The following is a 57506-nucleotide window of genomic DNA, read 5'->3' as shown; positions in this document are numbered from 1 at the left end:
CGCTCTCGGATCCCTGCTGTGTTCTCTCGCGCCCAGCATCGGCGTCCTGATCGCGGCTCGCTTCCTTCAGGCGGTGGGCGGATCGATGCTCAATCCGGTGGCGATGTCGATCATCACCAACACCTTCTCGGGGAGGGTCGAACGCGCTCGGGCGGTCGGCGTGTGGGGCGCGGTTGTCGGGATCTCGATGGCGCTAGGTCCCATGGTCGGCGGTGTGCTCATCGATCTCCTGAGCTGGGAGTTCGTCTTCTTGATCAACCTGCCCATCTGCCTCATCGCCTTCGTCGCCACGGCTCTGGTGGTTCCCGAGTCCAAATCGAAGCGGGTGCGCTCGCTCGATCCGATCGGGCAGGCCCTGGCGATCGTGTTCATGGTCGGTCTGATCGTCGGTCTGATCGAGGGCCCGGGACTGGGTTGGACGGATCCGACGACGATCGGCATATTCGTCGTCGCCGCAGTGGCGTTTGTCGCCTTTTGCAAATACGAACTCCACCGGTCTGACCCGTTCATCGAATTGCGCTTCTTCCGGAGTGTGCCGTTCTCGACGGCCACGGTCACCGGAGTCTGTGCATTCGCGGCCTACGGCGCGTTCCTGTTCATGATGTCGATCTACCTGCAGAGCATCCGCGGATTCACTCCGGTCGAGACCGGATTGTTGTTCCTGCCCATCGCGGTCGGCACCCTGATCGTCTCGCCACTGTCCGGGCGTCTGGTCGGGCGCTACGGGACCAGACCGTCGCTCGTGGCGTCCGGATTGCTGCTCGCCGTGGCCTCGGCGTTGCTGGCCCAACTCGGTACGGATACACCCAACTGGCAGCTGCTGGTGATCTTCGGGATGTTCGGTGTCGGATTCGGTGCCGTCAACGCGCCCATCACCACCGCCGCGGTCAGCGGGATGCCCCGAGACCGCGCCGGAGCGGCATCCGCGGTCGCCTCGACCAGCCGTCAGGTCGGCGTCAGCATCGGTGTCGCATTGTCGGGGACGATCGCCGGTTCGGTGATCGAGGCCACCCCTGGGTCGACTGCGTCGCTCTCCGCGATGGCACCGCTCTGGTGGGTGGCGTTCGGGCTGGCGTTGGTCATCGCGGCGCTCGGGATCTATTCGACCACCGCGAAATCGGCTGCGACCACCGACAAGGTCGCCGCCCTCTTTGCGGAATCGGATGAGACACCGATCGTTCAGCCCACGGTGGCGGGACGATCCCGGACGTCCGGCGGTGGCGGAGATGCCTGAATCGCGGGACGCCGTCTGGCAGGGGATGAGCTCACTCGTCCACAACAACCGCGACTCCTGGCGGCGGGCGGTCATCGGCCGAACCGGATTGCCGTTCAGCAGGATTCGGATACTCACCCGGCTGGGGACCGGTCCTATGACGGTCAAACAACTTGCTGCGGCGGCCACCGTCGACGCGCCCGCCGCCACCGTCGCGGTGACCGAACTCGAACTGAGAGGTCTTGTCAACCGACAGACGAATCCGGCGAACCGGCGGACCAAGATCGTCTCCCTGACGGAGTCCGGGCGGGAGATGCTCGACCTGGTTGCGGCCATCGCGGATCCCGCGCCCGCCGCCTTCGACGTGTTGACCGACGATGAATTGTCAACGCTGGCACAGCTTGTTGCGAAGATGGCGGAGCGGTCACCTCGCCGCAACTGATGCCCGGCCCCTCACCCCCCCCAAGTTCGCCCCGCACCCCCCCCCAAAATTCGCTCCGCCTGCCTGCGTGTGCTCCACGTGCAACAGGAGCGAACGCAAGCAGGTGGAGCGAATTTGGGGGGTGGGGTCCGGGGGGGGTGGGGTCAGAGGGGAGGGCGCAGGGTGGCGAACTCGTCGGTGATCCGCAGTTGTTTGTCGGCGAATCGGTAGAGCGCGGGTGGACGTCCGCCGGACGGGCCGGTCCGTCCGACGGTTCCGGTTGCCGTGATGACGCCGCGCCGCGAAAGGATGCGCAGCAGGTTGGTCGAGTCCACCGGATAGCCCAGGGCGGCGCAGTAGATGTCGCTGAGGGCGGACATCGAGAATTCCGCCGGCGCCAGCGCGAACGCGATGTTGGTGTACGAGAGTTTCGCGGCCAGTCGTCGTCGCGCGCGTTCGACGATCTGCCGATGATCGAAACTGATCTCCGGCAGCATCGAGACGGGGTGCCAGCGGGTGTCCGGGGGCAGGTTCGGTTGCGAATCCGATGGCACCATGCCGAGGTATGACGACGCGATCACCCGGGGGCCGGGAACCCGGTCCGGTTCGGAGAACACGGACAGTTGTTCGAGGTGGGCGACTTGGCGTAGATCGACCTTTTCCGCGAGCTGACGCAGCGCCGACGACCGGAGGTCCTCGTCTGCCTGCAGGCTGCCACCGGGAAGCGACCACGAACCCGCCTGTGGATCAAAAGCCCTCTGCCACAACAAAACCGACAGAACGGGCGGCTCTCCTGGTAGGTGATCGCGAACCTGGAACACGGCACAGAGGACTTCGTGGAAGACACTCGGCGACGGCATGGCTGCGAGTGTAATAGGTGGCGCGGCCGGTGCCCGACCAGGCGCGAACCCGCTGTCCGGGCGCTGAGTGTGAGAGTGCGCACAGGGCGGGGTGATAGGATTGGTCGAGGTTTTCGATCTACAGTCGAAAACCCCGGCCCATAGCCCAGGCCGGCCACCGAAGACCGGCGCCATGAACAGGAGGTGGTTGTCATGACGACCACGTCACTCAACCTCGGAGCAACCGAGCCCCTCTACACCGGTGTCGAGCCGACCCCGGAGTGGTTCGCCGAGATCAAGAGTCTCGCCAAAAAGCGGAACGCCACCCTGCTCGCGCACAACTATCAGCTGCCGGCCATCCAGGACGTCGCAGATCACGTGGGGGATTCGCTCGCGTTGTCGCGCATCGCGGCCGAGGCCGAAACCGACGAGATCATCTTCTGTGGCGTTCACTTCATGGCCGAGACCGCCAAGATCCTGAGCCCGGACAAGCGTGTGCTGATCCCGGACGAGCGGGCCGGTTGCTCGCTGGCCGACTCGATCACCGCCGACGATCTGCGCGACTGGAAGGCCGACAACCCCGATGCCGTGGTCGTCTCGTACGTCAACACCACCGCCGAGGTGAAGGGCCTGACCGACATCTGCTGCACCTCGTCCAACGCGGTGGACGTCGTGGCCTCGATCGATCCCGACAAGGACGTCCTGTTCCTCCCGGACCAGTTCCTCGGCGCCCACGTCAAGCGGGTCACCGGTCGCACCAACATGCAGATCTGGGCCGGCGAATGCCACGTCCACGCCGGCATCAACGGTGAGGAGCTCACCGCCAAGTCGCGGTCGCATCCCGATGCCGAGCTGTTCGTGCACCCCGAATGTGGTTGCGCCACTTCGGCGCTCTATCTGGCCGGCGAGGGCTTCGTGCCCGCCGACAAGGTCAAGATCCTCTCCACCGGAGGCATGCTCGACGCCGCCCGAGAGACTGGAGCCAAGCAGGTCCTGGTCGCCACCGAGGTCGGAATGCTTCACCAGTTGCGCAAGGCCGCACCGGATGTCGACTTCCAGGCCGTCAACGACCGTGCGTCCTGCCCATATATGAAGATGATCACCCCGGCCGCGCTGCTGCGCTGCCTGCGGGAGGGCAAAGACGAAGTCCACGTGGCTGCGGACGTCGCCGAAAAGGCACGTCGCAGCGTCCAGCGGATGATCGAGATCGGCAACCCGGGGTCGGGGGAGTGACAGCCGACCCGGCCGGAACTGCCGAGGTCAAGGCGCTGATCACTCTCGCACTCGACGAGGATCTGCGCTACGGCCCCGATGTCACCACGGCGGCAACGGTTCCCGAGGGTGCTGTGGCCACCGCGGTGCTCTCGAGTCGTCAGTACGGTGTGCTCGCCGGGCTCGACGTGGCGCTCGGTGTGTTCGACGAGGTGATCGGTGCCGGTGACTACCAGGTGCTCGACCGGCTGACCGACGGTGCGGAACTGGAACCCGGATCGGCGATCGCAACACTGCGTGGTCCGGTTGCCGGGCTGCTCGTCGCCGAACGAACCGCGCTGAATCTGCTGTGTCACCTCTCCGGCATCGCCAGTGCCACCGCAGTGTGGGTCTCCGAGGTCGAGGGCACCCACGCCAAGGTGCGGGACTCGCGAAAGACCTTGCCGGGCATGCGGTCTCTGCAAAAGTACGCCGTGCGATGCGGTGGCGGCCAGAACCACCGGATGGGGCTCGGCGACGAGGCGCTCATCAAGGACAACCACGTCGCGGCCGCCGGATCGGTGACAGCGGCCCTGAACGCCGTGCGTGCCGCCGCGCCCGACATCGCCTGTGAGGTCGAGGTCGACAGCCTCGAACAGTTGGACGAGGCGCTGGCGCTGAATGCCGAACTGGTTCTGCTGGACAACTTTCCGCTCTGGCAGACGCAGATGGCCGTGCAGCGTCGCAACTCGACGTCGCCATCGACCAAGCTCGAGAGTTCCGGTGGGCTGACGGTCGATGTGGCCGGCGATTACGCCCGCACCGGCGTCGATTACCTCGCGGTCGGTGGCCTCACCCACTCGGTGACCGCCCTCGACATCGGGTTCGACTGGATCGGCGACTGACCGGTCCGGCCGGTCGGTAATCCTCTTCGGTCAGCGATCTTGCCGATCGGGCACCAGTGCCCCGAGCAGGAAGTTGACCACCGAGATGATGATCGACCCACCGACGGCGGTCCAGAAGCCGCTGACACTGAGGCCGAAGTCGGTGGTCTCGGTCACCCAGGCCGTCAGCAACAACATCAGCGCGTTGATGACCAGGGTGAACAACCCGAGGGTGAGGATCAGCAACGGCAGCGACAACAGCTGTACAAACGGCTTGATCGCGGTGTTGACGATGGTGAACACCAGTGCGATGAACAGCACGACCAGGATCTGGGCGCCGGTGTCCCGACCGTCTGTTGCGATCGAGATTCCGTCCATGATGGCCGCGGCAATCCAGATGGCGACGGCGTTGATGAGCAGGCGAGCAGCGAAGACCATGCTCAAATCCTAGTGCCCCGAGTCGAAATTCCTTGTGCAGTCTCCGGCGTTCGAATCCACCGGTTACTCGCAAGAGACTTTCGACTCGCGACACTGGGGCCGCTGGTAAAACTGCTGGCCGAAGCGCATATCCTTGGGGGGAAGTCCGCAGCCGCAATCTATGGCAACTGTGGATCGCCAACAATTCGTCAGGAGTTCTCAGCTCATGCTTGCCCGCACCGACCTTCGCGGTGTCAACGCCACCACTGCTGCGCTGCGCCGCACCCTTCCGCGCGGCGCCACCGACGTCGACACGGTCTTGGGCCAGGTCAAACCCGTGATCGACGCGATCCGGGAGCATGGTGCCGCGGCGGCACTCGACTACGGCAAGAAGTTCGACGGTGTGGCGCCGGAGACCGTGCGGGTCCCCGGCGAGCAGATCGAGAAGGCGCTGACCGAGATCGATCCGGATGTCCGGGCCGCGCTGGTCGAGGCGATCGACCGGGCCCGCAAGGTCCATGCCGATCAGCGTCGCACTGATGTGACCACTGAGGTCTCGCCCGGCGGAACCGTCACCGAGCGGTGGATCCCGATCGCTCGGGTCGGCCTGTACGTGCCGGGTGGCAATGCGGTCTACCCGTCGAGCGTCGTCATGAACGTGGTGCCGGCCCAGGCGGCCGGTGTCGATTCGCTGGTCGTCTCGTCGCCGCCGCAGGCCCAGTTCGACGGCCTGCCGCACCCGACGATCCTCGCGGCCTGCGCCCTGCTGGGTGTCACCGAGGTCTGGGCGGTGGGCGGCGCACAGGCGGTGGCCCTGCTGACGTACGGCGGCACGGATACCGACGGCAGCGACCTCGAACCGGTCGACCTGATCACCGGTCCGGGCAACATTTACGTGACTGCCGCAAAACGGCTGTGTCGCAGTGTGGTCGGCATCGACTCCGAAGCCGGCCCCACCGAGATCGCGATCTTGGCCGATAGTTCCGCCAGCCCGGTCAACGTGGCCGCCGACATGATCAGCCAGGCCGAACACGACGTGATGGCTGCGTCGGTCCTCGTCACCGACAGCGTTGAACTGGCCGACGCCGTGGACGTTGCACTCGAGCTCCAGATCCGGCGGACCAAGCACGTGGAACGGGTTCGGGAAGCGCTCGCCGGCCCGCAGTCGGGAATCATCCTGGTGGACAACATCGATCAGGGTCTGCAGGTGGTGAACGCCTATGCGGCCGAACACCTCGAGATCCAGACCCGCGACGCTGCCGCAGTGGCCGCGCGGGTGCGCAGCGCCGGTGCGATCTTCGTCGGCGATTACTCTCCGGTAAGCCTGGGCGACTACTGCGCCGGCTCCAATCACGTTCTGCCCACCTCGGGTTCGGCTCGCTATGCCTCCGGTCTGTCGGTGCAGACGTTCCTGCGCGGAGTGCACGTCATCGACTACGACGAGGCAGCTCTCAAGGAGGTCTCCGGCCACGTGCTGAACCTGTCGAAGGCCGAGGACCTGCCTGCGCACGGCGAAGCGGTCCGGCTGCGGTTCGCCGGCTCGGAGGATCTGCGGTGACGCCACAGACCCCGACGTCCCAGACCCGTACCTCTCACACTCCCACTGCTCCTCCACTTCGTATCGGCCTCGACGACCTGCCGCTGCGTGAATCACTCAAGGGGCAGTCGCCCTACGGTGCCCCGCAGCTCGATGTCCCGTTCCGGCTGAACACCAACGAGAACCCGCATCCGCCGTCGCAGGCGTTGATCGACGACGTCGCCGCGTCGGTGCGGGAGGCGGCAGCAGAACTGCACCGCTACCCCGACCGCGATGCGGTTGCCCTGCGGACCGACCTCGCCGCCTACCTCAGTGCGGCGACAGGCGTGGCGCTGACCGCTGAAAACCTCTGGGCGGCAAACGGATCCAATGAGATCCTGCAGCAGCTGCTGCAGGCCTTCGGTGGCCCGGGCCGTAGCGCGCTCGGATTTGTCCCGTCGTACTCGATGCACCCGATCATCTCCACGGGCACCGACACCACCTGGATCGACGGGAAACGCAACGCCGACTTCTCGTTCGACACCGACGGCGCACTCTCGGCCATCGCGGAACTGGCGCCCGACGTGGTGTTCCTGACGTCACCGAACAATCCGACCGGTGGTTCCATCCCGCTGGACGACATGCGGGCCGTGGCCGCTGCCGCACCGGGGATCGTCATCATCGACGAGGCCTACGGGGAGTTCTCCGCGGAACCGAGCGCGGTGGCGCTGATCGAGGAGTTCCCCGCCAAGATCGTCGTCAGCCGGACGATGAGCAAGGCATTCGCCTTCGCCGGTGGACGGCTTGGTTATCTGGCCGCCGACCCGGCCGTGATCGATGCACTGTTGCTGGTGCGGTTGCCGTACCACCTGTCCGTGGTGACGCAGGCGGCTGCGCGGGCGGCATTGCGGCACGCCGACGACACCCTCGCCGGTGTCGCCGCGATCGTCGATGAACGACGGCGGGTGACCGCGGAACTGACCCGCCTGGGCTATTCGGTGGTCGATTCGGACGCCAATTTCATCCTCTTCGGCCCGTTTGCCGACGCGACCGCGACCTGGCAGAACTACCTCGACGGAGGCGTGTTGATCCGTGACATGCACATCGAGGGGCACCTGCGTGCCACCATCGGATTGCCGGCCGAGAACGACGCGCTGCTGGCCCGCAGCGCCGAATTGGCTCAGACAGACCTGATCGGAGAGCAGAAATGACCGAACAACCGCGTGTGGCCCGCATCGAGCGGACCACCCGGGAGTCCTCGATCACCGTGGAGATCAACCTCGACGGCACCGGGCGCACCGACATCTCCACCGGCGTGGCCTTCTACGACCACATGCTGACCGCATTCGGTGCCCACGGCAGCTTCGACCTCACGGTCGCGGCAACGGGTGACGTCGAGATCGAGGCCCACCACACCGTCGAGGACACCGCGATCGTGCTCGGCCAGGCCATTGCCAAGGCGCTCGGCGACAAGAAGGGCATCCGTCGCTTCGGTGACGCCTGGATCCCGATGGACGAGACCCTGGCCCAGGCCATCGTCGACGTCTCGGGGCGCCCGTATTGCGTGTTCACCGGCGAGCCCGAGCACCTGTTGACCACCACCATCGGTGGCAACCCGGGTGTGCCGTACCACACGGTCATCAACAAGCACGTCTTCGAGACCCTGGCCATGAACGCGCAGATCGCGTTGCATGTCCGCACGATCTACGGCCGGGATCCGCACCACATCACCGAGGCGCAGTTCAAGGCCGTGGCACGCGCATTGCGGGCCGCCACCGAGTCCGACCCCCGGGTGTCGGGTGTGCCCTCGACAAAGGGCGCCCTGTGACCGGAGATGTGGGAGTGACCACCGGCAACAGCGTGACCGGCAGCTTCGGCGACCGTACGGTCGCGATCCTCGACTACGGATCGGGCAACCTGCGGTCGGCGCAGCGGGCGCTGGAACGGACCGGCGCCCAGGTGACCGTGACATCTGATCCGACGGTCGCACTCGATGCCGACGGTCTGGTGGTTCCCGGTGTCGGTGCGTTCGCGACGTGCATGGAGGGTCTGCGAGCGGTCAAGGGCGACCGCATCATCGACGACCGGCTTGCCGGGGGACGCCCGGTCCTGGGCATCTGCGTCGGGATGCAGATCCTGTTCGACCGCGGGGTCGAGTTCGGTGTCGAGGCCGAAGGCTGTGGTCAGTGGCCGGGGACGGTCAGCCAATTGCAAGCCGAAGTCCTGCCGCACATGGGCTGGAACACCGTTGAGGCGCAGCCGGATTCGATGCTGTTCGCCGGTATGCCCGACGGCGAGCGCTACTACTTCGTGCATTCGTATGCGGCGCAGACGTGGGAGTTGCCGCCGGACGTGCTGTTCAAGGCGCCGAAGCTGACCTGGGCCACCCACGGCGGCCGGTTCCTCGCGGCGGTGGAGAACGGTCCGCTGTGTGCAACCCAGTTCCATCCGGAAAAGTCCGGAGACGCCGGAGCCAGACTGCTGAGCAACTGGGTCGGATCGCTCACGTGACCATCACCAACCCGGTCCGTCCGTGATGAGCACGCCGCAGTTCTCGTTTGCCCGGCTGGCCCTGTTCACCGTGGGCGCCGGGGTTGCGGTGCTCGCCATCTCGACCGTGATCGTCATCGGACTGGCGCAGGTGTCACCGCTGGCCGCGTTGATCGTCGCGGTTCTGGCGCTGATCCTGACGATTGTCGTGATGGGTATTGTTGCCAACCGGATGGTCGACCGCGTGGCGCAGGCGATGCGCGAAGAGTCAGACCGAACCGATATCGAAGGAGATTGATCCTCAGCATGAATGCACGACTTGAACTGCTCCCGGCGGTCGACGTCGCAGACGGCCAGGCAGTACGGCTGGTGCAGGGTGCCGCCGGTAGCGAGACCTCCTACGGTTCGCCCCGTGAGGCAGCCCTGACCTGGCAGCGTGACGGCGCGGAGTGGGTGCATCTGGTCGATCTCGATGCCGCGTTCGGTCGCGGCAGCAACCGTGAACTGCTGGCCGAGGTGATCGGTGAGCTCGACGTGAAGGTCGAACTGTCGGGCGGCATCCGCGGCGACGATTCCCTGAAGGCGGCGCTGGCCACCGGTTGTGCCCGAGTCAATCTCGGTACTGCCGCGCTGGAAGACCCCGAGTGGTGCTCGCGCGCCATCGCCGAACACGGTGACCGGATCGCGGTGGGCCTCGACGTCCAGCTGGTCGACGGGTCATACCGCCTGCGCGGCCGCGGCTGGGTGTCCGACGGCGGCGACCTCTGGGATGTCCTCGAGCGACTCGAACGCGACGGCTGCAGCCGGTACGTCGTGACCGACGTGACCAAGGACGGCACCCTCACCGGGCCGAACCTGGAACTCCTGCGTGAGGTCACCACCAAGACGAATGCGCCGGTGGTCGCCTCGGGCGGGGTGTCGGCGATCGAGGATCTCGTTGCGATCGCCGGGTTGGTCAGCACGGGTGTGGAGGGTGCGATCGTCGGAAAGGCGCTCTACGCCGGACGTTTCACCCTTGTCGAAGCGCTTGCGGCGGTCGCGTCGGCATCATGAGTTCGGTGCTCGGAGGGACCCTTCCACTCGATCTGGATCCGCAGCAGTTGCTGGCCGACGCCGCGGCGATCCTCGATCAGGCCACTGAACGGTTCATGTCGGGTGTCGGTGCACCCAGTGCGGTTACGAAGGGTCACAACGACTTTGCGACCGAGTTCGACTTCGAGCTCGAACGGACCATCTCCGCGGAGCTGGCGCAGCGTACCCAGATCGCCGTGCACGGTGAGGAGTTCGGTGGTCCGGACCTCACCGAGGGCACGGTGTGGGTGGTCGATCCGATCGACGGCACCTACAACTACTCGGCCGGTCTGCCGATCGCCGGGATGTTGCTGGCGCTCGTGCACGACGGCCGGCCTGTCCTCGGGCTGACCTGGTTACCGTTGTCGGGCCTGAACTATCAGGGATTCGTTGGCGGCGGACTGGTCTGCAACGGCAAGCCGATGCCGCAGCTCGCGCCGCGCAAGCTCAGCGAGGCGATGCTGGCTTTCGGCGCGTTCAACATCGCGAGCCGGGGGCGTTACCCCGGTGCGTACCGGGTGGAGATGCTCGGTGAGCTGAGCCGGCGTACCTCGCGTCTGCGGCTTTTCGGCAGCACCGGCTTCGACCTCGCACTCACCGCCGGTGGACAGCTCGACGGTTCCGTCACCTTTGGCCACCACGCCTGGGACAACGCCGGTGGTGCCGCGCTGGTCCTGGCCGCCGGTGGTCAGATCAGCGACATCGAAGGCCGGCCCTGGTCGGTCACATCGCCGTCGATCGTGGCGGCGAGTCCGGGAGTCCACGACGAGCTGATCGAATTGATCGGCCGCCTGGGCGATCCGGGCGCGTTCGAACCTCCGAAGGAGAAATACACATGACGGTCGCGGTTCGGGTCATACCCTGCCTGGACGTCGACGCCGGCCGAGTGGTCAAGGGCGTCAACTTCCAGAATCTGCGCGATGCCGGTGATCCCGTCGAACTCGCCGCGGCCTACGACAAGGCCGGCGCGGACGAGCTCACCTTCCTCGATGTGACTGCGTCGAGTGGCAACCGCGGCACGATGGTCGACGTCGTCAAGCGCACCGCCGATCAGGTGTTCATCCCGCTGACCGTAGGTGGCGGTATCCGGACCGTGGCCGACGTCGATCGTCTGCTCCGCGCCGGCGCCGACAAGGTCAGCGTCAACACCGCGGCCATCGCCAATCCGGACGTGCTCGGCGAGATGAGCCGTCACTTCGGATCGCAGTGCATCGTGCTGTCGGTTGACGCGCGCACCGTGCCGGAGGGCCGGCCGCAGACGCCATCGGGCTGGGAGGTCACCACCCACGGTGGCCGTGAGGGCACCGGCATCGACGCCGTGGAGTGGGCCCGTCGCGGCCAGGACCTCGGGGTGGGGGAGATCCTGCTCAACTCGATGGATGCCGATGGCACCAAGAACGGCTTCGATCTCGCGATGATCACCGCGGTGCGCGCCGCGGTGCGGGTGCCGGTGATCGCCAGTGGCGGCGCGGGCGCGGTGGAACATTTCTCACCCGCGGTGCGTTGCGGAGCAGACGCGGTGCTGGCGGCCTCGGTCTTCCACTTCGGCGAGCTGACCATCGGGCAGGTCAAAGATGCGATGCGGGCCGAGGACATCCCCGTCCGCTGAACCGGGCACGCGCTGAATCGGGCGCTGCACCAACATTTTTCATACTCGGGAGTGATGACGATGACGCTGGACGCCGGGATCGCGCAGCAGCTCAAACGCAATGCCGACGGGTTGGTCTGCGCCGTGGTGCAGGAGGCCGGCACCGGGCAGGTACTGATGGTTGCCTGGATGGACGACGACGCTCTGGCCCGCACCCTCGAAACCGGTCAGGCCACATACTTCTCGCGGTCCCGCGGCAAGCAGTGGATCAAAGGTGAGACCAGCGGACACACCCAGAAAGTCACCGAGGTGCGTCTGGATTGCGACGGAGACACCGTTCTGATGACCGTGGAACAGACCGGCGCGGCCTGCCACACCGGCGACCACACCTGCTTCGACGCGAACGTCCTGGCCGATTTCCGGGGTTCAGATCCGAGTTGACGGCTCGGCGCGGAGAATTGATCGGGACCCGGTTCCTGAGAGCTCCACTACGACGTTGATCGGCGGTACCCGATGCGACCCCTGCGATACTCCATCAACGTCACGTTGGACGGATGCTGCGATCATCGTGCCATGGAGGGGAGCGAAGAAATGCACCGGCGCGCGGCGGAAACCCTCGCGCGGGCCGATGGTCTCCTTTTCGGGCGAGTGATCTACCAGATGATGGAATCGGCCTGGCGTCCCTCTGCGCAGACCGATGAGATTGTTGACCAGACAGATCCGTTTGCGGTGACGATCGACGCGGCGAAGAAGTACGTCGTGTCGAGCACCCTGGACCGGGTCGACTGGAACGCCGAACTCCTGCGCGGGGATCTGGGCACCGCCGTGACGCAGTTGAAGCAGGAGCCGGGTAAAGGCCTGCTCACGGGCGGCATGATGCTGCCGTTGGCGTTGGCCGAGTTGGGATTGATCGACGAGTACGAGTTCGTTGTGCATCCCCGGCTGGCGGGACGCGGCCCGACCGTATTCGCGGGGTTGTCGAAGCATGTCGACCTGAAGCTCGTGGATCGGCAGGAGTATGCATCCGGGGCGGTCGCGCTTCGATATGAGCCCCGTTCTTGATCATTGTTGGGTTCGGTTTTGGTCGTTCACTGACGCAATTGATCAAGAGGCTTATTTGTCGTTACCGAATACCGGGAAATGTCTGCCCTATCAGGCAGCCGTAAGTGGGTTCGATCGTCAGGTGATCCGCAGTACGTTCGGTGTGTCAAATCCCTTGTAGGAGGCCGAAAATGGCAACACCAGGACCGAACGATCAGCCCGAATCGATTGACAACATCATTGCGCAGTCGCGCCCGCAACAAGGTGATGTGCCGCCCGAACTCAACGACCCTCAGAATTATCTCGTCTTCGATCGTCCGGCTTCTGCGCCCGAACTCGCCGAATCCGCCACGGTCATCGCCGAGGGTGCCGATGGCCTGCTCGCGATCAGCGACCCCGACACCGTCCTCGGGGTGGTCGTCGGAGAGGTACAACCGACCACACACGAACAGATCGCACGACAGGTCGCCTCCGCTAGGCAGAGCGATGACTCGCCGGGGGATGAGCCGTACATCCCGGACTGGACCGCGGTATCGGCCGCGCCCTCGCTGGCTCCCACACAGGACCCGCCATACCTGTTGCGCCGCAACGGAAGCAGAGTCAAGCCCGAGTGGGTCATCTCGCCGGATGCGCGCTCTGCGTACTATCCGAACACGTACCCGTTCTCCATCGTCGGACGGATATTCGTCTGGCAGAACGCGGCCGACCCGAACTGGTCTTGGTGGGGCACGGCGTCATTGGTCGGTGCCCGGTCGATCCTGACGGCCAGCCACGTCGTGCCGTGGGGGTCCGGGAACTGGAAAGCGCTGTTCGTGCCGGCGTACTACGACGGTGCGTCGATCCATGGTTCGTGGGCGTCGTCGTGGATCACAAACGCCCAGGGCTACAGCAGTCACGCCCAGGGCGACGACATGGCGGTGATGCGGCTGGCGACTCCGCTCGGAAGCAGCCTGGGCACTTTCGGTTTCAAGACCTACAACTCCGCGTGGGAGGACCAGAGCGTGTGGACTCTGCCGGGCTATCCGTGGGACAAGGATTCCGGCAATCGCCCGTGGCTGCACCTGAACTTCCCGATCATCGACGACGACAACGACGGCGCCGGGGTTGAATTGGAATATCAGGCCGACACCGAGGGCGGTCAAAGTGGTGCGCCGGTCTTCGCATGGTTCAGCGGATCCCCCTACATCGTCGGAACCCATTCCGGTGGCGAGAACAATGTGGGGGAGCCGCGTCAGAACGTCGCCGCCGGCGGCAATGCGCTGACGAACCTTCTGCACTGGGCGCGCAACAACTGGCCATAGTCGCGGCGAGGATCTGGGGTCAGAGACTTGTCGGTGGGTGCCGATTGAACTGTTGTATGAGCACGGGGGTGGCAGATCTCATCAACCGTATCGAGGGCATGGTTCTTGATGCGGAAGAGGTCGTTGCTGTCCGTGAGGTGTTGTCGCGCAGGCTCGTTGAGGTGTCGCTGGCGAACCTGTCCGACGCCGAAACCGTAGATCTTGCGCAGGCGGTGGAGACCCGGACCCGTCGTGATGAAGCGGTGAAGGTGCGGATTTCGGCGGCTCAGGCCAGTGCCCGGTCGAAAAGAGCCGAACGCGTAGGCCAATGGCACACCCCCACCGGGTGAGGTCACCGCTTCGGTCTATCCGCATACCTGGCTGGCGCTGCGCGACGGTGCGATCGGGGTGGCGCATTACAACGTCATCGACGCCACGTTGAGGAATCTGCCCGGCACGATCCGCGGCAACCTCGAAGTGTGGGCTCAGGGTGAGCAGTTGATGGCCGAGGCCGCCCGCACGATGGACCCCGATGAACTCAAACGGGTCGGCCTGTATCTGCGCGATCACCTCGACCCTGACGGCGAGTTCGATGACAGTGATCGGCAACACAAACGCGAACTGTCGGTGTCCAAGCAAGGTGCGGACAAGATGGCCGCGATCACCGGCACGCTCGATCCGGTGACCAAAGCGCTCTGGGATGTCGTTGCCGCCAAATGGGCTGCCGCGGGGATGAACAATCCCAACGATCCGGACTCACCGTCGGGGCCGGCGGATAAAGCCGACAAGGACACTGTGCGCGCGGCAGCCGCACGCGATCATCGCACGCCGGGACAACGCAACCATGACGTTGGAGCAACTCGAACAAGAAACGGGGTGTGGCCACCACCGCCTCGGGTGGGGTGGTGTCGGTCCAGGATGTGTTGAAGCTCGCGGGTGTGAGTCGTAAGTTTTTGGCGTTGCTTGACGACAAGCACCGACCGCTGTTTCTGGGTCGGGAACGACGTCTGGCCACCGCCGATCAGCGGATGGCGTTGATCGCTGCCGAGCGGGGTTGCTCGCGGCCCTACTGTGATGCTCCGGCGACAGAGGTGGCGGTGCATCACATGCGGGAGTGGCCCAAGGGCGGCCGGACCGACATCACTGTCCTGACGTTGGTGTGCGATCCCGACCACGCCCAGATCCATGATGCTGAGACCGGGTGGATCGCCGAGATCATCAACGCCGACACCGGCCCACCGGGTTGGCAGGGCCGGATCGGGTGGCGTCAATGCGGAACTCTGGATCGGCCGCGACCCAACAACACTCATTTCCCGGAGAAGTACTTCACCAACCCGGAAATGTGGAACCCCGACAGCAGGGCCGATGCCGAGTGGTTCCAGGCACGTGCCCGAGAAGTGTTCGAGAACAAGCCTGCCGAACCAGTGGTGTTCAAGGTCGACTTCGGGTGGAAACGCGCCTCGTATCGTGCCGCGTGAGCATCAACGTCAGTTGAGGTTTCCGGTCACGATCACCGCTCGGCAAGCGCCAACGATGCCCGCAACTGACTGAATCGCAGCACTGCGGGTTCGCCGGTCACCTGCTGGTAACGGTCGATCAGGTCTCCGACGAACTGATCGACGTCGGACGCGGGAAGTCGGTGTGTCCAGTCCGTGGCACCCACCGAAAACCACTGTGCAAAAGCGTCGGTGGAGTCGAACTGCCATCGCAGATCCTGTACTGCGAGATCGGAGACGGTGAAGCCGGCCTTCTCGGCGAACTCACGAAACCGATCGGGTTCGACGTGGAAGTACGGAGGTTCGAAGTCGGCGAAGTACCGGCTCCACGTCGAGGTCGCCGCGATCTCCATTGCCACGTCTTCGATGCTCGGACGGTCTGTAGCGCAAACGATTTGAATGACGGCCCGGCCGCCATCGTCCAGACTGCGGGCGATACCTTGGAGTGCAGTGGGCTGGTCGTGGATCCAGTGCAGCGCGTTGAACGACACCGCGATGTCGAAATCGCGCTCGAAAGGCAGTGCCAACGCGTCATCGACGTGGAATTGCACGCGGAGCAGATCGGCCGGTACCCGGGATGGACCGGCCGGTACCAGGGTGAGTGCCTTCTCGATCATGCGTCGGGAGGCATCCACGCCCACGACAGAACCTGACGGTAAGCGCTGCGCGAGTTGCATGGTGATGAACCCGTCGCCGCAGCCGACGTCGAGAAGACGCTCATGTCCCGCGAGTTCGAGATCACCGATCGAGACCTCCGCCACCATCCGCTGAAGCGCACTGACATCGGCGTATCGGTCGCCATCCCAATCGATCACAACCAGCTCCCTCTCCAGCGGCCGCATGTGTGGGGTCAAGTGTGACGGCGGCGCCGATCACGGGGTGCGAAATGCGTCATTTCACCAACGGTCGTCCGACCTCTCCGGGTTGGCAGCGTGTGGCACAGTTTTTCCATGCCACTCATTCAGATCTCCCAGACGCCCGGTCTCAGCGATCGCGTCAAGCGTGAAACCATCGCCGCCGTCACCGAGGCGTACGCGCGTGCGACCGGCAAGAGCCCCGATTCCGTCTGGGTCACGATCACCGAGGTCCCGCGATCTCACTGGGGTGTGGGTGGGGAGCCGCTCGGTCAGTAACGCGGGGCTGGGACAATCGGAAACGATGGCAAACAAGACCACCGCCGCAGGTACTGCGGGCGGCTTCACAGACACCACAACGCTGGCCCAGTTCCTCGAGCTGGCAGCTGATCATCGAGTTGTGCCGGTGACCCGAAAGGTCCTGGCCGATTCGGAGACACCCCTGGGTGCGTACCGAAAGCTCGCCGGTGACCGACCCGGGACATTCCTGCTCGAATCGGCGGAGAACGGCCGCTCGTGGTCGCGATGGTCGTTCATCGGCGCAGGCTCTCCCGCCGCGCTGACCTCGGTCGACGGCGAAGCGCAGTGGTGGGGCACCCGGCCCGCCGGAGCCCCGGCCGGAGGCGACCCACTCGTTGCTCTCGCGGAGTCGCTGCGGATCCTGGCCACCGACCGGTTCCCGGACCTGCCGCCGCTGACCGGAGGGTTCGTGGGCTTCCTGGCGTATGACGCCGTCCGGCGCCTCGAACGCCTGCCCGACACCACGGTGAACGATCTCCAGCTACCGGAGATGCTGATGCTGCTCGCGACGGACATCGCGGCGGTCGACCATCACGAGGGCACCATCACCCTGATCGCCAACGCGGTGAACTGGGATGGCAGCGCCGAGCGGGCCGACGAGGCCTATGCCGACGCGGTGGCCCGCCTCGACACGATGACCGCAGCGCTGGCAGCGCCGGCCCCGTCCACGGTGTCGACCTATCACCCCGCCGAGCCGGAGTTCGTCGCTCAGCGGACTCGCGAGGAGTACGGGACGATCGTCACCAGTCTGGTCTCGGAGATCGAGGCCGGCGAGGCGTTCCAGGTGGTGCCGTCGATGCGTTTCGAGATGCAGACCGACGCCGACCCCATCGATGTCTACCGCGTGCTGCGCACCACCAATCCGAGCCCGTACATGTACCTGTTGCGGGTCCCGGGCAACGGCGGACCGGACTTCACGATCGTCGGATCGAGCCCGGAAGCTCTTGTCACCGTGAAGGATTCGGTGGCAACCACACATCCGATCGCGGGCACCCGCTGGCGTGGGGCCACCGAGTCCGACGACCTGTTGCTCGAAAAAGACCTGCTGGCCGACGAGAAAGAGAACTCCGAGCACCTCATGCTGGTGGATCTCGGCCGCAACGACCTCGGTCGGGTGTGTGAGCCGGGCACGGTGAAGGTGTCGGACTATCGGCACATCGAGCGCTACAGCCACGTCATGCACCTGGTGTCGACGGTGTCGGGTGAGTTGCAGGCCGGACGAACCGCGCTCGACGCGGTCAACGCCTGCTTCCCGGCCGGGACCCTGACCGGCGCGCCCAAGGTGCGGGCGATGGAACTGATCGACGAACACGAGAAGACCAGGCGCGGGTTGTACGGCGGGATCGTCGGCTACCTCGACTTCGCGGGCGACGCCGATACCGCCATCGCCATCCGCACCGCGGTCCTCAAAGAGGGGCGCGCGTACGTGCAGGCCGGTGGTGGCGTGGTGGCCGACAGCGAGGCCGACTACGAGTACAACGAGGCGAGCAACAAGGCACGCGCGGTCCTCAAGGCGATCGCGGCGGCCGAGACGATGACGCCGATCGCAGGCGGCGGCGATGAGTGAGAACAGCACCGAAGCCCGCAAGTCCGCGAGCAGTCGCGGCCGTCGGCTGGGGATCATCGCCGTTCTGCTCGGACTCGGTGCCCTGGCTTTCTGGGCCGCGTCCCGGATGACGTGGGCCGAGCTGATCGGCGCAGACGGTATGACGCCGCCCCGCACCTTCACCGTCAAGGGTTCGGACTGGACGCCGTTGCTGACCCCGCTGGCGATCGTGTTGCTGGCCGGGATCGCGGCCGCGGCCTCGCTGCGTGGCTGGGCCCTGCGGATCACCGCGTTTGTCGTCGCAGCGGTGGCGATCGTCGGGATCGTGCCTGCGTTGACCCTTCTCACCGGTGACGACGATGTCAGCTACGCGGCGAAGGTGATCGAGCTGCCCGTCCGCTACCAGGCGTTGCAGGTCGAGACCAAGATCCTGCCGGGTCTGATCGTGATCGCGGGCGCGCTGGCCGCGGTGGTCGGCGCTGCGGTGATGCTGCAGACCGCGTCGCGGGATGCGCCGATGTCGTCGAAGTACAAATCGCCCGGGGCACGCCGCGCAGAGCTCGAAAAAGAGGTGTTCGCCAAGCGCGACGCCGAGCGTCGGGAGTCCGTCAGCGGCCCGGACCAAGCGGAGGCCGTGACCGGCAACGACAGCACTGTGGCGCCGGGAGACGGCAACGAACGGTTGCTCTGGGATGCCCTCGACACCGGTGACGATCCGACGATGGATCCGACGGATCGCGAGAGGTGACGGGTTTCACTTTGTTTGGCGGACCCGAAATCTGGCGTGAAGTGGGTCGCAGCTACCCTTTGGGTACCGAAAACACGAGCTGCTGTGGTCTCACGCAACTGGCTGCATCCTCGTCAGTGGCGCGAGAAAGGGGTTGATCATGAGCAAGCAAACCGTCCTTGATTCGATTCTGGCCGGAGTGAAGGCCGATGTGGCAGCACGCGAATCTGTGATCGACTTCGCCGCCATCAAAGCCGCCTCAGCGGCAGCACCGGACCCGATCGACGCAACCGCCGCACTGCGGGAGCCGGGAATCGGCGTCATCGCCGAGGTGAAGCGCGCCAGCCCGTCGAAAGGCGACCTGGCCGACATCATCGATCCGGCCGCGCTGGCACAGGCCTATGAGGCCGGTGGCGCCCGCATCATCAGCGTGCTCACCGAGGAACGGCGATTCCGCGGTTCGCTCGATGACCTCGACGCCGTCCGCGCCGTCGTGAAGATCCCGGTCCTGCGAAAGGATTTCATCGTCGGCCCGTATCAGATCCACGAGGCGCGTGCCCACGGTGCCGACGTCATCCTTCTGATCGTCGCCGCACTCGAGCAGAACGTGCTCAGCGCTCTGCTCGACCGCACGGAGTCCCTCGGGATGACCGCGCTCGTGGAGGTCCACACGGAGGAAGAGGCCGATCGCGCACTGCAGGCCGGTGCCTCGGTGGTCGGTGTCAACGCCCGCAACCTCAAGACCCTCGAAGTCGACCGCGACAGCTTTGCCCGGATCGCCCCCGGATTGCCTTCCAAGGTGATCCGGATCGCCGAATCCGGAGTCCGCGGAACTGCCGACCTGCTGGCGTACGCCGGCGCCGGCGCCGATGCGGTCCTGGTCGGAGAGGGCTTGGTCACCGCTGGTGACCCTCGTGCGGCCGTCTCGGAACTGGTCACCGCCGGAACCCACCCGTCCTGCCCCAAACCAGTCCGTTAGGCCCCTGCCTCCACCATGACCTCGCCGTCTTCTGCTTCAGCTTCTTCCTCTTCCGAACTCCCTCCGGCCAGTGCCGGTCTGGTCACCAGAACATCGGTCGAACCCGATCGGGGTGGACACTTCGGTGTCTACGGTGGCCGGCACGTACCCGAAGCCCTGATGGCCGTGATCGACGAGGTCACGGTGAACTGGGAGAAGGTCCGTACCGACGACGAGTTCCTGCACGAACTCGATCGTCTCCAGCGTGACTACAGCGGGCGTCCGTCGCCGCTGTACGAGGCGAAGCGACTATCGGAGCACGCCGGTGGCGCACGGATCTTTCTCAAGCGAGAAGACCTGAACCACACCGGATCTCACAAGATCAACAATGTGCTCGGTCAGGCTTTGCTTGCCAAGAAGATGGGCAAGAACCGCATCATCGCCGAAACCGGAGCCGGCCAGCACGGCGTGGCGACCGCCACCGCGTGCGCCATGTTCGGTCTCGAATGCATCGTCTACATGGGTCGCGTCGACACTGAACGCCAAGCGCTCAATGTCGCACGGATGCGTCTCCTCGGTGCCTCTGTGGTTTCCGTCGACACCGGTTCGGCGACGTTGAAGGACGCGATCAACGAGGCCATGCGTGATTGGGTCACCAACGCGCACAACACTTATTACTGCTTCGGGACCGCTGCCGGACCGCACCCGTTCCCGGTCATGGTCCGCGATCTGCAGCGGGTGGTCGGTCTCGAGGCCCGCGAGCAGATCCTCCGCTCGGCCGGCCGTCTGCCCGACGCTGTGGTCGCGTGCGTAGGTGGCGGATCGAACGCGATCGGTATCTTCCATCCCTTCATCGATGACAAAGACGTGCGCCTGATCGGCTACGAAGCCGCCGGCGACGGTGTCGAGACCGGACGTCACGCCGCCACCTTCACCGGTGGAACCCCCGGCGCGTTCCAGGGTGCCTACTCCTACCTGTTGCAGGACGAAGATGGCCAGACCATCGAATCCCATTCCATCTCAGCCGGTCTCGACTATCCCGGTGTCGGGCCCGAACACGCCTATCTCAAGGACATCGGCCGCGCCGAATATCGACCGGCGACCGACAGCGAAGCGATGGATGCGCTCGCGCTGCTCAGCCGGAAAGAGGGCATCATCCCGGCCATCGAGTCGGCGCACGCCGTCGCCGGTGCACTCAAGCTCGGTGTCGAGTTGGGGGAAGGGGCGATCATCGTTGTCAACCTGTCCGGGCGTGGCGACAAAGATGTTGACACCGCGGCCAAATGGTTCGGACTCCTAGACGAGGATGCAGACAATGACTGACGTCGAATCTCGGCTCGGACCGCTGTTCAACCGCTGCCGCGCCGAAGGGCGCAGTGCACTGATCGGTTACCTGCCGGTCGGATATCCCGACCTGCCCGGTTCGCTGGCCTCGATGCGGTCGATGGTCGAAGCCGGTTGCGACATCATCGAAGTCGGGGTCCCGTACTCCGACCCGGTCATGGACGGTCCGACCATCCAGGCAGCTGCCGAACAGGCATTGCGTGGTGGTATCCGGGTGCGCGACGTGTTCACCGCAGTCGAGGCCATCGCCGATGCCGGTGGCAGCCCCGTGGTGATGACGTATTGGAATCCCGTGCTGCAGTATGGGATCGATCGATTCTCCCGTGATCTGGCCGGCGCCGGCGGATTGGGCCTGATCACGCCGAACCTCATTCCCGACGAGGCCGACGACTGGATGGCGGCCTCCGCCGAGCACAAGCTGGACCGGATCTTCCTGGTCGCCCCGTCCTCGACGGAAGAGCGCCTCGCGATGACACTGGAGGCGAGCAGCGGATTCATCTACGCGGCCTCGACCATGGGCGTCACCGGCGCCCGCGACAACGTGTCGTCGATGGCACCGGAATTGTGTGCCCGGATCCGTGCGCACTCGGACATCCCGATCGGTGTCGGACTCGGTGTCCGCAACAGGGCCCAGGCCGCGGAGATCGCCGAATACGCAGACGGTGTCATCGTCGGATCGGCTCTGGTCTCGGCTGCCGCGGACAGCGATGCCGCTCTCCGGGGACTGACGGCCGAACTGGCCGAGGGCGTGCGGGCGGGTTCCGGGGTCCGTTCGTGAACAGCGGAACGCTGGCCTACATCCCCAGCCCGTCGCAGGGTGTCTGGGATCTGGGGCCCTTCCCGATCCGCGCATACGCGCTCTGCATCATCGTCGGCATCATCGTCGCGATCTATTGGGGCAACAAGCGCTGGATCGCGCGCGGTGGTCGCGACGGAGAAGTCCTCGACGTGGCGATCTGGGCCGTGCCCTTCGGCCTCATCGGTGGCCGGATCTACCACGTCGCCACCGACTGGAAGACGTACTTCGGCGACGGACCCAAAGACCCCGTCGATGCCCTCAAGATCTGGGACGGTGGCCTGGGTATCTGGGGCGCGGTCGCCTTCGGTGCGCTGGGCGCCTGGATCGGGGCCAGACGGGCCGGGATCAGGTTGCCGCCCTTCGGTGATGCGATCGCCGCACCGATCCTGCTGGCACAGGCCATCGGTCGCCTCGGCAACTACTTCAACCAGGAGCTCTACGGCGACGAGACCGACCTGCCGTGGGGTCTGAAGATCTACGAACGAGTTGATTCGTCGGGCTACAGCAGCCCCGGTCTGATCGACGGCAAGTCCACTGGCGTGGTCTACGCCATCGTCCAGCCGACGTTCCTCTACGAGATCCTGTGGAACGTCCTGATCGTGATCGCGCTCGTCGTGATCGACCGGCGGTTCCGGATCGGGCACGGCCGACTGTTCGCGCTGTACGTCGCCGGATACTGCCTGGGACGGTTTGTCATCGAGACGATGCGCACCGATGCGGCCTCGCTCATCTGGGGGGTGCGGGTCAACGTGTTCACCGCCGCGCTGGTGTTCGCCTGCGCCGCCATCTATGTGGTGATCGCACCCAAGGGGCGGGAGACCCCGGAGGAGATCTATCATCCTGGCGCCGCGCCGGATGCAGAGCACGAGCCGAGTGAACATCCGGTTGACGGCTATGTGGAGGACGATCCGGAGGTCGAACATGACACACCGGTCTCGGCCGCGGCCGACTCGGATTCGGGCAACGATTCGGACTCGGCGGGCGAGCGGCGTAAATCCAAGCCGGACACCGAAAGCGAGACCGGCGAGCGCCAGGTCTGACGGATATTCGATTCAGCCGACCTTCGGCTCAACTGCTAGCATTGGCAGTCGCACCAACATGAGTTCTCAGGTGCGTGTTCACACCACGGGCCAGTGACGTCCTGAGGATTGTCTGCTGGTTCCCTCGGATGTCCGGGGGCTAGGCGTGGAGGTCGGATTTGCTGTTCTCTCAGGTCCCCAAAGCCCAGGGTCTCTATGACCCTGACTCAGAAGTCGACTCGTGCGGTGTTGCCATGGTCGCCGATATTCATGGCCGGCGAACGCACGAGATCGTTGCGGACGGATTGCTGGCGCTGGAGAACCTCGATCATCGCGGTGCGGCCGGAGCCGAGACCAACAGCGGGGACGGTGCCGGGATCCTGATGCAGGTTCCCCACGGATTCCTGCGTGAGGTCGTCGACTTCGTCCTGCCCCCGGCCGACCCGGTCTCGGGGAACACCTTCGCCGTCGGAAACTGCTTCCTACCCGCCGAACCGGAGGCCCGCGCCCGCGCGGTGGCGCGGGTCGAGACGATCGCCGAGGAAGAGAACATCACCATCCTCGGCTGGCGGGAACTGCCCGTCGAGGTGGACGCGGCCGACATCGGCGCCACCGCCCGGGCTTGCATGCCGTTCATGAGTCAGCTCTTTGTCGCCGCACCCCTGCGGGCCGACGGCACCGCGCCGGCGGGACTGGATCTCGATCGTCTGGTCTACCCGTTGCGTAAGCGTGCCGAGCGGGTGACACCGGAGACCGAGGCCGACGCCAGTGGGCTCTACTTCGCGTCGCTGTCGAGCCGGACCATCGTCTACAAGGGCATGCTGACCACCAAGCAACTGCCGGCGTTCTATCCGGACCTGCGTGACGAACGCACCCGCAGCGCGATCGCCATCGTGCACTCCCGGTTTTCGACCAACACCTTCCCGTCGTGGCCGTTGGCCCACCCGTTCCGTTTTGTCGCCCACAACGGTGAGATCAACACCGTGCGCGGCAACCGCAACAGGATGCGCGCCCGTGAGGCCATGGTTGCCACGGATCTGATCCCCGGCGACCTCGCCCGCGTGTTCCCGATCTGCAGCCCGGACGCGTCGGATTCGGCGTCGCTCGACGAGGTGCTCGAACTCCTTCATCTGGGCGGGCGCAGTGTTCCGCACTGCGTCATGATGATGGTCCCGGAGGCCTGGGAGAACGTCCCCGACATGGACCCCCGGCGTCGCGCGTTCCTCCAGTTCCACGCGTCGCTGATGGAGGCCTGGGACGGTCCGGCGTGTGTGACGTTCACCGACGGCACCCTGGTGGGCGCGGTCCTCGACCGCAACGGATTGCGCCCCGGTCGCTGGTGGCAGACCGCGGGCGGCAAGGTGGTCCTCGCATCGGAGGCCGGTGTGCTCGACATCCCGAGCGAGGAAGTTGTCGCCAAGGGCCGGCTCGAGCCCGGCAAGATGTTCCTGATCGATACCGAGGCCGGCCGGCGTGTTCCGGACTCCGAGGTCAAGGGGCGGCTGATCGATGAGAAGCCGTACGAGGAATGGCTGCACGCCGGTCTGCTGGAATTGGCGCGCCTGCCCGAGCGCCCGCGGTTTGTTCCCAGCCACGAATCGGTGGTCCGGCGCCAGGTGACGTTCGGCTACACCGAGGAAGAGCTCCGGGTGCTGATCACGCCGATGGCGGCGTCGGGATACGAGGCGCTCGGATCGATGGGCACCGATACGCCGATCGCGGTGCTCTCGCAGCGGTCCCGGCTGCTCTACGACTATTTTGTGGAATTGTTTGCGCAGGTGACAAATCCGCCACTCGATGCCATCCGCGAGGAGATCGTCACGTCGATGGCCCGCGTGATGGGACCGGAACAGAACGTGCTCGATCCGTCGGCAGCCTCGTGCCGGCAGATCCTGCTGCCGTGGCCGGTCCTCAACAACGACGAACTCGCCAAGATCGTGCACATCAACGACGAGGGCAATCACCGTGGCCTGTCGGCGAAGGTGCTGCGCGCGCACTATCCGGTGGGTGAGGGAGGTCCCGGCCTCGAACGGGCGCTGGCGGATCTTCGGGCGCGGGCCAGCGAGGCGATTGCCGCCGGATTCTCGACGCTGGTGATCAGCGACCGCGAGACCACCCGTGATAACGCGCCGATCCCGTCGCTGCTGGCGACCTCTGCCGTCCATCACCACCTGGTCCGGACCAAGGAACGGACCCGGGTGGCGTTGGTCGTGGAGACCGGTGATGCCCGCGAGGTCCATCACATGGCTCTGCTGATCGGCTTCGGTGCCGCCGCAGTGAACCCCTATCTGGCGTTCGAGACGATCGAAGACCTCGTCGCAGAAGGCGAACTGACCGGTGTCACCCCGTCGCAGGCGGTACGCAATTATCAGCAGGGCCTGGGCAAGGGTGTGCTCAAGGTGATGAGCAAGATGGGTATCTCCACGGTCGGGTCCTACACCGCCGCACAGTGTTTCGAGGCAGTGGGGCTGGCTCCAGATCTGGTGCAGGAGTACTTCACCCGGACGAAGACCCGGATCGGTGGAATCGGGCTCGACGAGATCGCCGAGGAGGTCCGGATCCGCCATCACCGGGCCTATCCGCCGAACGCCACTCAGCAGGCGTATCGCCGACTCGAGGTCGGCGGTGAGTACCAGTACCGGCGCGAGGGTGAACTCCACCTGTTCAGCCCTGAAACGGTGTTCCTGCTGCAGCATGCGGCCAAGTCCGGCAAGGCCGAGGTCTACCGCAAGTACACCGACGAGGTGAACCGGCTGTCCCGGGAAGGCGGCACCCTGCGCGGTCTGTTCGAGTTTTCCTCCGACCGTGAGTCGGTCCCGCTCGACGAGGTGGAGCCGATCGAAGAGATCATGAAGCGGTTCAACACCGGTGCGATGAGCTACGGCTCGATCTCGGCCGAAGCGCACGAGACCATCGCGATCGCCATGAACACCATCGGAGGGCGCTCGAATTCGGGTGAGGGCGGCGAGGACACCGATCGGCTGTACGACCCGATGCGCCGCAGCGCGGTGAAGCAGGTCGCCTCGGGCCGGTTCGGTGTGACCAGTGACTACCTGATCAACGCGACCGACATCCAGATCAAGATGGCGCAGGGAGCCAAACCCGGTGAGGGCGGCCAGCTTCCGGCGTACAAGGTGTACCCTTGGATTGCCAAGACCCGGCATTCCACACCGGGCGTCGCATTGATCTCGCCGCCGCCGCATCACGACATCTATTCGATCGAGGATCTGGCCCAGCTGATCCATGACCTGAAGAACGCCAATTCGCAGGCGCGTATCCACGTCAAGCTGGTCAGCGCGATGGGGGTCGGCACGGTGGCCACCGGCGTCTCGAAGGCGCATGCCGACGTGGTGCTCATCTCGGGCCACGACGGTGGTACCGGTGCATCACCGCTGACGTCGCTCAAACACGCCGGCACCCCGTGGGAGATCGGTCTGGCCGACGCCCAGCAGACCCTCATGCTCAACGGGTTGCGCGACCGCATCACCGTGCAGTGCGACGGTGCGTTGCGGACCGGACGTGACGTCATGGTCGCCGCGCTGCTCGGCGCCGAGGAGTACGGATTCTCCACCGCGCCACTGATCGTCGCGGGCTGCATCATGATGCGGGTCTGCCACCTCGACACCTGCCCGGTGGGAGTGGCCACCCAGAACCCGAAACTGCGGGCCCGATTCACCGGTCAGGCCGAGCACATCATCAACTTCTTCAAGTTCGTGGCGCAAGACGTCCGGGAACACCTGGCGATGCTCGGATTCCGGACCCTCGACGAGGCGATCGGCCATGCCGAGGCGTTGCACACCGCACCCGGTGTGGCGCACTGGAAGTCGAAGGGGCTCGACCTCTCGCCGATCTTCAGCACACCGGAGACCACATCGCCGAAGCGGCGGTTGCGGGGTCAGGATCACGCGCTGGACAAGGCGCTCGATCAGACCCTCATCCAGTTGGCCGAAGGCGCCCTCGAGGATGCACATCCGGTGACCCTCGAACTGCCGGTCCGCAACGTCAACCGCACCGTGGGCACACTGCTCGGGTCGGAGGTCACCCGGCGATACGGCGCGGCCGGACTGGCCGAGGACACCATCACGGTGGCCCTGTCGGGTTCGGCGGGCCAGTCGTTCGGCGCGTTCCTTCCGCCGGGTGTGACGCTCTCCCTGACGGGCGATGCGAACGACTACGTCGGAAAGGGTTTGTGCGGCGGCAAGATCGTCGTCCGCCCCGATCCGGATGCCCTGTTCATCGCCGAGGATCAGGTGATCGCGGGCAACACCATCCTCTACGGCGCCACCAGCGGTGAGGTCTACCTGCGTGGTCGTGTCGGTGAGCGATTCTCGGTGCGTAATTCGGGTGCGCTCGCGGTCGTCGAAGGCGTGGGCGACCACGCCTGCGAGTACATGACCGGCGGCCGTGTGGTGATCATCGGACCGACGGGGCGCAATCTTGCGGCAGGGATGTCGGGCGGTATCGCCTATGTCTACCAACTGGATTCGTCCAAGGTGAACACGGCGATGGTCGACCTCGAGAGTCCCGACCCCGACGACCTGTTGTTCTTGCATGAACGCATCGTCGCGCATGTCGAACTCACCGGGTCGGCCGTGGGAGCATCGATGCTCGCCGACTGGCCGCGGCGAAGCCGCAAGTTCACCAAGGTGATGCCCACCGACTACCAACGAGTCCTCGACGCGGCCCGGATGGCGGAAGCCGAAGGCAGAGACGTGGATTCGGCGATCATGGAGGCAGCTCGTGGCTGACCCGCACGGATTCCTGGAAGTCGACAAGGCCGAGGCGGTACCTCGCCCGGTCTACGAGCGGGTCAACGACTGGCTCGACGTCTACGCCGACAGCGACCCACTGAAAGAGGACCAGAACGTCTCCGAGCAGGCGCGCCGTTGCATGGACTGCGGGATTCCGTTCTGCCACTCGGGAACCGCCGGATGTCCGCTGGGCAACCTGATCCCGGAGTGGAACGATCTGGTGCGCCGGGGTCGGTGGGACGTGGCGAGTGATCGCTTGCACGCCACCAACAATTTTCCGGAGTTCACCGGGAAGATCTGTCCGGCACCCTGTGAATCCGCGTGCGTGCTGTCCATCTCGCAGGCGACCACCGGTGGCAGCGTGACCATCAAGCGCATCGAGAAGACGATCGCGGAGGACGCCTGGCGCGAGGGATACGTCCGGCCGCAGACCTCGAAGACCACCTCCGGCAAATCGGTCGCCGTGGTCGGCTCGGGCCCGGCGGGTCTGGCTGCCGCACAGCAGCTCACCAGGGCCGGACACGCGGTGACGGTCTTCGAACGCGACGACCGACTCGGTGGCCTGCTGCGGTACGGCATCCCCGAATACAAGCTGCAGAAGTCCGACGTCGATCGGCGGCTGGCCCAGATGCGCGAGGAGGGCACCGAATTCGTCACCGGCTGCAATGTCGGCGTCGATCTGACGGTCCCCGAGCTCAGGGAGCGCTTCGATGCCGTGGTGCTGGCGCTGGGCGCACTGAAGGCACGAGACAACACAGCGGTGCCCGGACGGGGCCTTCGCGGGGTGCATCTGGCGATGGAACACCTGGTGCCCGCCAACAAGGAATGCGAGGGCGACGGTCCCACCCCGATCTCCGCTCACGGCAAACATGTTGTGATCATCGGTGGCGGTGACACCGGGGCCGACTGTCTCGGAACGGCGCACCGTCAGGGCGCGGCGTCGGTGACGCAGCTCGACTACAACCCGGAGCTGCCCGAAGAGCGCGACGACGACCGGTCGCCGTGGCCGACGTGGCCGTTGATCCTGCGTAGTTCATCGGCCCACGTCGAAGGCGGCGAACGCAAATATCAGGTGGCGGTGCAACGGTTCATCGGCGACGAGAAGGGCAATGTGGCCGCGATGGTCCTCGCCGAGGTCACCGTCGAGCGTGATGACGACGGTCGCCGCACGATCGTCCCGATCGGGGACGAGTTCGAATTGCCGTGCGAACTGGCGCTTTTCGCGATCGGGTTCGAAGGTGTCGAGGACATGGAACTCCTGACGGATCTGGAGCTCGCGACGAATCGCCGTGGCGCACTGGGGTGTGGCAGCGATTGGCAGACCGACGCGCCCGGGGTTTTCGTGTGCGGCGACGCACATCGCGGCGCCTCGCTGGTGGTGTGGGCGATCGCAGAGGGTCGTGCGGCCGCCCGTGGGGTCGACGAGTTCCTGATGGGTGCGTCCGATCTGCCGTCACCGGTGCATCCCGCGGCACTGCCCTTGTCGGTCCGTTGATGCTGCCGGTCTTTCGGCCTGTTGTCCGGTGGGTGGACCGATCAGTGAACGTCGCGGGTGATCTTGCCGGATAGCGGGGTTTTTCCCGGGACCGCCGTTCTGATGCAGAAAACAACTCGTGACGTTCTGGTGGCTCCCGTAGAGAGGGCCGACAGTGCGGACTAGGCTTGTAGGAGTGAATCGTCGTACCAAAATCGTATGCACCCTCGGACCTGCAACCGCAACTGATGAACGTGTTCAGGAGTTGGTCGAAAGCGGCATGGATGTCGCGCGACTGAACTTCAGTCACGGCAAGCATGAAGATCACCGGGAGATGTACGACCGGGTACGCAAGGCCTCCGACGCCACCGGGCGGGCGGTGGGCATCCTCGCGGACCTCCAAGGGCCCAAGATCCGGCTCGGCACGTTCGCCGACGGACCGGTCCAATGGCCGGCGGGCAAAGAGGTCCGGATCACCGTCGAGAACTGCGCCGGCACCGCCGAGCGCGTGTCGACCACCTACAAGCAACTGGCCGCGGACGCGCAGCCGGGTGACCGGCTGCTGGTCGACGACGGCAAGGTCGGCCTGACCGTGGTCGATGTCGAGGGCAACGACGTCATCTGCACCGTCACCGAGGGTGGCCCGGTCAGCAACAACAAGGGTGTCTCCCTGCCAGGGATGAACGTGTCGGTGCCGGCCATGTCCGACAAGGACGAGGCCGACCTGGAGTTCGCGCTGGCACTCGGCGTCGACATCGTCGCGCTGTCGTTCGTGCGGTCACCGGCCGACATCGAACTGGTGCACGCGATCATGGACCGGGTCGGGCGTCGCGTCCCGGTCATCGCGAAGCTGGAGAAGCCCGAGGCCATCGACAACCTCGAGGCAGTTGTGCTGGCCTTCGACGCGGTGATGGTCGCCCGCGGTGACCTCGGTGTCGAACTCCCACTCGAAGAGGTCCCGCTGGTGCAGAAGCGGGCCATCCAGATGGCACGTGAGAACGCCAAGCCGGTGATCGTTGCCACCCAGATGCTCGAATCGATGATCGAGAACTCTCGGCCGACCCGCGCCGAGGCCTCCGACGTCGCCAACGCCGTGCTCGACGGTGCAGACGCGGTGATGCTGTCGGGGGAGACCTCGGTGGGCGCATACGTCATGGAGACGGTGCAGACCATGGCGCGCATCGTGCAGGCCGTCGAGAACAGTCCGCGTACGGTTCCGCCGCTGTCGCACGTCCCGCGCACCAAGCGCGGCATCATCTCCTATGCCGCCCGCGACATCGGTGAGCGTCTCGACGCCAAGGCGCTGGTGGCCTTCACACAGTCCGGTGACACGGTCCGCCGGTTGGCCCGGTTGCACACGCGTCTGCCGTTGCTGGCGTTCACCCCGCTGCCGGAGGTTCGCAGTCAACTCGCGATGAGTTGGGGCACTGAGACTTTCATCGTTCCCAAGGTCGAGTCGACAGACGCGATGATCAAGCAGGTCGACCAGGCGCTCCTGGAGATCGGACGTCTGAAGGTCGGAGATCAGGTGGTCATCGTGGCCGGTGCCCCTCCCGGCACGGTCGGCAGCACCAACCTGATCCACGTGCACCGCATCGGAGAAGAGGACCACTGAGCCCGGTGGCGCCCGGAGGCATCCTCTACTGTTTGTGCCTGTGAGTGATACCCCGGGTACGCCGTCGGACCTGTCCAAACTGCTCTCCCTGTTCGATCTGGAGGAGCCCGAGCCGGATCTGTTCATCGGAGTGCATCCGACGCAGGTGGGTGCCCGGACCTTCGGTGGTCAGCTCCTGAGCCAGGGTGTGGTCGCGGCCGGCAGAAGCGTGCCGCGACCCACGCCGGTCCACGCGATCCACGCGCACTTCATCCGCGGTGGTGATGTGACCAAGCCGCTCGAGTACCACGTGACCCGCCTGCGCGACGGCAAGCCTTTTGCCAATCGCCTGGTGACGGTCACACAAGAAGGCGACGAGATCTTCTCGATGCTGGTCGCGTTCCAGGACAACAAGGCTGGACTCGAACATTCGGTGCAGATACCCGAGGTGCCGTACCCCGAGGACCTACCGACCCTCGGTGAGCACTTCAAGGGCTACGAAGACCGGATTGCGACGTTTGTGAACGCGATGCATCCCATCGACATCCGCTTCGCGAACGACCCGACCTGGAAGGCCCGCGAAACCGGGGAACGCCTCGAACACAACCGGGTGTGGATGCGCACCGACGGCCACATGCCCGACGATCCGCTGCTCCATGTCGCGGCCATGTGTTACGCATCCGACACCACGCTGCTGGATTCCATCATCACCACGCATGGATTGTCGTGGGGGATCGACAGATTGTTCGCCGCCACCGTGAACCACTCGATGTGGTTCCACCGTGAGTTCCGCTTCGACGACTGGCTGCTGTACGCCAGCGAGTCGCCGGTTGCGGCCGGATCGCGGGGGCTCGGCACGGGCCGCTTCTTCACCCGCGAAGGCGTGCTGGCCACCACGGTGGTGCAGGAAGCGCTCATCAAGTACTTCCCGCCGCGCGATTCGTGATCGACATCGGAGGCGTTGACCGGGCTGCATGAGGCAGACTTGTCCCCATGCAGCCTGTGCAATCGACACCCCCGTATTGGCTGGAACCGGGGCATGATCTGGAGCCGCGCAGCTGGCAGCGGCGTACCCGCAGACCGGTCATCGTCATCAGCACGATCGCGGGTGTGATCTTCGCGGTCCTCGGGATCGGTGCCATCACGATCGGCTCACAGACGCGGGACTTCACCGCGCAGGGTTCCGTGGTGCTCACCGCCGGCCAGTACCAGGTGTCGGCCGACGACGTATGCGGTGGCACAGGCGAATTCGAAGAGATCAGGGCGGGCACCAGAGTCCGGATCCTCGATGTCGACCTGGCTGTTCTCGAACAGTCGACGTTGGCCGCACCACAGTTGTCGACGGACGAATGCCGGCTCGAGTTCTCGGTGTCCGGCATCCCCGACGACCGCGACCGCTACGTCGTGGAGATCGGTGACATGTTCCGGTACGAGACGTCGCGAGGTGCCCTCGAACGCGGTATCGACATCGCCCCCTGATGTCGGTGGGTGAGGTCGGGGGTCGGTCAGACCTGACGGACCTTGAACACCGGCGTCTCCCGCTTCATGCCCGCCTTGCGAGCGATCGCGTGATTCACACCGCGCAGCAGACGCAACTGCAGCACCTGCTCCACGGGGAATGAGAAGCGCGGGGACCGAGACCAGGTCTTCTCGAACAGTCGCTTTGTCGAAGCCACCGAATCGGGCGAGCGGGCCGCGATCTTCTCGATGAGTTCCATGGCGGCGGCGAGGGGATCGTCGGCCACACCGGTGACCAGTCCGATCTCCTTGGCCTCGGCAGCGGAGAGCATCTCGCCGGTCATGGTGAGGCGCTTGGCGATGTCGATGCCCGTGAGCTGCGACAGCGATGCCGACGCCGACATGTCGGGGATCAGGCCCCACTTGGCTTCGAGGACCGAGAAGTCGGCGTCGGGTGCGGCGAAACGGAAGTCGGCACCCAGCGCGATCTGCAGTCCGCCGCCGTAGCAGTGACCGTGCACCACGGCGATCACCGGCACCGGGACCCGCCGCCATTGCCAAGCGGGATTCTGAAAACCATTGTCCCCCAACAGTAGATTGGGGATGAAGGTCCGGTAGATGCTCTTTTCCTTACCGGCGAGGCTGGCGAAGTCGAGGCCGGCGCTGAAGGACTTGCCGGCACCGCTGATGATCACCGCTCGCAAGGTTTTGTCCCGGGCGGCGAGTTTGGCGGCGTTGCTGAGGCCGGCCAGCAGGGGCAACGTCAGGCCGTTGTGTTTGTCGGGCCGGTTCAGCTGGACGTGCGCGATCGGGCCGAACGAGGTCTGCTCAACCCGGTAGGTGACCGAACCGTCCGCGGCGGGATTTGTGGCGGGGTCGGCTGCGATGGTCAACGGTACCGGTCCGGACGTGGTGTCGGGAGTGGACATGACGTTCTCCTTCAGGGGTCGATTCGGGTCTGCGCCGCGTGGACACAGTGGTCAGTGGCCTGAAAGTGGCGGCGCAAAGCCTTCGGCCACCTATGTTACCCACGGGTAATGTCGTGGTGCCACGCGATGGTCGAAACCCCGGTCCGGACCTGGGCGAGCTGTCAGCGTTTGGCCTCGAGCACGAGGTTGAACGGTGTTTCGGTGGCCCGGCGGAATTGCGTCAGTCCGGCGTCGGCGGCGATCTGCGCAAGCCGGTGCTCGCCGGCCTGGGCGCCGAGGCCGGCACCGACTTCTTGATCGAGTGATGACGGTGTGCAGATCAACGTCGATGCCGCGTAGTACATCCGGCCGACGGGATTGAGATTGTCCGAGAGCCGATCATTGGCAAAGGGCTCGACGAGCATGATCGCGCCGTCGGGCGCGAGTGCGTCGCGGCTGTGTTTGAGCGCGCCGACCGGATCGCCCATGTCGTGCAGGCAATCGAAGAAGCAGATCAAGTCGTAGTTCTCGCCGGGGAAGTCCTTCGCCGAGGCCTTGTCGAAGGTGGTGTTGCCGTTCAGTCCGGATTCGCCCGCGAGCTCTTTCGCACGGTCGATGGAAGCCGCGTGATAGTCGAATCCGCGGAACGTGGAATTGGGATACGCCTTTGCCATCACCGCGGTGGAAACCCCATGGCCGCAACCGATGTCGGCGACGACGGCCCCGCGATCCAGCTTTTCGGCCATGCCGTCGATGGCGGGCAGCCACTCGGAGATCAAGTGCGTGCGGTAGCCGGGACGGAAGAACTGTTCGGTACCCAGGAAGAGTTCGGGATCGTGTTCGTGCCAACCGAATCCGCGTCCTTCACGGAATGCCTCGGTGATCTTGTCCCGATCATGGAAGGCCGAGCTCAGGATGTGGTAGCCGCCCATGAGATAGACCGGGCTGTCTTTGTCTGCGAAGGCCAGTGCTTGCTCCGGCGACAGGGTGAAGGTCTCGGCGTTCGCGTCGTATTCGAGATAGGAGCTGGCGGCCTGGGCCGCGAGCCATTCGTGCAGGTATTTCTCGTTGACGCTGGTGGTCTTGGACAGGTCGGCGACGGTCATCGGTCCGGCATCGCGCATGGCGGTCCAGAGGCCGAGTTCATCGCCGATCATCACCAGGACGGCATTGACGGCCGCGCCCATGTCGGTCACCACTTGGCCGAGGACTTGCTCGAGGCGCCCGTCATCGACGGGATGTGCTTCCGTTGCGGTCACGATCTACTCCTAGGTAGGTGCCGCGACCGGGATGCCGCGGTCGTTCGACAATCTTAACCTTCTGGTAGATTAGTGACAAGAATCACATTGATGTACGTGGAGCGGCGTGTGGCGAGAATTGCGGGGAGTACGGGTGCGGTGACGAGTGCGCGCACACTCGATGTGGCAGAAAGACTGGTGCAGGTCCGTGGTTTCGCCGGGTTCACCTACGCCCAGATCGCCGACGAAATGGGCATCTCCAAGGCCAGTCTGCACTACCACTTCGCAGGTAAAGCCGACCTGGGTCTGGCGTTGATCAACCGATACCGCACGCGGTTCCGGTCCACCGTCGAGCAGATCTCGGCGGCCGGCGCACCGGCGGCCGAGTCGTTGGCCGAATTCGTGCTGATCCATGAGTCGGTCCTGCGGGACGGCCGAATGTGCCTGTGCGGCATGCTCGCCGCCGACTACGATGTGCTCCCCGAGCCGATGCGCGTGGCGGTGGTCGACTTCTTCGACGAGAACGAGCGGTGGTTGGCAGGGGTTCTCGAAAGCGGTCGGGACCGCGGCGAGCTGGCGTTCTCCGGATCGGCGCAGGAGGCCGCACAGACGATCATCGGCGGGCTCGAGGGCGCGATGCTCACCACCCGCCCCTACGGCGAGATCCACCGTTTCGAGGTGATGGCATCGCGATTGATCCGGGGGACGGTCGGGGCGGACATCGACGGCACTCGCGCGGCCCGGGCCGGGGCCAGGTCCGAGTCCGGCCCTGGTTGAACCGAGGCCGGGAACGCGAGCGTGAGAGCACCGGGAACGTCGCCCGGAGTCGGACGTCCGATCAGACGAAAGCGGCACCGCGGAGGCGACGCCGGGGCTAAGTTCTCGGTACAGGCATGTCCGATATCGCGTCGCCGTGTGCGGTGCAGGTCAGCCGTCCGGTCGGCCGGACCGTCAGGAGTTCAGATGAGTGAGAACACCACAGACACCGTCTTCCACCATGCGTCGGGGGTCGCTGTTCACACCACTGTCGAGGCTTTTCAGCTCACATCGAAAATGCATCCCGACCGGGTGGCCCTGCGTACCCCGGGCGGAATCCAGGAGATCACGTGGCGGGAGTACGCCCATCGGGTCGAGGCCATCGCGCTGGGGCTGGTGACGCTGGGCGTTCGGAGCGGCGACACTGTTGGGTTGATGCTGTCGAACCGTCCGGAGTTCCACCTGGTCGACACCGCGATCGCTCACCTGGGCGCGGTTCCGTTCTCGGTGTACAACACGAGCGCCCCGGAGCAGCTGCAGTACCTGTTCACCGACGCCGCCACCCGAATTGTGGTCACGGAGCAGGCGTTCATCCCGGTGGTGAAGCGGTCCGGCGCCGATCTGGCGCACATCATCGTGGTCGACGGCCCGGCGGAGGGTGCACTCGAACTGAAGGACGTCGAAGCGCGACCCGACGACGAGTTCGACTTTCAGGCCGCCTGGCGTGCAATCGAATCCGATGACCTGGTCACGCTGATCTACACCTCGGGTACCACCGGTCCGCCGAAAGGTGTGGAGATCACCCACCGGAACGTGATCGCTGCCGCGGAGTCTGTGTCGGCCGAACTCGATGCCGGGTTCGATGATCGGATCATCTCGTATCTCCCCGCCGCGCACATCGCAGATCGGGTGTCGTCGCATGGCGCAAATCAGTTGCGTGGCATACAGATAACGTCAGTTGCCGACCCACGGGAGTTCGCGGCCGCGTTGCCGGACGTCCGGCCTACGGTGTTCTTCGGGGTGCCGCGTGTCTGGCAGAAGATCAAGGCCGGCATCGAGATGAAACTCGCCGAGGAGACCAGCCCGGTGAAGTCGAAACTGGCGGGGTGGGCGCTGGACGTCGCGGCGCGCTCGGCCAAGGCCGACCTGGCCGGCCGGCCGCGGGGCAAGGTGTTGGACGTCCAGTATCAGGTCGCCGACAAGCTGGTGCTGTCCAAGGTGCGGGCGGCACTCGGCCTCGATCAGCTCAAGATGGCGATGTCCGGCGCCGCGTCGATTCCCGTCGAAGTGATCGGGTTCTTTGTCGGACTGGGTATACCGATCATCGAGGTCTGGGGATTGAGTGAGACCACCGGCGCGGCCACCAAGACGTCGGCCGACGACCTGCGGGTCGGAACCGTGGGCAAGCCGGTCGGGGGCGTGGAACTCAAGATCGCCGAGGACGGGGAAGTCCTGGTGCGCGCGCCGATCGTGATGCGCGGCTATCGCAACAAGCCGGAGAAAACCGCGGAAGCGATTGATGCCGACGGCTGGTTCGCAACCGGCGATGTGGGCACCATCGACGCCGACGGCAACCTCACCATCGTTGATCGCAAAAAAGAGCTGATCATCAACGAGTCGGGTAAGAACATGGCGCCCAGCAACATCGAGAACGCGGTGAAGGCTTTCTCGTCGCTGGTGAGCCAGGTGGTGGCGATCGGAGACAACAAGCCGTATGTCACGGCGTTGGTGGCGCTCGATCCCGACATCTGTGCATTGCGCGCCAAAGCTCTGGGCGAACCCTCAGCGCAGATAGCCGATCTTGTCGGCCGTGAGGAGATCGTCAAGGAAGTCGCGGAGGCAGTGCGGGCCGGCAACGCCAAACTGTCGCGCGTCGAGCAGGTCAAACGATTTGTAATAATCCCGACCGCGTGGGACCCCGGCGGCGAGGAACTCACCCCGACGATGAAGTTGCGGCGCAAACCGATTGCGACCAAATACGCCGACACGATCGGCGACCTCTACGCCGACTCGCCGGGCCCCGCGGTGATCGACCTCGGGTGATCTCGACCTCGGATCGTGCGGCCCGCCGGGCGCATCCGGAGGTGATCGGGAGATGATGGGCGAGTGATCCGAGCAGTGGTGTTTGACATGGACGGTGTACTGATCGACTCCGAACCGATCTGGGAGCAGGTTCGCCGGGAGGTGGTTGCCGAGCACGGCGGTCGATGGCTTCCCGAAGCCCAAACGGCGTTGATGGGTATGAGCACGCCGGAATGGGCGGCGTATCTCAGTGCCGACCTCGGCGTCGGCAGACCGCCGGCGGAGGTGGCGCAGATCGTCATAGATCACATGGTCGCGCGCTATGAGGAGCATCTGCCGGTGCTGCCGGGCGCTGATGACGCCGTCCGAAGGTGTGCGGACTGGTGGCGGCTGGGGCTTGCGAGTTCGTCACCGCGCAGGCTGATCGACGCGGTCCTGCACAGCGCAGGATGGACAGACCTGTTCGAGGTGACGGTGTCGACCGAGGAACTCGAACGGGGTAAACCCGCTCCGGATGTGTATCTGCACGCGGTTACGGCGCTCGGTGCCGAACCCTCGGCTTGTGCCGCCATCGAGGACTCGTCGAACGGTATGCGCTCGGCAACCGCGGCCGGGCTGGTGCTGATTGCCGCGCCGCGCCCCGAATACCCGCCGGCGCCTGATGCTCTGGAGGCGGCCGCTCTGGTGATCGGTGGGGTCGACGAACTCGACCTCGACGCGGTGGCGGCGCTCGCCTGAGCCGGTGGCTCCAGAGCTATCGTCGCGTCGTGATGGGCGGGAGCGTCGACCACGGGAAATTGATCCACTTCTCGGTGTGGCGCCAGGTGTAGTCGGCCCGGATGACCGACGTCGGCTTCTCGTACACCACCGCGGTGCGTACCTCGGAGGCGTGATCGTTGCAGAAGGTGTGGACCAACTCGAGTGTTCGCCCGCTGTCGGCGACGTCGTCGACCACGAGCACGCTGCGCCCGTCGAGTTCGGTCGGATCGAGGAGCGGAGGCAGGATCACGGGGTCGTCCAGAGTGGTTCCCAAACCCGTGTAGAACTCGACGTTCATCGTGAACAGCGCTTTGCAATCGAGGTTGTAGGCGACGGCTCCGGCCGGCAGCAGTCCGCCGCGTGCGATCCCCAGGACCACGTCGGGAACGTACCCGGAATCTGCGATCGTCTGCGAGAGTTCGCGGCTCGCCTGCCCGAACAGGTCCCAGGTCAACACTTCTCGATCCGCCATCGAACCATCGTTGCACATCCCGGGGTGGCAATTCGGTCACGCACTGGTTCGGTTGCATCGCAGAATCTTTCGGGGGACTCAGCCAGGCGCCTGTGACAACTCCGGAGCCGCGCTCAGTGCGGTGCGGTGAGGTGAGAGTGGACGTCGGAGAGTTTGCCGTGAGCGACCAGTTCGGTTGTCAGGACCAGCGCGGGCGCGCACACCGCGAGTAGCGAGATCAGGATGAACAACTGCATGACCGAGGCGTCGGCCGGCGATGCCCCGCCGAGCGCCATGCCGACAAACGCGCCGGAAATCGTCACGAGGCCTACGGTTCAGGTCTGGTCGATGGACGGCACCAGAGCGGTTTACGCCGCGGCGCGGCAAATCTCCATCCTGGCATCATATTTCGAGAACCCCAGAGACAGAGCCGCCTCGGCTTCGCCGTGACGGGCTTTCAATTCGTCGGACGCCCGGCGCCCGGTCAACGACGTCGTGTTCATCGCACCGCCGATCATGATGCCCGCAGCGGGGATCACGGCCAGCCCGGACGCCGGGAGAACTCCCACCGGTACCAGCGTGGCGACAACCACGATTGTCATCGCTGCCACCGGAAGCCGGGTTCGCCAGATCTGCTGAAGGGTGGGCCGATGACCGATGACCGATGACCGGTGACCCGGCCGGCTGCGGTCCAGGCCGCGATCACCGACATCACGGAGGATGAATCCGGCCGATGCCCAGAAGTTGCGCACCAGGACCCCCAGAACGAGTGCCAGTAATCCCAACTGGATGGTCGCGCGAACCGACGCGCGGGCGATTGCGCATTCCCTCCCGGTGCGGCCCACGTAGGCGACGAGCACGGCGACGATCGCCGGCAGGACCACAGCGACCGCGAGCACAGGTCCGATGTGAACGACGGTATCCGACATCCTGATCTCGCCTGTGACAACAAGCGGGCCCGAGGCACCGGTCAGAGCCTGTGTGACGACGGTAGCCGTCGCCGGTGCCGAGTGGTTTGCCCGGCGCCGGGTCGATGAATCGAAGACTCGGGGACAACGACCCTTGGCATTGCGGCCCCGACCGCAGACACTGGAGGGGCCGGATACGGTAACCACGCTCGAGTCCTACGTTGTGCTCGCCTGAAAGGTGCTGCCATGTCACATGTTCAGCGGATCATCGTCGGTGTCGACGGATCGGCACATTCTCTCGCCGCGGTGCGATGGGCGGCCCGCGACGCAGTTCTTCGGGCGGTGCCTCTGACAATCGTCACGGCGCTGAGGGATCGATTGCCCAGCCTGGCAGACGCGATCAATCTGCGTTCGGATCGATCCAAGATCGTCCGCCGCCAGGCTGAACACACTTTGGCAGAGGCATCCGAGGTTGCCCTTGAGGTGGCCGGTCCGCGAGACCTCGCGATCAGCACCTTGATCGAGTCGGGTTCGGCTGCCGACGTCATACCGACGTTGGGGGAGGAGTCGGCGATGCTCGTGCTCGGCTCCCGTGGGCTGGGGGAGTTCAGAGGCGGTCTCGTCGGATCGGTCAGTACCAGCATCGTCACCCACGCCCGGTGTCCCATCACCGTGGTGAAAGCGGACAACCACACAGCAGCAGCCGAACTGCCGGTGGTGGTCGGTCTCGATGGCACCGAACACAGCGAACCGGCCTTGAGTCATGCCCTGACCGAGGCGTCGATCCGGGGCGTCGAACTGGTTGCGGTTCATGCCCTGATCGATTTCGATCCCGGGCACTCCGCGTCGGGTGGACTCGGTGAGCCGAACGTTCCGTCCGGCGCCGATGACGACGTGGTGCTCGCAGAGAGTCTGGCCGGGTGGCAAGAACAGTTCCCGGATGTTCGTATCCGCCGGCAGACGGTCCGCGATCGGCCGGTGCGGCATCTGGTGCGCGCGGCCGATCAAGCGCAGTTGATCGTGATGGGAAGCCGCGGCGGTGGCGTGCGACCGACGATGCTGTTCGGTTCCACCAGTCAGGCCGTGCTCCACACGGTGCAGACTCCGGTGATGATCGTGCCCACCGCCCGGTGATCGGACCCGGTCGCCCTGTGCCCCGACCGGAGCGGTCTCAATCCAGATCGGGCCGAAGGACGGCCGCGCCGGCGAAGTGGCCGGCCTTGAGGTCACGGAGCGCGGTATGTGCCTCGGTCAGGGGATACTCGGTCGTCTCGATGTGGAGGAGGTGCTGGGCGGCGAACTGGAGGAACTCGCGGGCGTCTGACCGTGTGTTCGCCTCGACACTGTGGATCTTCTTCTCGTGGAACAGATGCCGCTGATAGTCGAGTGGTGGGGTATCGCTCATGTGGATGCCTGCCAGGGACAGCGTCCCGCCGCGGTCGAGTGCTTCCAGTGCCGTGGGCACGATGTCGCCGACGGGAGCGAAGACGACGGCCGAGTCCAAGGGCTCCGGCGGGGAATCGTAGGTGTCCTGGGCCGAGGCGGCGCCGAGTTCGAGCGCGAGATCTCGCGCCTTCCGGTCGCGCGTCATCACGTGCACCCTCGCGCCCTGGTGGATCGCGACCTGAGCCACCAGATGGGCGCTGCCACCGAAGCCGTACAGGCCCAGCCGGCCGCCTGGTGGGAGTTCGGCTCGTTTCAGTGCGCGGTATCCGATGATTCCGGCGCACAGCAGCGGAGCCAGCTGGGTGGGCATGTAACCGGAGGGCAGTGCCAGCACGTAGTCGGCCGGTGCCACGACGTGATCGGCATACCCTCCGTCGTGGTCCCATCCGGTGTACAGCGAACTCAGGCAGAGGTTTTCCGAACCCCGTAGGCAGTAGGCGCAGGTGCCACAGGTGTGGCGCAGCCACGGGACTCCGACGAGTTCACCGACCTGGAAGTCCGTTGTTGTGCCGTCGGCGATCTCGACGATGCGGCCGACGATCTCGTGGCCGGGGACAACTCCCGGCCGGTGCACGGGGAGGTCCCCCTCGGTGACATGGAGGTCGGTCCGGCACACCCCGCACGCCTCGACGGCGAGAAGCAGTTCATCGGTGGCCGGGACCGGTCGAGATTCGACCACCAACTCGATCGGGGAGCCCTCGACAGGACCAGGATTCCTCACTCGCCATGCACGCATCCGTTCACCTCCGGCTCGATTGATCCGACCGCCCGCGTCACAGCGTGTCTGCGATCGTACGCGCCGCGACATGATCGAGGACGGCATTGATCCCGGCCCGGTTGAAGACTCGGCGCTGGTGCACGGCGCCGTTGCCGGAGGTGAACACCTTGTCGATGGTGTCGGTGACCATCGTGTGGTCACCGAGGCAATCGAGTGCGTGCGACACAAACCGCACCAGGTGATCGACGGCCACGCGGGTCTCGACCATGTTGCCGCTCAACGGGTCTGGGCACATCCCGGTGATGCCGTCGCGGGCGGCACGCCATTTGGCGAGCCGCAGCCAGGTTGTGTCGATCACCGGCGCTGCACTTTTGCCCTGTTCGATGTCGGCGAGTTCGGTCATCACCAGTGCGCGGACAAGTGCTGCGTACAAGACGGTTTCGTCGGCGGTGGCCGGCACATCGGAGACCCGGAACTCCACGGTCTGGAACTTTCCGGAATACCGGACGTCCCAATAGATCATGCCTTCGTCGAGCGCCGCTCCGACCTCGAGCATCCTGGCGACGGCCCGGTCGTAGTCGTTCTCGGATTCGAAGTGCGGCGGAGTGTCGGCGGTCGGCCACCTCGACCACAGCACCATCCGCCAGCTGCTGTACCCGGTGTCGGTTGCGTTGTGCAGGGCGGAATTTGCGGTCAGCGCCAGCAGAACCGGTAGCCAGCGCCGGGAAGCATTGATCACAGCGATGCCGCGTGCGCGGTCCGGGACCGCCACGTGGACGTGGCATCCGGAAACCCCCTGCTCGCGTGCGAGCAGGCCGAAGTTGCCCGCCAGGCGCTCGTACCGGTCGGTTCTGGAGACCGGCCGGATATCACCGGACATCGGTGGTAGCCCGCAGGCCAGTACGCGTCCATCCACCTCACGGGCCGCGGATTCCGCGGTCCGCCGACTGCTCAGGAGGTGTCGCCGTAGTTCGGCGGATGTGTTCAGTACGGGTGTTGCGGTCTCGATCTGGCAGGGCGTGAGTTCCAACTGGAGATCCAGACCCAGCAGTTTCGCGACGTGGCTCACCGCGCTGCCCTCCATGAGTGGGGCTCCGGTGTCGGGGTTGACCAGCAGCAATTCCTCCTCGACACCGAACGTGGGTGCATCCATCCTGCTGCTCATCGGATCCTCCTGACCGCGGCCCCCGTTTGTGGAGCCAACAGAGGAGTACCCGAAAATCCCGCCGCCCAAGAATTCGCTCCGCTCGCCTGCGTACGCGCCGGTTGCAACAGGAGCACGCGCAGGCATGCGGAGCGAATTTGAATGCAAGGGCGGAGCGCCGGCCGCGGCGCACCGGCCAGGGAGCATGCGGATCGTCCGCCCGGGAACGGGGATCGGTGTCCTGAGGCGCATGCTCATCGACCGGCTTGCCGTTGTCGCGAACCAATCGACTCAGCCGGTCGGGAGGTGTGGATCGCTTCATCGCCGGGCTCAGTTCGAGATCATCTTCTGGGCATGGGCGAGGATCGCCTCGAATGTGAAATCGAAGACCGTCTCCTCGACATCGTCGATGCGCCTGCCCTTTTCCGAGAGTTCCTGGAACAGCGGAGCGGTCAGAGCGCTGTTCGTGTCGCTGCGGGGCCCACCGCCGCCGTCGCCCGAGAACACTCCGTGATGTTCGATCATTGCTGCGCCGCACACATGTGCCAACAGGGACAGATACACCTCGAGGGCATCCGATGAGGTGAATCCGGCCCGGACCATCTCGGTGATGAGCGAATTGAGTTTGTTTGCGGTGGCGCGGATCGATGTCGGACTCAATTGTCCTGTTCTGCCGCGGAGAAGGAACAATTCGAGCAGTACCGGTTGGTCCTGGAATGTCAGGTGCATCTTCCGGAAGTGCTTGCGCAGGGCATCCTGCCAGTTGTCTGCCGTGACCGAAGGCGTCGCTGCGTGGTACTCCTCGCTCGCGAGTTCGGTCATCGCGTCGAGGAGATCTTCCTTCTTGCGGAAGTACCAATACATGCTCGCGACGCCCACATCGAGATGTTTGGCGAGCGAAGCCATGCTCAGCTGACTGAGCGACGTCTTGTTCGCGACCTCGAATGCCCCGGTGACGATTTCCTCGGCCGAGATCGACCCGCGTGGCCGGCGGATCCCTGCCGCCTTTCTCGAGTTCGCGGTTGCCATCTTCTCCTCGTTCGCGCGCTGTTCGCAGAAAGTGCCAGATCTGTCCCGGGCGGGGATGCCATCGGACACCGGCATCTGTCCGGCGGCGCGAGTGCGTGTTGACGACGCCTCGCGACGTCCAAACGGTACACCCGACGGGCCTGGAAACGGGGTGTCGGACAGGCACGGCGAACGGAGTTCGTCCGGTTTCGCCGATTCCTGATTTCCCCGTTCTGTAACGCGTTACAGTCTTGCCGAGACCTCGTATGGGCGCCCCTATCATTGGCCGTTCGATTTCTCTCTGACTGCAGATTGCCCTGGTCAGTCGCGTTCCACACTCTGAAGGGACCCACTTGAAAACAACACTTTCACTGCGCCGCGGCGCCCGCAATGCCGCCGCGATCGGAGCGGCCTCGCTATTGGTGCTGGGCGCGGTTGCGGCCTGTGGCGATTCGTCATCCAACTCGGACGACTCGGCTGCCGCCAGCATCTCGTTGCCCGCGAATGCGCCGGAGGGGGATCCGATCAAACTCGGTCTGATCGCCCCGGAGGGCGGAGCCGTGAACCTGCCCATGGTTCGCGAGGGTGCAGAGGCCGCGGTCGAGTATCTGAACAACAACGGCGGCGGCATCGGAGGGCACAAGGTCGACCTCGTTGTCTGCCAGCAGCAAGAAGAGCCGGCCTCGGCGACCAAGTGTGCGAACGAGATGGTCGAGCAGAATGTCGTCGCAACGGTTACGCCGTTGGGCGCGCAGGGCGCTGTGATGGTGCCGATCGTCACCGGCGCGGGTATCCCATACGTCGGTCAGGCCCCGGTCTCCCAGGTGGAGATGGTCACGCCTGGTTCGTTCATGCTGTCGGGCGGCATCATTGCCGTGATGACCGGGCAGGCAACGATCGCCGCTCAGGACGGCGTCAAGAAGTTCACCGTTTTCGTCGGGGACAGCGGCGACGCTGCCGCGTCGGTGAAGGCACTCGGAGAACCGCTGTTCGGCCGGGCCGGAATCGAACTGAACGTGGTCACCATCCCGACCGGGACCGCCGATCCCACCCCGCAGATCACCGCCGGACTGGCGGACAAGCCCGATGCCGTCACGATCCTCGGTGACACGTCGCAGTGCATCTCGTCGATCAAGGCGTTGCAGACCGCGGCGCCGACGATGAAGAAGTATCTGATCTCCACCTGCCTCGACGAGAAGGTGACGGAAAGCGTTGGCCAGCAGTCGATCGCCGGTTCCAAGGCATTCACCACAGTCGTCCTCGACTCGGATGATCCCTCGGTCCAGCTCTACAAGGACGTCATGGGGAAGTACGCACCCGACACCGATCCGGCGGGCATCGCCTACACCGGATACCAGGTGGTCATGTCGATGGGCGAGGTCGGAAAGTCGCTCACCGGTCCGGTGACCGCGGAGCTGTTCACCGCGGCGTTGGAGTCGGCAAAGGATCTTCAGTTCCCCGCGGCACCGGGATTGACCTTCACATGTGACGGAAAGGCCTTCCCGCCGCTTCGTGCGCTGTGCAGCAAGGCAATTCTCGCGAGTGACGTCACCGCTGACGGAACACTCGAAAACATTGTCGCAGTCAACAACGGCTAGATCTACCGGGGCGGGGGCCGCACGTCGCTGCGGCCCCCGGTCGAGGGCAACCAGATGACACAGCATTTCTCCTTTCTTCTCCTGGGTTTGGGCAACGGGGCCGTTTTCGCCGCTCTCGGTCTCGCCCTCGTGATGACATTCAAGAGTTCCGGGGTGGTGAACTTCGCGACCGGTGCAGTCGCCCTCTACGCGGTGTACACCTACGCGTTCCTGCGACATGGCGAACTCCTCAACCCGATACCGGGCCTGCCGGCGAGAATCGACCTCGGTAGGGAGTGGGACGTGATCCCGGCGATGGCGTTGTCGGTTGTCATCTCCGCGTTATTGGGAGTCATCCTCTACCTGTTGGTGTTTCGGCAGATGCGCACGGCGCCGGCCTTGGCGAAGGCGGTCGCGTCCATCGGCTTGATGTTGGTGATCCAGGCGATCATCGCGCTGCGGGTGGGTGTCGACACGCCGACCGTTGGTCCCATCTTCGAACTCGACACGCTCTCGATCGGCGACACCGTGGTCCCCACCGATCGGTTGTGGCTGGCGGTGGTGGTTGTCGGTCTGGCCGTGTGTTGCGGGCTTGTCTTGCGTTACACCCGCTTTGGGCTCCAGACAGAAGCGGCGGCCGAGTCCGAGAAGGGCGCGTTGGTCACGGGCCTGTCGCCAGACCGGATCGCGGTGAGCAACTGGGCTCTGTCCTCGGCGACCGCCGCCGTCGGTGGTGTGGTGATCGCGCCGATCGTCCCGCTCAACCCGGTCGCGTACTCGATGTTCATCGTGCCGGCACTCGCGGCCGCACTGGTCGGCAACTTCACCAGTGTGGCGCTGACGGTCGGCGCCGGGCTGATGATCGGTATGTTGCAGTCCGAGGCCACCAATCTGCAGTCGACGGTCGACTGGTTTCCGCAGGCAGGCGTCGCCGAAGCTGTTCCGTTGCTTCTCATCCTCGTCTTCCTCCTGGTTCGGGGACAGCCGCTACCGGGACGAGGTGCTGTCACACGTCAAGATCTCGGCCGGTCGCCCCGGCCGCAGCGATTGGTGCTGGGGACGGCGGTTGGCCTGGCGGTCGGGTTGGTCGCCCTGTTCTCGACGTCGGGGAGCCTGAGGCTCGCGGTTGTCTGTTCGATGATCTACGGCATCATCGCGCTCTCTCAGGTGGTGATCACGGGCTATGCCGGTCAGGTTTCCCTGGCCCAGCTCACTCTCGCCGGCGTCGGCGCGTACAGCCTGACCAGGCTCACCACAGATCTGGGGGTTCCATTTCCCATCGCGCCGATCCTGGCGGCAGTGGCCGCGATGGCCATCGGAGTCGCGGTCGGATTGCCGGCACTGCGTGTTCGTGGACTGCCACTGATGGTGGCGACGCTGTCACTGGCGGTGTTCCTGGAGGCCTTCTGGTTCCGCAACCCCACTCTCAACGGCGGTCTGCAAGGTGCGCCTATCGAACCGCCGACACTGTTCGGGATCGACGTCGGTATCGGCGCCGGTGAAGGCTACCCGAAACTGGCATTCGGGATTGTGTGTCTCGTCTTCCTGGTCCTCGTCGCATTCGGGGTTGCGAGCTTGCGGCGCAGCGGTTTCGGTGCCTCGATGCTGGCGGTCCGGGCCAATGAGCGATCGGCGGCTGCGGCCGGGATCAACGTCGGGATGACCAAACTCGCCGCGTTTGCCATCGCGTCCTTCGTGGCAGGTCTGGGTGGCGCGTTGCTGGGTTATCAGCAGACTCTGGCCACCGCAGGGAGTTTTGGTGTGTTCGCCGGCATTGCCCTGTTCGCCGTCATCTACGTCGCGGGAGTGACCTCCGTGTCCGGCGGATTGCTCGCCGGAGTCCTGGCACCTGGTGGCCTCATGTTCTACTTGAGCGACAGCTATCTGCACTTCGGCGAGTACTACATGTTGTCGAGTGGCATCCTGCTGGTGGTCGTCGTGGTCACCAGCCCCGACGGACTCGCCGGTTATCTGCATCGGATTCGGATCCCCGGATTCGCCCGTGGCGCGTTCCGGCCCGGTGCGCATGAAGCGCCCGCGGTCGACAAGGAGATCCCTCTCGCGCCCGAGGGTCGCACCGGCGATGATGTGGTCCTGTCGGTCCGGAACATCAGCGTCCGTTACGGTCCCGTGTGCGCGGTCGACGACGTCAGTTTCGATCTGCGACGCGGCGAGATCGTCGGACTGATCGGTCCCAACGGTGCGGGTAAGACCACGCTCATCGACGCAATCGGCGGCTTTGCCGATGCCGTCGGCGCAGTGACGGTCAATGGCAACGAGATCGAGAAACTGCCACCGCACCGCCGCAGCCGATTCGGACTCGGCCGTACCTTCCAGGATCTGGAGCTCTACGACGAGCTGTCGGTTGCGGAGAATGTCACGGTCGGGGCGGTCCGCGGTGGCGGCGATACCTCCGAGACAGTCAGCGCGGTCCTTCGCCTGTTGGAGATCGAACATCTGGCTCATGTTGCTGCAGGGGACCTTTCGCAGGGACAGCGGCAATTGGTCTCGGTGGCCCGAGTCCTGGCCGGGCGGCCCGTCGTCGTGTTGCTCGACGAGCCCGGGGCGGGGCTCGACAGCACCGAGAGCAGATGGCTGGGTGAGCGACTGCAAGTGGCTCGCGCAATGGGGTCGACCATGCTGCTCGTCGATCACGACATGGAACTGGTGCTCAGCATCTGTGATCGTGTCATCGTGCTCGACCTGGGTGGTGTGATCGCCAGCGGTACACCCGATGAGGTCAGAACCGACGACGCGGTGATCCGCGCCTACCTCGGTTCGCCCACCGGACAAGGCGACAACATGACGGAGACCGCGGGCTCTGTCGCTACGGACGAGGTTTCGACATGAGTGTGCTGTCCTGTGACAACCTGGATGCCGGCCATATTCGGAGGAGTCCGTGCGTGCGCGGCCTCGATCTCACTCTCTCCGAGGGTGAGATCGTCGCGCTCCTCGGACCGAACGGCGCGGGCAAGACGACCTTGCTGATGACGCTGGCCGGATTGCTTCCCCGGCTTGGTGGTTCGGTGTCGCTGGCCGGAGAGCAGCTCGGGTCCGGTAATCCTCGTGCAGCGGTGCGCGGGGGAATGGTCTTGGTTCCCGACGATCGTGCATTGTTCAAGAAGTTGTCGGTCACTCAGAACCTCCGTCTTGCCATCAGAGGGCGTGGACCCGCGGCCCGTTCCGCGATCGATGAAGTGCTGCAGTATTTTCCGGCGCTCGAAGCCCGTCTGAATCTCGCCGCCGGTCAGCTCTCCGGCGGGGAGCAGCAGATGCTTGCCATCGGCCGGGCCCTGGTGCAGCGACCCAAAGTGCTCCTCATCGATGAGCTGAGTATGGGCCTGGCGCCGGTTGTCGTCGAGTCGATCCTGACCGTCTTGCGCAATGTTGCGTCCTCCGAGCGGACGGCGGTGATGCTGGTGGAACAACACGTGCGACTGGCACTCGGAATCGCAGATCGAGCTGTTGTCCTGGTGCACGGTCAGGTGAGTCTCGAAGACGATGCGACGGTGCTGTCGAACGACGTGAGCAGGATCGAGAAAGCGTATCTCGGGCAAACCGGCGGCGACGGCCGCCTGCACGCTGATTAGGAGAAGTTGAGTGACGGACGACGGTGTGGCAGAAGCCGAACTGGTGGTTGCAACCTACCGCGAGATCGAACGCGAGTTGACGGCTGTGGGGGCCCCGTTCGAAACCGTGGAGGTCTCGGAGTCGGGAGGAACCGTCCGCAGTTACAAGCAGGTGGCGGAGAACTTCTACGATGTTGTCGAGGCCATTGAAGAGCGGTATGCCGACAACATACTCACGGTGAGGCAGCAAGCCTGGACCTACGGCGAGGTGTTCTCGCGCGCACGTCGGTTGGCCGGGGCGCTCTCGGAGATTCACGGCATCGGGCCCGGCGATCGGGTGGGGATCATGATGGCCAATCAGCCGTACTACCTGGTGTCGTTGTTCGCGATCACCCGAATCGGTGCGGTCGCGGTTCTCTACAACAGTCGTTCGAGCAGAGCTGAGATCAGCGTGGCCACAAGCGATGTGCGCAGTTCTGTGATCATCGCCGACCCCAAGCGCATCGCGCTGATCGATCAATCGGCGTCTGATTCGGTGTTGATCTCGACCGAACCGATCGACGGCGCCGACATCGCGACACTCCCGGAACTGATCGAGGGCGCCGGGAAGGACGGTGCCCGGTGCCGGGTCGCTCCGGAATCGGTCTGCATGATCCTGTTCACCTCCGGCACGTCAGGCCGGGCGAAAGGTGTTCTGCTGACTCATCGCAATCTCGGAAACGTTGTGCTCAACATGCGATACGTACTCGAGTGCAACCTCAGATTTGCGGCGAGACAGTACGGGATCTCGGTGGACGAGATACGCGCATTCATGCCACAGATGTCGTCGTTGCTGATCTTCCCGCTGTTCCATGTCTCGGGTTTTGCGGCGCTGATGGTGACGATGGAATCGGGTGGCCTGGTCGCGACCATGGAGGGTTGGGATCCGGAACTGGCCGCGGGACTCGTGGAAGAGCACAAGCTCACGTTGATGGCGGGCCCGCCGATGGTGGTCGACGAGTTGCTGATGCAGCCGTCGGCTCCGGAACGGCTCGGCTCGCTCATGAATGTGGTTCCGGGAGGGCAGGTCACGCCGTCCAACGTCAAGAGCAAGATTGCCACCACGTTGCCGAATGCGCAGCGGAGTTCGGGGTGGGGGATGACGGAAACCGGCGGCAGTGTGTGTACGGCGAACGGTGCGCTACTGGGATCCTTCCCGGAAACGCTGGGCCCGCTGAGTCCGACGATGGATGCGCGGGTCATGGACGCCGACGGCCACGAGGTCCCGCCCGGCAGTGTTGGTGAGCTCGAGCTCCGCGGCGGACTTGTCATGGCCGGCTACGCGGGGCCGGACGGAACAGCTGTTGAAACACCCGGCCGCTGGTTCCGCACAGGCGATCTGGGGTACATCGACGAATTCGGTCTCGTCTACATAGTCGACCGGGCCAAAGACATCGTCATCTCAGCGGGCGAGAACATCTCCTGCGTGGAGGTCGAGAATGTGCTCATCGCGAGTGACTGGTTCGTGGAAGTCGCCGCATTCGGTGTTCCGGACGACCGACTCGGTGAGCGACTGGTCGCGGTGGTCACGCTCCGAGACGGTCAGTCGGCCACCGAGGACGACATCCGCGATCTGGCGCGCGAATCGCTCCCCGGGTACAAGATTCCGGCAGAGATCATCTTCGACGCCGGGCCGTTGCCGAGAAATGCCACCGGAAAACTCGTCAAACGAACGTTGCGTGCAACGTATCTGGACCGGCACCACACCACGGCGTCGGTCACGTAGCCGGAGTGGATGTCGGCTTCGGCCGCGTGGGCTATCGGTCCGGGACCGAACGGTCCGAGCCGTCGCGGGAGAGGATTCGTCCCAGTGCCAGTGACGCTGTCCGCACGGCAGGAGCCAGCAGTTCGGGTCTGAACCGATCTTTCGGCACGGATACCGACAGTGAGGCGATGGGTTTGCCCCCCTTCATCACAGCGGCGGCGAGGCAGCAGCTCCCTGGTGCTGACTCCTCACGTTCGGTCGCGACGCCCCGGTCGCGGATCTGGGCGAGTTCTCGGTCCAATGTCCTCGGGTCGGTGATCGAGTTCTCGGTGTAGCGCCGCAGTGGGCGTGACAGTACGTCCGACTGAAAGTCGGCGGATTCGAACGCCAGGAGCGCTTTTCCCACCGCAGTGCAGGTGAGGGGGAGTCGGCCACCGACTTGCGAAGGCAAGGGCTGCGAGGTGTGCCCGTGGAGCTTTTCGATGTAGACCACGTCGTACTGGTCGCGGACAGCGAGGTGAATTGTCTGTTCGGTGACGGCGTAGAGATCCTGCATGAACGGCATCGCGGCTACGCGGAGCCGGTGCTTCACCGAGACCCGCTCGCCGAGCTCGAACAGCGTCATGCCCAGTTCGAACTTGTTTCCGGTGCGCTGGATCCAGCCGAGTTCACTCAGTTCGACCAGTAGGCGGTGAGTGGTCGACCGGGGCAGCCCGGTCCGGGTGCACACCTCGGCGAGGGTCAGTGCGGTCCCACCGGGGAAAGAACCGAGCAATAGCGCCGACTTCTCGAGCTGCGACATATTTCCGTCCCGTCTCATGGGATGAATCCTAGTCAGCGGTTCGGATGGGTCCTATCTTCCTTGTCATGACAACGGAAGAACACGTGATCGGGGCTGCGGCGGATCGGCTCGCTACGGCAACCCAGACAGGCACACCGTGCGAGCCGGTGCGAGACCTGATCGGCCGGGCCGACGTCGATGCGGCCTACCGCGTTCAACGCCTCAACGTCGATGCGTTGGTCGCATCGGGCCGTCGCATCGTCGGCCGCAAGACTGGCCTGACCTCCCCGGCGGTGCAGAGGCAACTCGGCGTCGACCAGCCGGACTTCGGTGTACTGCTCGACGACATGGACTGTTCCGGTGACGCAATGGTGGATTCCAGCCGTCTGCTGCAACCGAAAATCGAGGCCGAGATCGCGTTTGTCCTCTCCCGCGACATCACGGAGCCGATCACCGAGGCCGACGCGCCGCAGTACGTATCCGACGTCTATGCCTCATTCGAGATCGTCGACAGCCGAATTGCCAACTGGGACATCAGCCTGGCCGACACGGTTGCGGACAATGCGTCGTCCGGACTGTTCGTACTGGGCGACCGGCGTGATCGTGAGGACGTTCCCGACCTCACCGGCGTCGAGATGACCATGACCGAAAACGGGGTCCAGGTATCGCAGGGCAAAGGCTCGGATTGCCTGGGCAGTCCGTGGAAGGCCTTCGTGTGGCTGGCCAACATCACCCTCGAGTACGGATCAGTCCTCCACGCGGGGGAAGTCGTCCTGACCGGAGCGCTCGGGCCGATGGTGGCGGTGACCCCCGGCTTCACCTATGTCACAACAATTTCCGGTATCGGCTCAGCGACCGCGGTGTTCAGTGCCTGACCATACCGTCCCATCCGACTCATTCCGAAAGCAGGACTCATGAGCAAAATCAAGGCCGCGATCATAGGATCGGGCAATATCGGAACCGACCTGGTCATCAAACTCAAGCGAGTGGCCAAGAATGTCGAGATCGCCGTCCTGGTCGGCATCGACCCGAACTCTGACGGGCTCGCGCGTGCCAAGCGGATGGGTATCAGCACCGTGGACTGCGGTGTCCAGGGTCTGATCGATCACCCCGATTTCGCCGACATCGGGATCATCTTCGACTCGACGTCGGCCAAAGCACATGTCGCCAACGAAGAAGCGCTGCGGCCGTATGGAAAACGGCTCATCGACCTCACCCCGGCCGCGATCGGTCCCTACGTTGTTCCGGCGGTCAATCTCGAAGAACATCTGGCTGCACCGGATGTGAACATGGTGACCTGCGGCGGGCAGGCGACCATCCCGATCGTGTCGGCGATTTCGTCGGTGACCACGGTCCATTACGCCGAGATCGTGGCGTCGATCGCGTCGAAGTCGGCCGGGCCCGGAACCCGCGCGAACATCGACGAGTTCACCGAAACAACATCCGAGGCGATTGTGGCGGTGGGCGGCGCCGCGCACGGCAAGGCGATCATCGTGCTGAATCCGGCTGATCCGCCACTGATCATGCGGGACACCGTACTTGCGCTGGTGACCGATCCCGATCAGGATGCGATCCGGCGATCGGTTGTCGACATGGTCGCGAAGGTGGCGACGTATGTTCCGGGATATCGCCTCAAGCAGGACGTCCAGTTCACCCGGCTCGACGATGCGGAGTCGGTGGCGACCCTGACCGGTGGTGTCGATGTCGGTCCGGGGCTGTGGAAGGTGTCGGTCTTCCTCGAAGTGGAGGGGGCCGCCCACTACTTGCCGGCATACGCAGGAAACCTGGACGTCATGACCTCGGCCGCTCTGCAGGTGGCAGAGCGTATCGCCGAAACGAACCTCACCGACTCAACAGTGGAGATGGCCCGATGACCGAGAACAACCGAGCGTCCGCCATCGACGGTGCGCCCCTCTACATTCAGGACGTCACGCTGCGTGACGGCATGCACGCCACCCGGCACCGCATCACACCGGAAAACGTCGCCCTCATCGCGGGTGCGCTCGACCGGGCCGGAGTCGACGCGATCGAGGTCACCCATGGCGACGGCCTCGCCGGACACAGTCTCACTTACGGACCCGGCAGCAACACCGACTGGGAATGGATCGAGGCGGCAGCCTCGGTTGTCCATCGTGCCAAACTCACCTCGCTGCTGCTTCCGGGTGTCGGCACCGTCAAGGAACTCGAACGCGCCTTCAAGATGGGTGTGACCTCGGTTCGGGTCGCAACTCACTGCACGGAGGCCGATGTGTCCGCCCAGCACATCGCCAAGGCCCGTGAGCTCGGGATGGATGTCTCCGGCTTCCTGATGATGTCGCATCTGGCCGAGCCGGCAGCGCTGGCCGAGCAGGCGAAGCTGATGGAATCCTATGGCGCACATTGTGTATACGTCACCGATTCGGGTGGCAGATTGACGATGGACGGTGTCCGTCAGCGGGTGCGCGCGTACCGGGACATTCTCGATGCCGACACCCAGATCGGTATCCACGCACACCAGAATCTGTCTCTGTCGGTGGCGAATTCGGTGGTTGCAGTGGAAGAAGGTGTGACCCGCGTCGATGCCTCACTCGCCGGACACGGCGCCGGCGCCGGTAACTGCCCGATCGAACCGTTCATCGCAGTTGCCGATATCGAGGGCTGGAAACACGGGTGCGACCTCTTCGGTCTTCAAGATGCGGCCGACGACATCGTTCGGCCTCTGCAAGATCGGCCCGTCCAGGTCGATCGCGAGACCTTGACCCTCGGATTCGCGGGCGTCTATTCGAGCTTCCTGCGACATGCCGAAACCGCAGCCGAACAGTACGGACTCGACACTCGTTCCATCTTGCTGGCGGTGGGCGAGCGCGGACTCGTCGGGGGACAGGAAGACTTGATCACCGACATCGCGCTGGATCTGGCCGCCGCGAAGAAGTAGGGGCGGCCCGGGGTACCTCCGTCCATCGGGCCCTTATTCGCCCCGAGCGGGCCGTTGTCATCAAAGTTTCTGGGGCAGAGGCCCATTCGATGAACAGAAGGGCCCGGTCGACGGGAGTAGGGGCCCGGTCGGCGTTGGCGGGTTGACATGGTCACCAGTCCTGCATCACCCAAAGGGGCACGTCGGGGTTGTCCGGGAACACACCGAATACAACACGGCCTCCGGGGTGAGAGGCGGCCTCGGCGATGACTTGCTGACCGGTGACGGTGTTCCAGGCGCGCGCCCGGAACGGGCGGGGAGGATTGGCTCCTCGGTAGGCCGAGTCGTTGTCGAGGATCGGGCCCCAACGATCGTTGCCCATCACGCCGTTGATGACGTGGCCCGCGCCGAGTTGAGCAGCGAGGACGGTCTCGAAATGGGTCAGTTCGACGATCAGCACGCGGTTGCCGTACACCGGACTGAGATACACGGTGGAAGCGGTGGTGCTCGGTGCCACGACCGACACTCCACCGGCCACGCAGCACAATGCTGCGGCCGCGGTCGCGAGCCGAATTCTGACCCTTCGCATGCAGGCGCCTTCCAGCAGCAATGTGCTGATCTGACAGCAATCGTAACTTTAGCAATGTTTGCAGATGGCGTCAGCCGGTTCAGATGCGCGGGACCGCCGTCGGCATGGCCACCCGACTCCCGTGTCGTAGGGTTGCCGACGTGGGAGTTTCTGACGATGACCGGAGGTATCTGCGGCGGTGCGTCGAGTTGGCGCGGGAGGCGTTGACCGACGGTGACGAGCCGTTCGGTTCGGTGCTCGTCAACAGCGAAGGGCGATCGCTCTTCGAGGATCGCAATCGGGTCCAAGGCGGCAACAACACTCGGCATCCCGAATTGGCGATCGCGTTGTGGGCCGTCGACAACCTGGACCCCGACGAGCGCGCCGCCGCAATCGTTTACACCTCCGGAGAACACTGTCCGATGTGTGCGGCCGCGCATGCCTGGGTGGGACTCGGGCGGATCGTCTATGTGGTGTCGTCGGCCCAGTTCTCGTCCTGGTTGCACGAGTGGGGTGCTCCGCCGTCGCCGGTGGCCGGCCTGTCCATCAACACCGTCGCACCGGAGCTGCTGGTCGATGGTCCCGCTGCCGAGTTCGAGGCAGAGATGAAAGCGTTGTACTCGCAGAAGTTCGGCCCCTCGACCTGATCACTCGCAGGCGCCAGGTCTGACCCGGTGTGGCTGTGCGGACGTCGTCAGGTCGCCTTTGTCCGGCGGCGGCCCCTGGTTGCCTCCACCGGATCGATACTCGCAACCGACCACTTGGCGGCCATCGCCAGACTGGCCTCTCGGCCTGAATGAACATGGTGGAACGCCGATTCCGCGGCCCTATCGGGATCGTTCGCGGCGATGGCGGCGAGTATCTCCTCATGCTCCTGGCATTGGAGGCCCGGATCTCGGTCCTTGGTGAGGTGAAAGAGCCACTGCGTCCGGGCTTCGAGGGGCCGGAGGAGTGATTCGAGGAGAGGGTTGACCGCCAGGTCGACGATCATCTGGTGGAACTTGGCGTTCGCCGCGGCGATCGCGGGACGGTCCCGCTGCCGAGTCGCTGCCCGGGCAGCGTCGAGTTGTTCGGACAGTCTTTTCAGGCCGGCCTTCTCGGCTCGTTCGGCGGCGAGCCGGGCGGCGAGCACTTCCAGGCTCTCTCGTACGTCGAAGAGGTCGCGAACATCGTTTTCATTGAACGGCGACACGATGGCCCCCTGTCGGGGGACTACAACGACCAGTCCATCCTGCTGCAGCAATTGGAGCGCCTCCCGCAGCGGAATACGCGAGACCTCCAGCTCGGCGGCGAGGTCTCGCTCGACCAATCGTGATCCCGGTGCCAGGCGCAGGTCGACGATCTGTTCCCGGATCGACTCATATGCATGCTGGCGCAGCGGTTTTCGATCGGATATGGAGCGCGGCGGCTCTTTGGCCACGGGCATGAGTGCGGTTTCCTCCCAGGAGTTGCGATCGGTCAGGCCAGTCTAACCGCAACCGAGTTAGCGGTATACCGATAACTAACGGGACTGTAATCGGATGGAAACACTCAGCGCGCACAGTTCTCTTTAACGGTATACCGCTAGTCGCGGACCGACGACAAGGAGAATTGATGAATATTCGGCCCACCACACTCCGGATGTCCATGGCATTGCTGGCGGCAGGAACCGTCGCCGTGTCGATGACCGGCTGCGGCACGTCCGGTGCCGACTCGAGCGACGGACGACTGTCGGTCGGTGTCTTCTTCCCGGGATCGATCACCGACACCGGGTTCATGGAGTCGGGATACCTCGGCTATCAACGCATCGAGCAGTCGATGGGCGACCGGGTCGACCTCAGCTATGTCGAGCAGGTTGCGCCCGCGGACTATCAGCAAGCATTGCAGCGCTTCGCTTCTGAAAACGAACTGGTCATCTCGGTAGGTGGACAGACCGATGCCGACGTCCGAAAGGTCGCGCCGCAGTTCCCGGATGTGAAGTTCGTCGAGATCGGTGGACCTTCTGACGCCGAACCGATGGGCAACCTCGCGTACTACGACCCACAACAGGCAGAAGCCGAATTCCTGTCGGGTGCGGTGGCCGCTGCATCGTCAACGGGGGCTGTCGGTTTCGTCGGAGGTGTGGAGCTGCCGGCGATCGTCAATGCCGCGACAGCGTTTTCCAACGGAGCCCGGTTCGCCCGTCCCGACGTCAGGGTTCTCAATCCGCAATATGTCGGTGACTTCAACGATCCGGCAAAAGCCAAGCAGGCCGCCGGAACCGGCTACGCCGGCGGTGCGAATGTCCTAGGGCAGATCGTCAACCTCGGCAAGCAGGGCATCGAACAGGCTGCCCGAGAATCGGGGAATCGTATGGTCGGCGGACCGATTCCCGGTGACTGCGCAAATCCGGTGTACGTCGGATACGTCCGTACCGACATCGGCACGGAGATCGAATACGCGGTGACCTCGACCCTCGATGACACCTGGACCGCAGCGCAGGTGCCCTTCGGGCTGACCACCGACAAAGGCGGCAGTGACTTCATCCTGTGCCCGGGCGAACCCGCGGTCACCACTGCGCTGGCCGACGCCAAGGCGGCGCTGACATCCGGCACTGCCACGGCGTACTGAACGGATCCCGGCCATGACAACAGCAACCACCCCGTTGTTGACGCTCGAGCGAATCGGTAAGTCCTACGGCAATGTTCGGGCACTCGACGAGGTCAGTCTGGTCGTGGAGCGCGGATCGGTGCATTGCATTCTCGGCGAGAACGGCGCCGGCAAGTC

General features: G+C 64.9%; 54 protein-coding genes and 2 pseudogenes (1 of these 56 running past the window's edge). 43 read left to right on the top strand and 13 right to left on the bottom strand.

All coding sequences use genetic code 11. From position 1 onward, the window contains the following. Together VIQ49_RS17760 and VIQ49_RS17755 are read left to right on the top strand one after the other, a co-directional pair. Window positions 1-1234: the 3' portion of an MFS transporter gene (locus tag VIQ49_RS17760; protein ID WP_331886944.1), read on the top strand. 269 nt of this gene lie to the left of the window's left edge; only the last 1234 of its 1503 coding nucleotides appear in the window; its start codon lies beyond the left edge, outside the window; its stop codon occupies window positions 1232-1234. Continuing rightward, complete coding sequence (locus VIQ49_RS17755) at window positions 1227-1655, top strand: MarR family winged helix-turn-helix transcriptional regulator (RefSeq protein ID WP_331886942.1); 429 nt, start codon at window positions 1227-1229, stop codon at window positions 1653-1655. Before VIQ49_RS17760 ends, VIQ49_RS17755 begins: the two co-directional genes overlap by 8 nt. 143 nt (window positions 1656-1798) lie before the next feature. Here the strand turns inward: VIQ49_RS17755 and VIQ49_RS17750 are convergent, their stop codons facing one another. Further along, window positions 1799-2494 (bottom strand): NUDIX hydrolase, encoded by a 696-nt coding sequence (locus tag VIQ49_RS17750; RefSeq protein ID WP_331886940.1) that lies wholly within the window; start codon window positions 2492-2494, stop codon window positions 1799-1801. A 192-nt stretch (window positions 2495-2686) separates the two neighbouring features. On the opposite strand from VIQ49_RS17750, the gene nadA reads away from it, so the two are divergent. Further along, entirely contained in the window at window positions 2687-3706 is a 1020-nt protein-coding gene (nadA, locus tag VIQ49_RS17745; RefSeq protein WP_331886938.1) for a quinolinate synthase NadA, read from the top strand. Beyond that, a complete protein-coding gene (gene nadC, locus VIQ49_RS17740) occupies window positions 3703-4569 on the top strand; it encodes a carboxylating nicotinate-nucleotide diphosphorylase (protein WP_331886936.1) in 867 nt (288 codons plus the stop codon). The genes nadA and nadC overlap by 4 nt, the downstream gene beginning before the upstream one ends. 30 nt (window positions 4570-4599) lie before the next feature. Here the strand turns inward: nadC and VIQ49_RS17735 are convergent, their stop codons facing one another. Continuing rightward, on the bottom strand, window positions 4600-4986 hold the full coding sequence (locus VIQ49_RS17735) for a phage holin family protein (RefSeq protein ID WP_331886934.1): 387 nt from the start codon (window positions 4984-4986) through the stop codon (window positions 4600-4602). A gap of 205 nt (window positions 4987-5191) precedes the next feature. Between VIQ49_RS17735 and hisD the strand changes: the two genes are divergently transcribed. The 14 genes from hisD (at window position 5192) to VIQ49_RS17665 (ending at window position 15429) form a co-directional block, all read left to right on the top strand. Further along, window positions 5192-6523, top strand: a complete 1332-nt coding sequence (gene hisD, locus VIQ49_RS17730) for a histidinol dehydrogenase (RefSeq protein WP_331886932.1) — start codon at window positions 5192-5194, stop codon at window positions 6521-6523. 62 nt (window positions 6524-6585) lie between these two features. After that, window positions 6586-7692, top strand: a complete 1107-nt coding sequence (locus VIQ49_RS17725) for a histidinol-phosphate transaminase (protein WP_331887074.1) — start codon at window positions 6586-6588, stop codon at window positions 7690-7692. Continuing rightward, window positions 7689-8309 carry an imidazoleglycerol-phosphate dehydratase HisB gene (hisB, locus tag VIQ49_RS17720; protein WP_331886930.1) on the top strand — a complete coding sequence of 207 codons (621 nt, stop codon included), beginning with the start codon at window positions 7689-7691 and terminating at the stop codon, window positions 8307-8309. Before VIQ49_RS17725 ends, hisB begins: the two co-directional genes overlap by 4 nt. Before the next feature lie 32 nt (window positions 8310-8341). Next, on the top strand, window positions 8342-8992 hold the full coding sequence (gene hisH / locus VIQ49_RS17715) for an imidazole glycerol phosphate synthase subunit HisH (protein ID WP_414731658.1): 651 nt from the start codon (window positions 8342-8344) through the stop codon (window positions 8990-8992). Window positions 8993-9017: 25 nt separating this feature from the next. Next, entirely contained in the window at window positions 9018-9269 is a 252-nt protein-coding gene (locus VIQ49_RS17710; RefSeq protein ID WP_331886928.1) for a hypothetical protein, read from the top strand. A gap of 8 nt (window positions 9270-9277) precedes the next feature. Continuing rightward, on the top strand, window positions 9278-10024 hold the full coding sequence (gene priA / locus VIQ49_RS17705; RefSeq protein WP_331886926.1) for a bifunctional 1-(5-phosphoribosyl)-5-((5-phosphoribosylamino)methylideneamino)imidazole-4-carboxamide isomerase/phosphoribosylanthranilate isomerase PriA: 747 nt from the start codon (window positions 9278-9280) through the stop codon (window positions 10022-10024). Beyond that, a complete protein-coding gene (locus VIQ49_RS17700) occupies window positions 10021-10881 on the top strand; it encodes an inositol monophosphatase (RefSeq protein WP_331886924.1) in 861 nt (286 codons plus the stop codon). The genes priA and VIQ49_RS17700 overlap by 4 nt, the downstream gene beginning before the upstream one ends. Then, window positions 10878-11651, top strand: a complete 774-nt coding sequence (gene hisF / locus VIQ49_RS17695) for an imidazole glycerol phosphate synthase subunit HisF (protein ID WP_331886922.1) — start codon at window positions 10878-10880, stop codon at window positions 11649-11651. Before VIQ49_RS17700 ends, hisF begins: the two co-directional genes overlap by 4 nt. Window positions 11652-11711: 60 nt before the next feature. Then, window positions 11712-12071 (top strand): phosphoribosyl-AMP cyclohydrolase, encoded by a 360-nt coding sequence (hisI, locus tag VIQ49_RS17690; protein ID WP_331887070.1) that lies wholly within the window; start codon window positions 11712-11714, stop codon window positions 12069-12071. Between the two features lie 72 nt (window positions 12072-12143). Beyond that, window positions 12144-12692: a dihydrofolate reductase family protein gene (locus tag VIQ49_RS17685; protein ID WP_331886920.1), complete on the top strand. Its 549-nt coding sequence runs from the start codon at window positions 12144-12146 to the stop codon at window positions 12690-12692. 170 nt (window positions 12693-12862) lie between these two features. After that, entirely contained in the window at window positions 12863-13972 is a 1110-nt protein-coding gene (locus VIQ49_RS17680; RefSeq protein ID WP_331886918.1) for a trypsin-like serine peptidase, read from the top strand. Window positions 13973-14028: 56 nt separating this feature from the next. Then, window positions 14029-14301, top strand: a complete 273-nt coding sequence (locus VIQ49_RS17675; protein ID WP_331886916.1) for a hypothetical protein — start codon at window positions 14029-14031, stop codon at window positions 14299-14301. A gap of 58 nt (window positions 14302-14359) precedes the next feature. Beyond that, window positions 14360-14878: a DUF222 domain-containing protein gene (locus tag VIQ49_RS17670; RefSeq protein WP_331886914.1), complete on the top strand. Its 519-nt coding sequence runs from the start codon at window positions 14360-14362 to the stop codon at window positions 14876-14878. An 11-nt stretch (window positions 14879-14889) separates the two neighbouring features. Next, the gene (locus tag VIQ49_RS17665; RefSeq protein WP_331886912.1) at window positions 14890-15429 is read left to right on the top strand and encodes an HNH endonuclease signature motif containing protein; all 540 of its coding nucleotides are present in this window, start codon (window positions 14890-14892) and stop codon (window positions 15427-15429) included. A gap of 32 nt (window positions 15430-15461) precedes the next feature. Here VIQ49_RS17665 and VIQ49_RS17660 read toward each other — a convergent pair whose 3' ends face one another. After that, a complete protein-coding gene (locus VIQ49_RS17660; protein ID WP_331886910.1) occupies window positions 15462-16262 on the bottom strand; it encodes a class I SAM-dependent methyltransferase in 801 nt (266 codons plus the stop codon). Between the two features lie 135 nt (window positions 16263-16397). On the opposite strand from VIQ49_RS17660, the gene VIQ49_RS17655 reads away from it, so the two are divergent. From VIQ49_RS17655 to VIQ49_RS17600, 12 genes and pseudogenes are all read left to right on the top strand, one after another. After that, complete coding sequence (locus VIQ49_RS17655; RefSeq protein ID WP_331886908.1) at window positions 16398-16580, top strand: 4-oxalocrotonate tautomerase family protein; 183 nt, start codon at window positions 16398-16400, stop codon at window positions 16578-16580. A gap of 25 nt (window positions 16581-16605) precedes the next feature. Further along, a complete protein-coding gene (locus tag VIQ49_RS17650) occupies window positions 16606-18168 on the top strand; it encodes an anthranilate synthase component I (protein WP_331886906.1) in 1563 nt (520 codons plus the stop codon). Continuing rightward, window positions 18161-18895 carry a TIGR02234 family membrane protein gene (locus VIQ49_RS17645; RefSeq protein WP_331886904.1) on the top strand — a complete coding sequence of 245 codons (735 nt, stop codon included), beginning with the start codon at window positions 18161-18163 and terminating at the stop codon, window positions 18893-18895. Before VIQ49_RS17650 ends, VIQ49_RS17645 begins: the two co-directional genes overlap by 8 nt. Before the next feature lie 139 nt (window positions 18896-19034). Further along, entirely contained in the window at window positions 19035-19853 is an 819-nt protein-coding gene (gene trpC / locus VIQ49_RS17640; protein WP_331886902.1) for an indole-3-glycerol phosphate synthase TrpC, read from the top strand. A gap of 15 nt (window positions 19854-19868) precedes the next feature. Continuing rightward, the gene (gene trpB, locus VIQ49_RS17635; protein WP_331886900.1) at window positions 19869-21155 is read left to right on the top strand and encodes a tryptophan synthase subunit beta; all 1287 of its coding nucleotides are present in this window, start codon (window positions 19869-19871) and stop codon (window positions 21153-21155) included. Then, window positions 21148-21954 (top strand): tryptophan synthase subunit alpha, encoded by an 807-nt coding sequence (gene trpA / locus VIQ49_RS17630; protein WP_331886898.1) that lies wholly within the window; start codon window positions 21148-21150, stop codon window positions 21952-21954. Before trpB ends, trpA begins: the two co-directional genes overlap by 8 nt. After that, window positions 21951-22881 (top strand): annotated as a pseudogene (gene lgt / locus VIQ49_RS17625) (prolipoprotein diacylglyceryl transferase); the annotation flags it as partial. The gene trpA and the pseudogene lgt, both read left to right, overlap by 4 nt. 292 nt (window positions 22882-23173) lie before the next feature. Beyond that, window positions 23174-27742 carry a glutamate synthase large subunit gene (gltB, locus tag VIQ49_RS17620; RefSeq protein WP_331886896.1) on the top strand — a complete coding sequence of 1523 codons (4569 nt, stop codon included), beginning with the start codon at window positions 23174-23176 and terminating at the stop codon, window positions 27740-27742. Then, window positions 27735-29240 carry a glutamate synthase subunit beta gene (locus VIQ49_RS17615; protein WP_331886894.1) on the top strand — a complete coding sequence of 502 codons (1506 nt, stop codon included), beginning with the start codon at window positions 27735-27737 and terminating at the stop codon, window positions 29238-29240. The genes gltB and VIQ49_RS17615 overlap by 8 nt, the downstream gene beginning before the upstream one ends. 175 nt (window positions 29241-29415) lie before the next feature. Next, complete coding sequence (gene pyk, locus VIQ49_RS17610) at window positions 29416-30834, top strand: pyruvate kinase (protein WP_331886892.1); 1419 nt, start codon at window positions 29416-29418, stop codon at window positions 30832-30834. A 34-nt stretch (window positions 30835-30868) separates the two neighbouring features. Continuing rightward, window positions 30869-31759, top strand: coding sequence for an acyl-CoA thioesterase II (locus VIQ49_RS17605; RefSeq protein WP_331886890.1), 891 nt, complete (start codon window positions 30869-30871; stop codon window positions 31757-31759). Between the two features lie 47 nt (window positions 31760-31806). Further along, a complete protein-coding gene (locus VIQ49_RS17600) occupies window positions 31807-32292 on the top strand; it encodes a hypothetical protein (RefSeq protein ID WP_331886888.1) in 486 nt (161 codons plus the stop codon). A gap of 26 nt (window positions 32293-32318) precedes the next feature. Here VIQ49_RS17600 and VIQ49_RS17595 read toward each other — a convergent pair whose 3' ends face one another. Then, window positions 32319-33200 carry a crotonase/enoyl-CoA hydratase family protein gene (locus VIQ49_RS17595; RefSeq protein WP_331886886.1) on the bottom strand — a complete coding sequence of 294 codons (882 nt, stop codon included), beginning with the start codon at window positions 33198-33200 and terminating at the stop codon, window positions 32319-32321. A gap of 161 nt (window positions 33201-33361) precedes the next feature. Beyond that, window positions 33362-34438, bottom strand: a complete 1077-nt coding sequence (locus tag VIQ49_RS17590) for a class I SAM-dependent methyltransferase (RefSeq protein ID WP_331886884.1) — start codon at window positions 34436-34438, stop codon at window positions 33362-33364. 138 nt (window positions 34439-34576) lie between these two features. On the opposite strand from VIQ49_RS17590, the gene VIQ49_RS17585 reads away from it, so the two are divergent. From VIQ49_RS17585 to VIQ49_RS17575, 3 genes are all read left to right on the top strand, one after another. Beyond that, window positions 34577-35194, top strand: coding sequence for a TetR/AcrR family transcriptional regulator (locus VIQ49_RS17585; RefSeq protein WP_331886882.1), 618 nt, complete (start codon window positions 34577-34579; stop codon window positions 35192-35194). Window positions 35195-35380: 186 nt separating this feature from the next. Beyond that, window positions 35381-37216: a long-chain fatty acid--CoA ligase gene (locus VIQ49_RS17580; protein WP_331886880.1), complete on the top strand. Its 1836-nt coding sequence runs from the start codon at window positions 35381-35383 to the stop codon at window positions 37214-37216. 63 nt (window positions 37217-37279) lie between these two features. After that, window positions 37280-37933: an HAD-IA family hydrolase gene (locus tag VIQ49_RS17575; protein WP_331886878.1), complete on the top strand. Its 654-nt coding sequence runs from the start codon at window positions 37280-37282 to the stop codon at window positions 37931-37933. Window positions 37934-37949: 16 nt separating this feature from the next. Here VIQ49_RS17575 and VIQ49_RS17570 read toward each other — a convergent pair whose 3' ends face one another. Continuing rightward, entirely contained in the window at window positions 37950-38426 is a 477-nt protein-coding gene (locus VIQ49_RS17570; RefSeq protein ID WP_331886876.1) for a phosphoribosyltransferase, read from the bottom strand. Between the two features lie 113 nt (window positions 38427-38539). Further along, window positions 38540-39334: pseudogene (locus VIQ49_RS17565) on the bottom strand (ABC transporter permease). Window positions 39335-39559: 225 nt separating this feature from the next. On the opposite strand from VIQ49_RS17565, the gene VIQ49_RS17560 reads away from it, so the two are divergent. After that, the gene (locus tag VIQ49_RS17560) at window positions 39560-40447 is read left to right on the top strand and encodes a universal stress protein (protein ID WP_331886874.1); all 888 of its coding nucleotides are present in this window, start codon (window positions 39560-39562) and stop codon (window positions 40445-40447) included. Window positions 40448-40484: 37 nt separating this feature from the next. Here VIQ49_RS17560 and VIQ49_RS17555 read toward each other — a convergent pair whose 3' ends face one another. The 3 genes from VIQ49_RS17555 to VIQ49_RS17545 form a co-directional block, all read right to left on the bottom strand. Further along, the gene (locus tag VIQ49_RS17555) at window positions 40485-41495 is read right to left on the bottom strand and encodes a zinc-binding alcohol dehydrogenase family protein (protein ID WP_331886872.1); all 1011 of its coding nucleotides are present in this window, start codon (window positions 41493-41495) and stop codon (window positions 40485-40487) included. 37 nt (window positions 41496-41532) lie between these two features. After that, window positions 41533-42642 carry a glutamate--cysteine ligase gene (locus tag VIQ49_RS17550; RefSeq protein ID WP_331886870.1) on the bottom strand — a complete coding sequence of 370 codons (1110 nt, stop codon included), beginning with the start codon at window positions 42640-42642 and terminating at the stop codon, window positions 41533-41535. A 309-nt stretch (window positions 42643-42951) separates the two neighbouring features. Continuing rightward, window positions 42952-43650, bottom strand: coding sequence for a TetR/AcrR family transcriptional regulator (locus VIQ49_RS17545; RefSeq protein WP_331886868.1), 699 nt, complete (start codon window positions 43648-43650; stop codon window positions 42952-42954). A gap of 332 nt (window positions 43651-43982) precedes the next feature. On the opposite strand from VIQ49_RS17545, the gene VIQ49_RS17540 reads away from it, so the two are divergent. The 4 genes from VIQ49_RS17540 to VIQ49_RS17525 are packed head-to-tail and all read left to right on the top strand — an operon-like array spanning window position 43983 to window position 50540. Further along, window positions 43983-45227: an ABC transporter substrate-binding protein gene (locus VIQ49_RS17540; RefSeq protein WP_331886866.1), complete on the top strand. Its 1245-nt coding sequence runs from the start codon at window positions 43983-43985 to the stop codon at window positions 45225-45227. 54 nt (window positions 45228-45281) lie between these two features. Continuing rightward, window positions 45282-48056, top strand: coding sequence for a branched-chain amino acid ABC transporter permease/ATP-binding protein (locus tag VIQ49_RS17535; protein ID WP_331886864.1), 2775 nt, complete (start codon window positions 45282-45284; stop codon window positions 48054-48056). After that, window positions 48053-48796: an ABC transporter ATP-binding protein gene (locus VIQ49_RS17530; protein ID WP_331886862.1), complete on the top strand. Its 744-nt coding sequence runs from the start codon at window positions 48053-48055 to the stop codon at window positions 48794-48796. The genes VIQ49_RS17535 and VIQ49_RS17530 overlap by 4 nt, the downstream gene beginning before the upstream one ends. 10 nt (window positions 48797-48806) lie before the next feature. Beyond that, complete coding sequence (locus tag VIQ49_RS17525; RefSeq protein ID WP_331886860.1) at window positions 48807-50540, top strand: class I adenylate-forming enzyme family protein; 1734 nt, start codon at window positions 48807-48809, stop codon at window positions 50538-50540. A 31-nt stretch (window positions 50541-50571) separates the two neighbouring features. Here VIQ49_RS17525 and VIQ49_RS17520 read toward each other — a convergent pair whose 3' ends face one another. Next, entirely contained in the window at window positions 50572-51339 is a 768-nt protein-coding gene (locus VIQ49_RS17520; RefSeq protein ID WP_331886858.1) for an IclR family transcriptional regulator, read from the bottom strand. Window positions 51340-51386: 47 nt separating this feature from the next. Here VIQ49_RS17520 and VIQ49_RS17515 point away from each other — a divergent pair, with 47 nt between their 5' ends. The 3 genes from VIQ49_RS17515 to dmpG are packed head-to-tail and all read left to right on the top strand — an operon-like array spanning window position 51387 to window position 54214. Next, the gene (locus VIQ49_RS17515) at window positions 51387-52175 is read left to right on the top strand and encodes a 2-keto-4-pentenoate hydratase (protein WP_331886856.1); all 789 of its coding nucleotides are present in this window, start codon (window positions 51387-51389) and stop codon (window positions 52173-52175) included. A 39-nt stretch (window positions 52176-52214) separates the two neighbouring features. Further along, window positions 52215-53174 (top strand): acetaldehyde dehydrogenase (acetylating), encoded by a 960-nt coding sequence (locus VIQ49_RS17510; RefSeq protein WP_331886854.1) that lies wholly within the window; start codon window positions 52215-52217, stop codon window positions 53172-53174. Continuing rightward, complete coding sequence (gene dmpG / locus VIQ49_RS17505) at window positions 53171-54214, top strand: 4-hydroxy-2-oxovalerate aldolase (protein ID WP_331886852.1); 1044 nt, start codon at window positions 53171-53173, stop codon at window positions 54212-54214. Before VIQ49_RS17510 ends, dmpG begins: the two co-directional genes overlap by 4 nt. A gap of 151 nt (window positions 54215-54365) precedes the next feature. Here the strand turns inward: dmpG and VIQ49_RS17500 are convergent, their stop codons facing one another. Further along, the gene (locus VIQ49_RS17500) at window positions 54366-54782 is read right to left on the bottom strand and encodes a hypothetical protein (protein ID WP_331886850.1); all 417 of its coding nucleotides are present in this window, start codon (window positions 54780-54782) and stop codon (window positions 54366-54368) included. A 140-nt stretch (window positions 54783-54922) separates the two neighbouring features. Between VIQ49_RS17500 and VIQ49_RS17495 the strand changes: the two genes are divergently transcribed. After that, on the top strand, window positions 54923-55408 hold the full coding sequence (locus tag VIQ49_RS17495) for a nucleoside deaminase (RefSeq protein ID WP_331886848.1): 486 nt from the start codon (window positions 54923-54925) through the stop codon (window positions 55406-55408). Between the two features lie 47 nt (window positions 55409-55455). Here the strand turns inward: VIQ49_RS17495 and VIQ49_RS17490 are convergent, their stop codons facing one another. Further along, window positions 55456-56187, bottom strand: a complete 732-nt coding sequence (locus tag VIQ49_RS17490; protein ID WP_331886846.1) for a GntR family transcriptional regulator — start codon at window positions 56185-56187, stop codon at window positions 55456-55458. A 167-nt stretch (window positions 56188-56354) separates the two neighbouring features. Between VIQ49_RS17490 and VIQ49_RS17485 the strand changes: the two genes are divergently transcribed. Continuing rightward, window positions 56355-57350: a BMP family protein gene (locus tag VIQ49_RS17485; RefSeq protein ID WP_331886844.1), complete on the top strand. Its 996-nt coding sequence runs from the start codon at window positions 56355-56357 to the stop codon at window positions 57348-57350. The last annotated feature ends 156 nt before the right edge of the window (window positions 57351-57506 follow it).

It is taken from the genome of Williamsia sp. (assembly GCF_036566845.1).
Classification (GTDB): domain Bacteria; phylum Actinomycetota; class Actinomycetes; order Mycobacteriales; family Mycobacteriaceae; genus Williamsia.
Note: the sequence above shows the minus strand (reverse complement) of the source record. Positions and strands in the feature narration are given on the sequence as shown.

Coding starts and splice junctions, on each gene's coding strand:
- VIQ49_RS17755 (WP_331886942.1), top strand. CDS start 1,227: ATGCCTGAATCGCGGGACGCCGTCTGGCAGGGGATGAGCTCACTCGTC.
- VIQ49_RS17750 (WP_331886940.1), bottom strand. CDS start 2,494: ATGCCGTCGCCGAGTGTCTTCCACGAAGTCCTCTGTGCCGTGTTCCAG.
- nadA (WP_331886938.1), top strand. CDS start 2,687: ATGACGACCACGTCACTCAACCTCGGAGCAACCGAGCCCCTCTACACC.
- VIQ49_RS17735 (WP_331886934.1), bottom strand. CDS start 4,986: ATGGTCTTCGCTGCTCGCCTGCTCATCAACGCCGTCGCCATCTGGATT.
- hisD (WP_331886932.1), top strand. CDS start 5,192: ATGCTTGCCCGCACCGACCTTCGCGGTGTCAACGCCACCACTGCTGCG.
- hisB (WP_331886930.1), top strand. CDS start 7,689: ATGACCGAACAACCGCGTGTGGCCCGCATCGAGCGGACCACCCGGGAG.
- VIQ49_RS17710 (WP_331886928.1), top strand. CDS start 9,018: ATGAGCACGCCGCAGTTCTCGTTTGCCCGGCTGGCCCTGTTCACCGTG.
- priA (WP_331886926.1), top strand. CDS start 9,278: ATGAATGCACGACTTGAACTGCTCCCGGCGGTCGACGTCGCAGACGGC.
- VIQ49_RS17700 (WP_331886924.1), top strand. CDS start 10,021: ATGAGTTCGGTGCTCGGAGGGACCCTTCCACTCGATCTGGATCCGCAG.
- hisF (WP_331886922.1), top strand. CDS start 10,878: ATGACGGTCGCGGTTCGGGTCATACCCTGCCTGGACGTCGACGCCGGC.
- hisI (WP_331887070.1), top strand. CDS start 11,712: ATGACGCTGGACGCCGGGATCGCGCAGCAGCTCAAACGCAATGCCGAC.
- VIQ49_RS17685 (WP_331886920.1), top strand. CDS start 12,144: ATGCGACCCCTGCGATACTCCATCAACGTCACGTTGGACGGATGCTGC.
- VIQ49_RS17680 (WP_331886918.1), top strand. CDS start 12,863: ATGGCAACACCAGGACCGAACGATCAGCCCGAATCGATTGACAACATC.
- VIQ49_RS17675 (WP_331886916.1), top strand. CDS start 14,029: ATGAGCACGGGGGTGGCAGATCTCATCAACCGTATCGAGGGCATGGTT.
- VIQ49_RS17655 (WP_331886908.1), top strand. CDS start 16,398: ATGCCACTCATTCAGATCTCCCAGACGCCCGGTCTCAGCGATCGCGTC.
- VIQ49_RS17650 (WP_331886906.1), top strand. CDS start 16,606: ATGGCAAACAAGACCACCGCCGCAGGTACTGCGGGCGGCTTCACAGAC.
- VIQ49_RS17645 (WP_331886904.1), top strand. CDS start 18,161: ATGAGTGAGAACAGCACCGAAGCCCGCAAGTCCGCGAGCAGTCGCGGC.
- trpC (WP_331886902.1), top strand. CDS start 19,035: ATGAGCAAGCAAACCGTCCTTGATTCGATTCTGGCCGGAGTGAAGGCC.
- trpB (WP_331886900.1), top strand. CDS start 19,869: ATGACCTCGCCGTCTTCTGCTTCAGCTTCTTCCTCTTCCGAACTCCCT.
- trpA (WP_331886898.1), top strand. CDS start 21,148: ATGACTGACGTCGAATCTCGGCTCGGACCGCTGTTCAACCGCTGCCGC.
- VIQ49_RS17600 (WP_331886888.1), top strand. CDS start 31,807: ATGCAGCCTGTGCAATCGACACCCCCGTATTGGCTGGAACCGGGGCAT.
- VIQ49_RS17595 (WP_331886886.1), bottom strand. CDS start 33,200: ATGTCCACTCCCGACACCACGTCCGGACCGGTACCGTTGACCATCGCA.
- VIQ49_RS17580 (WP_331886880.1), top strand. CDS start 35,381: ATGAGTGAGAACACCACAGACACCGTCTTCCACCATGCGTCGGGGGTC.
- VIQ49_RS17570 (WP_331886876.1), bottom strand. CDS start 38,426: ATGGCGGATCGAGAAGTGTTGACCTGGGACCTGTTCGGGCAGGCGAGC.
- VIQ49_RS17560 (WP_331886874.1), top strand. CDS start 39,560: ATGTCACATGTTCAGCGGATCATCGTCGGTGTCGACGGATCGGCACAT.
- VIQ49_RS17555 (WP_331886872.1), bottom strand. CDS start 41,495: ATGCGTGCATGGCGAGTGAGGAATCCTGGTCCTGTCGAGGGCTCCCCG.
- VIQ49_RS17550 (WP_331886870.1), bottom strand. CDS start 42,642: ATGAGCAGCAGGATGGATGCACCCACGTTCGGTGTCGAGGAGGAATTG.
- VIQ49_RS17545 (WP_331886868.1), bottom strand. CDS start 43,650: ATGGCAACCGCGAACTCGAGAAAGGCGGCAGGGATCCGCCGGCCACGC.
- VIQ49_RS17535 (WP_331886864.1), top strand. CDS start 45,282: ATGACACAGCATTTCTCCTTTCTTCTCCTGGGTTTGGGCAACGGGGCC.
- VIQ49_RS17530 (WP_331886862.1), top strand. CDS start 48,053: ATGAGTGTGCTGTCCTGTGACAACCTGGATGCCGGCCATATTCGGAGG.
- VIQ49_RS17520 (WP_331886858.1), bottom strand. CDS start 51,339: ATGAGACGGGACGGAAATATGTCGCAGCTCGAGAAGTCGGCGCTATTG.
- VIQ49_RS17515 (WP_331886856.1), top strand. CDS start 51,387: ATGACAACGGAAGAACACGTGATCGGGGCTGCGGCGGATCGGCTCGCT.
- VIQ49_RS17510 (WP_331886854.1), top strand. CDS start 52,215: ATGAGCAAAATCAAGGCCGCGATCATAGGATCGGGCAATATCGGAACC.
- dmpG (WP_331886852.1), top strand. CDS start 53,171: ATGACCGAGAACAACCGAGCGTCCGCCATCGACGGTGCGCCCCTCTAC.
- VIQ49_RS17500 (WP_331886850.1), bottom strand. CDS start 54,782: ATGCGAAGGGTCAGAATTCGGCTCGCGACCGCGGCCGCAGCATTGTGC.
- VIQ49_RS17490 (WP_331886846.1), bottom strand. CDS start 56,187: ATGCCCGTGGCCAAAGAGCCGCCGCGCTCCATATCCGATCGAAAACCG.
- VIQ49_RS17485 (WP_331886844.1), top strand. CDS start 56,355: ATGAATATTCGGCCCACCACACTCCGGATGTCCATGGCATTGCTGGCG.